Raw genomic sequence first — 43810 nt, forward strand, 5'->3', positions numbered from 1 at the left:
TACGGGAGCGCCCGGCCCGGTCCGTACGGGAGCGCCCGGCCGGCCCGGTCCGTACGGGAGCGCCCGGCCGGCCCGGTCCGTACGGGAGCACCCGGCCGGCCCGTACGGGAGCGTCCGTCCCGGTGGCCGTCGCTCCTGGAAAGGGGGCACCCGGCTACCGTGGCCAGGTGATTTCCGTACACCGGTCCGAGGACCGCTACCGGGGCGGCGAGCCGGACGCCGGCATCGAGACCCGGCACGCCCTCTCCTTCGGCCCCTTCTACGACCCCGACAACCTCCGCTTCGGCCCGATCCTGGCCTGCAACGAGGAACGCCTCGCCCCCGGCGCGGGCTTCGACGAGCACCCGCACAGCCATACGGAGATCGTCACCTGGGTGGTGGAGGGCGAGCTGACCCACCGCGACTCGGCCGGCCACTCCACCGTCGTACGGGCCGGGGACGTCGCCCATCTCAGTGCCGCCACCGGAGTCCGCCACGTCGAACGCAACGACAGCGAGCGGCCGTTGACCTTCCTCCAGATGTGGCTGGCACCCTTGGGGTCGGGCGGCGAACCCGCGTACACGGTCGTCCCCGGCATCGCCGACTCGACCCCGCTCACCCTGCCGGAGGCCGGTGCGATGCTGCACGTCCGGCGACTGACCGAGGGCGAGCGCACGGCCCTGCCGGACGCGGTGCGCCTGTACGTGCATGTGGTACGGGGCAGAGTCGCCCTGGACGGTGAGGAGTTGGGCCCGGGGGACGCGGCTCGGATCACGGGCGCGGAGGGGCTGGAAGTGGTCGCGGTGAGGGCGGCGGAGTTCGTGATCTGGGAGATGGCGGGCTGATCGCGGGCAGGCGCAGGGAGTGGCCTTCACGTGCTCGGCGGGTGGTGGAGCGCTTGGCGGCCCTGTCCGCTCAGGTGGTGGAGCGCTTCGCGGCCCCCTCCGCCAGTTCGTCCAGCTCACGCATCGCTTGAGCGTGTGCGCTCATCCGCCGGCTCACCACGCCGGTCGTGAACAGCGCCGTTCCTAGGAGCGACACGGGCACGGAGAATCCCAGGACGGCCAGAGCTTCGGGCCAGTCCCGTTCGTTCTCGCAGTGATCGCCCTTCCACCTGCCCTCGTTGGCAGCAGCTGGCCCTGTTTCAGGCCGTGTGCCTCGCGCATGCGGCGCAGCTCCGAGCCGAAGTAGTCGAGAGGGGAAGCGCTCGGGTCGAGGGTTTGGATGTTGGGCACAGCGCGGACCTCCGGTGTGCAACGCTCTGCGGCGTTCGGTTCACGGCGTAGCCGAGCGTAGCCAGGTGATCGCAGGCTGGGAGCGTGAACCGTGTATCCATCCCCCGAATTGACCCCGGGGTGCCCGTCTACCGCGCCGACCTCGCCATGGGGGAGCATTCCGCGCGCCATCTGCGCCGCGTCCCGCGGCTCTACCTCACCAGCTGGGACCTGCTCGAACTCGCCCCGGCGGCGGAACTGGCGCTGACCGAGCTGATCGCCAACGTGGTGCGGCACGTGCCCGGTCGCCGCTGCCAGACCTTCATCTTCCGGCTGCCGACCGGGGACGGCGTACGCGTGGAGGTGGGGGACAACAGCACGGCCGTGCCGCTCGCGATCCAGCGGGACGAGCTCGACGACGGCGGGCGGTGGCTGATCCTGGTCAACGCCGTGACCGACGACTGGGGCGTGGAGATCCGGTGGGACGGCGGCGGTAAGACCGTGTGGTTCGAGTGCGTCGACCGACCGGAAGGAGGCGACGGGCGACCGGGCCTTCAGCCCGCGACCTCCGACAGGACCGCGTCCGTGAACGGCGTCCAGGCCTCCGACGCCCACGGCCCGAAGGCCCGGTCCGTCAGCGCCACGCAGGCGACCCCTGCCGTCGGGTCGATCCACAGGAACGTGCCCGACTGGCCGAAGTGGCCGAAGGTCGCCGGGGAGGAGGAAGTGCCCGTCCAGTGCGGGGACTTGGAGTCACGGATCTCGAAGCCGAGGCCCCAGTCGTTCGGGCTCTGGTGGCCGTAGCCCGGCAGGACGCCCTTGAGGCCCGGGTGGACCACGCTCTGGGCTTCGAGGACCGTACGCGGGTCGAGGAGGCGGGGGGCCTGAACCTCGGCGGCGAAGCGGACCAGGTCGTCCACCGTGGAGACGCCGTCGCGGGCGGGGGAGCCGTCCAGGGTCGTGGACGTCATGCCCAGCGGCTCCAGGACCGCCTGGCGCAGGTACTCCGCGAACGGGATGCCGGACGCCTTGGCGATGTGGTCGCCCAGCACCTCGAAGCCCGCGTTGGAGTAGAGGCGGCGCTCGCCGGGCGGGGCCGTCACCCGGTGCTCGTCGAAGGCGAGGCCGCTGGTGTGGGCCAGGAGGTGGCGCACCGTGGAGCCCTCGGGCCCGGCCGGCTCGTCCAGCTCCACGGCCCCCTCCTCGTACGCCACCAGCGCCGCGTAGGCCGCGAGCGGCTTGGTGACCGATGCGAGGGGGAAGCGGCGGGCGGTCGGCCCGTGCGTACCGAGGACGGTGCCGTCCGCCCGTACGACGGCGGCCGCCGCGGTCGGGACTGGCCAGGTGTCGATGATCCGCAAGCTCTCCATGGACCCGAGCCTAACGTTCGAGGAAGCGGCCCCGTCACCGCGTCCGAAAGGTGACGAAGTCACCAACTCCCGCCCCCGCGGCCGACTACTGTGCGGAGGCGAAGCGCTGCGCACCGCAGCCGTACGGGGAGGTTTCCGTGTCAACCGTGTCGTCGGCCTACGGCCCCCAGCACGCTCCTGCCGGTGATGTGGGCGCGGCACTCATGCTGATCGACTCCCGGCTCAGGAGCATCCACGCGGGCGACGCCGAGACCGACGCCGAACAGCAGGCGATGATGGCGCAGTACACCGAGTCGCTGGGTCCCGACGGGACCGAGGACCTGCTGGACGGCGTGTGCACGCTGATCTACATGTTCATGACCTGGCTGCGGAAGGCCCACGAGGACCACGACAAGGACGTCATCGAGTACGTGGTCCCGACCCTCGTGGCCTCGATGCGCATGATGCCCAAGAGCATCCGCCCGGAAGCCGTCCCCACGATGGCGGGCCTGGTCATCGCCGCGGGCACCGGCCTCAGCCCCAGCCTGTGGCGCAAGCAGTACGGGGACTGGACGGAGGCGGAGATGACTCCCCTGCAGGCCACCGCCTTCCTGCTCGCGGAGCACGTCAACCGCATCGCCGACGACGCCGACTTCGCCACCCGGGTGATCACCGACGCGCTGTCCAGGGCGGAGGACGAACTCTGAGACCCCTTTCCCCTGACTTCTCCCGCTGATTGCCTGCCGACTTCGCTTGCTTCGAGTGCACTCCAAGGATTTAGCGTGGAGGGCATGACGGTGATCGACGGAACCTCCCGGAGCACCCCCGCGACCGGCGTACCACCACGGCCGCAGCCCCCAACGGGGGTGAACGCCTGTACGGCTCTCCCCAAGCCGCACCCCCGGCCCGGGGGCAAGGACAGCTACACGATCAGCGAGGTCGTCGCCTTCACCGGGCTCACCGCGCACACCCTTCGCTGGTACGAACGGATCGGGCTCATGCCCCACGTCGACCGCTCGCACACCGGCCAGCGCCGCTTCTCCAACCGCGACCTGGACTGGCTGGCCTTCGTCGGCAAGCTGCGGCTGACCGGGATGCCCGTCGCCGACATGGTGCGGTACGCGGAGCTGCTGCGCGAGGGCGAGTCCACCTTCGAGGCACGCCAGGAGCTGCTGGAGTCGACCCGCCGCGATGTGATCACGCGGATCGCGGAGCTCCACGACACCCTCGCCGTCCTCGACCACAAGATCGAGTTCTACGCGGGCGCCCGCACTGCGCCGGAGAGGCACAGCGCCTGATGACCGACAACGACAGAAACACGATCGCCGCCGTCGAACTGGGCGGCGAGGGCGGCCCGACGGTCGGCGTCCAGGGGCTCGGCTGCATGGGCATGAGCGAGTTCTACGGCGACACCGACGAGCTCTCCGCCCGGGACACCCTCGACGCCGCACTGGAGGCGGGCGTCACGCTCTTCGACACCGCCGACGTCTACGGGCGCGGAGCCAACGAGGAGTTCCTCGCCCCCTTCGTCGGCGCCCACCGCGACGAGATCACCCTCGCCACCAAGTACGCCCTGGTGCGCTCCGACGACCCCGGCTACCGGGGCGTGAGCAACGACCCCGCGTACATCCGGACCGCCGTCGAGGCGAGCCTGCGCCGGCTGAACACCGACGTCATCGATCTCTACTACATGCACCGCCACGACCCGGCCGTCCCCTTCGCCGAATCGATCGGCGCGATGGCGGAGCTGATCCAACAGGGCAAGATCAAGCAGATCGGCCTGAGCGAGGTGACCGGCCCCGAACTGCGCGAGGCGCACGCGGTGCACCCGATCGCCGCCCTCCAGTCGGAGTGGTCTCTCTTCAGCCGGGACGTCGAGAGGAGCGCGCTCGGGGCTGCGGTGGAACTCGGCGTCACGCTCGTGCCGTACTCGCCGCTCGGCCGTGGCTTCCTCACCGGCTCCTTCACCGACGCGGGCAAGGACCTAGGGGAGGGCGACTTCCGCAAGCACCAGCCCCGCTTCACCGGCGACAACGCCCGTACCAACGCCGCCCTGTTGGAGCCGGTCCACAAGATCGCCGCCGCTCGCGGGGTGACGGCCGCGCAGGTGGCGCTCGCCTGGGTGCAGCAGCGGGCGCAGGTGCACGGCCTGACGGTGGTCCCCATCCCCGGCACCCGTAAGCGCAGCCGCCTTCTGGAGAACGTGGCGGCGACCCGGCTGACGCTGACGGCCGACCAGCTGGCCCTGCTGGAGCCCATCGCGGGGCAGGTCGCGGGGGACCGCTACCCGGACATGAGCCTTACGTCGGCGGCGCGGGAGTAGGTGGCGAGGGGGAGAGGGCTGGCTGTGCAGTCGGCGCGTGGTTCATGAAGACCATCACGGCCAAGGGCCCGGCCCTCCTCACGCCAGCCCCAGCGCGAACACCGCGAACCCCGCAGCCAGCAGCCCCGCCAGCGCGCGGCGGGCATTCGCGGCGCGGGTGCCCGCCTTCCACGGGGCGTCGAAACGGCCGGCGTACCGGGCGATCAGCACCAGCAGCCCCGCGAACACCGGCAGCCACATGACCCGGGCCAGGATCCAGCCCACGGTGTCCGGGCCGGTCGTCAGCCCCGCCACCACCGCCGTACCTCCGTCCAGCAGTGAGGCCGGTACGGCGGCGGCCAGCATCGCGCTCTGGTGCCAGCACAGGATGGTCATCGCCGACAGGTTGACCACCACGACCGGCGCCCACAGCAGCGGCCTGCGCAACGCCCGCCCCAGCCGGTCCCGCACCAGGATCGCCGCCCCGCTCTGCGTCGCCGCCAGCGCCACCACCAGCAGCGACGGCGGGTGCGAGTTGGTCCGCACCTCGCCGGGCACGCCGACCATCGACGGCGGGTAGTGGAACGCCAGCAGCAGTACGGCGAAGAGCACCCCGCCCCCGACGAGCAGCAGCCGCGCACCCCGCTTCCCTGTCCGCCCCTCGCCCCACGAGACGCCGATCTGATAGGCGAAGAGCCATCCCGGCAGGATGTTCAGCACGCTCAGCCAGGACGGCATCCCCTCGGCGAACGGCCCGTACCGCAGGAAGTCCACCACCGCGACCGACCCCAGCAGCGGCAGCGCCGCCCACCCGCCGAGCTCGCGCGCCAGGCGGACACAGAGCGGGGTGAGCGCGGTGGCCACGGTGTACACCCCGACGAACCAGAGGGGCTGGATCACCAGCGTCGACCCCGTACGCAGGGTGTCGCCCGGGACACCGAGCCATGACAGCGCGGCCAGCAGCACCGCCCACACGGCGGCCACCCCGAGCACCGGCCGACCGAGCCGGACCAGCCGCCCGCGCAGCCAGGCGATCGTGGTCGAGGGGCGGCGGTGGTAGGAGAGGACCGAGGCGTACCCGCCGACCAGGAAGAAGATCCCCAGCATCTGGAGCACCCAGCTGAGCGGGGCGAAGGCCCCGAACGTCGAGAGCGGGCTCGCGTTGTGCAGGCCGTCCGCGTCGAGCCGGAAACCGCCGAGCATCCAGTGCCCGAGCGGCACGGCGAGCAGCGCGAGGGCACGCAGACCGTCGATGGCCCGGTCCCGGTGGGCGGGGGTGGCGGCCTCGACGCGGGCGGCGAGCTGATGCGCACGCGTGCGGGCATGGATGTGCGTACGGGTACGGGTGTGCGTTCGGGAAGTCATCGCGCTGCCCCTTCCGCAGCCGCACCCCGTGCGATCGCCGCGAAGGCGCGAAGCGACTCCGTCCCCGGGGCGAAGTAGCCGGTGTGGCCCCGGGCGTCGTCGGCCGGTATACGGCGGGCCCCGAACGCCGGGTCTGTGGGGTCGGTGCCGTGGCCGAGCCCGGCGAACCGCACGCTCGGCACGTCGTCGATCCAGTCGGTCGGGTCCTTCGCCGCCCACACCGTCGCCCGGGTCCTCAGCGCGTCCACGTCGTCGGCCCGCATCCCGGGGGAGCCGAGGACCACCAGGTCGGTGGCGGGCAGGCGGTGGGCGGCCAGGCCGCACACGACGGAACCGTAGCTGTGGCAGAAGACGGCGGGCTCGGGCAGCCCGTCGGCGGTCAGCCCCTCCGCGAAACGGGTCAGCCGCCCGGCGCCCGCCTCCGCGAGCCGCCCGGTCGCCGCGTCGATGCCGACGCCCACGGGGGTGGTGTACCCGGCCCAGGCGATGACGGCGGTGTCCGGACCGGCCGCCTTGTGCAGGGTCCTGGCCATACCGGGTGGGGCCCCGTGGTCGGTGACCTTCCGGTCGAAGGTCCCGGCGTCGTTGTCGGATCCGGGCACCACCACCGAGACCCGGCGGGCTGAGCGCAGGTCCCCGAAGACCTCGGCGACCTGGCCCCGCCCGCGCGGGTCGAACGCGAGGATCTGGCGGCCGGGCGCGGCGAGCGAGCGGAAGCGAGGGTCCTCGGCGGTGGCGAAGGCAAGGGAGTTGGCGCGGTACCGCAGCTCAAGGGGCACGCCGTCGAGATTGCCCACTACGGCTGGGTGCCGAACGAGGAGCAGTTGACGTTCCTGCTCGCTCAACTCGGCGAAGAACGAAGCCACTTCGGTGGGCGCCGAGCGCTCCGGGTCGGGCAGTTCCTCGCCCAGTGCCCGGTCCGCCCGCCACGACATGGTGCCCGGCGGCGGCCCGGTCAGCGCCTGCTGCGCATCCCCTGAAACCCAGCCCGCCGTCCCCGTCACCACGCTCGTAGCCAGTGCGAACGCGACCACGGTCCTCGCGTATCGGCGCATCGCGCCCTCCCTCTCCGCTGCCGCACCGAGCGGCGCGAGCGAGAGGAAGGTAAGAAGAAGATGGGTGAGGGGGCGTCACACCGGGGGGCCAACTGCGATGTGCTACTGGGGTAGGGGGTGGGCGAAGGGTCAGGCCCCCGCGTCCCCCGGCGTCACGAGCCCCGACTCGTACGCGAAGATCACCGCCTGCGCCCGGTCCCGCAGGTCCAGCTTGGCCAGCACCCGGCCGATGTGCGTCTTCACGGTCTGCTCGGCCAGGACGAGCCGCCCCGCGATCTCCTGGTTCGACAGTCCCCGGGCGATCAGCTCCAGCACCTCCGTCTCGCGCGGGGTCAGCCCGTTCAGCCGGAGCGCCTGGCCGCCCCGCGTCGCCCCCGAGGGCCGCTGCGCCGCGAAGTCCGCGATCAGCCGCCGCGTCACCGAGGGCGCCAGCAGGGCGTCGCCCGCCGCCACCACCCGTACCGCCGCGATCAGATCGGAGGGCGGCGCGTCCTTCAACAGGAAGCCGGAGGCCCCCGCGCGGAGCGCCTCGTACACGTAGTCGTCCACGTCGAAGGTGGTCAGCATCAGCACCTTCGGCCGGTGCACCACCCCGATCGGCGGGTTCAACAGCTCGCGGGCGGCGGCCAGTCCGTCCATCTCCGGCATCCGCACGTCCATCAGGACCACATCCGGGTGCTGGTTGCGGCTGATGTCCACGCCCTGCCGGCCGTCCGCCGCCTCGCCGACCACGTCGATGTCGCTCTGCGCCGCCAGCAGCGCCGCGAACCCAGCCCGCACCATGGCCTGGTCGTCGACGATGATCACGCGGATGGTCACAGGTCCTCCGGGGGCAGGGGGGCGGGTGGTGCGGCGGACGGGGGAGTGGACGGCGCGGTGGTCGGCGGGAGCGGCATCCGGGCCGCGACCCGGAACCCGCCGTCGGGCAGCGGGCCGGTGTCCAGCGTGCCGCCGGTCAACCGTACGCGCTCCCGCATCCCGACCAGCCCGTGTCCGGTCCCGCTCGTCTCCAGCGGCGAACCGGGGGCGGCGGCCGGCCCGTTGACGACGAGCACGAGGAGGTGGCCGTTCTCCGGCGCGACGAGGACCCGGGTGCGGGCCCCCGGCGCGTGCCGCACGACATTGGCCAGGGCCTCCTGCACGATCCGGTACGCCGACAGGTCCACCGTCGGGGGCACCTCGCCCCGCCCCGAGCTCAGCTCCGCGCTGAGCGCCAGCTCCGCCGGCAGTCCCGCCCGCACGGTCGCCTCCACCAGCTGCTGGAGCCGGTCCAGGCCGGGCTGCGGTGCCCGGTCGCCCTCCGTCCCCTCGCTGCGCAGCACCGACAGCAGCCGCCGCATCTCGCCCAGCGACTCCCGTGCTGCCGCGGCGATCGCCGTGAACTCCTCCTCGGCGGCCTTCGGCAGCCCGCTGATCCGGTACGGGGCGGAGTCCGCCTGCACGGTGATCACCGACATGTGGTGGGCGACCACGTCGTGCAGCTCACGCGCGATCCGGGTCCGCTCCTCCAGCAGGGTGCGCTGGGCCCGCTCGGCCTCGCTGATCGTCTCCTGCTCGGCGAGCCGGCGCTGGGCCACGCCCCGCTCCCGTACCGCACCGCCGATGACCAGCACCACTGCGCCGAGGATGGTCAGCAGCAGAGCGCTGCCGCTGCTGCGGTCCGGTGCGATCAGATGCAGGAGCGCTCCGGCGGCGCCCGTCACCGCCCAGACGGCGATCACGGTCCGCCGCGTCTCGCGCAGCCCGAGCGCCAGCAGCAGGAAGAGGTAGGCGACGATCGCCGGTGGTGTCCAGGGCCAGAGGTCGCTCGGGTCGGCGGGCTGCGCCAGCAGCACCAGTGCGCCCAGGATGTCGGCGGGGAAGACGATCCACCACGCCTGGAGGGGCCGGTGGGCCAGCATCAGCAGTGGCGCCGCCTGGGCCACGCCGAGCGCCCCCGCCAGCGCGCCGGGCACGCCGTACTGCGTGGTCAGCACGGTGATGGTGACCGGGATGAAGGTCGCGGCCAGCGCGAGGACCACGACGTACGGCAGCAGCCGCTGCCACAGCTTCGGGGCGTGGGCCAGCAAAGGCGTGGACGGATGGGACGCGTGGGACAGCCCGTGGGCGAGCTCGCGCAGATTGCGGCGGGCGGCGCTCAGCAAGCCGTCGGCGGGCGGCAGGGGCCCGGCGGGAGAAGTGGACATGACCGGGTCAGCCTAGGAGGGCGACCGCCTCCCGGGCGTCATACCGGGGACTTGACCGCGCCCGGCCCGCCTCATACCGGGGTACGGGGTGACGGGGCGGGGCTCCGGGATGTACGCGGGTCTCACAGCTCCGCCAGCAGCTGTGCCTTCTTCGCGCTGTACTCGTCGTCCGTCACCAGTCCCGCCTGGTGGAGTTCGCCGAGGTGATGTATCCGCTCGGCGATGTCCGCCGGGTCGCGCCGCCCGGCGTTCACCAGGACCGGGGCCGGGACGGCCGGCGCGCTCTGGGTCCGGCGTACGGATTCCAGTACGGCGGCGGCGAAGGGCAACGACTCGTGCACCGGCCCGTAGCCGAGGCCGAAAAGGACCGCCGCCGGGTCCTGGTCCGCCGGGGCGCGGCTCACGGTGGCCGGGGCGCCGTTCACAGCGATGCCCGCCTCCGCCAGACCAGGCGTGACGGGCCCGTGCAGGTCGCCGAGGCTGCCGCCCGTGCGGTGGTCCGGCGGGACCGCCGCACGGGGCACCAGACGGAGGTAGCCGTCCAGGCCCTCGGGGGAGCGCCACTCGATTCCGGCCAGTTCGCTCACCCGGTACGCCTGGTCACCGGCCTTCCACTTCGCGCTCGAGGCGCCCGTCCAGAACCACCGGAAGGAGACCCGCTCCCCGTCGAAGGCGGCCCGCCCGTCGTACGCCTTGAACTGCATCGGCGCCTCGGGGGCGGCGACCAGGAAACGGTCGGCGGGCTCGTCGGACGCGGGGCCCAGACAGGACCGCAGCTCGTCCGCGTAATACTCCGCGAGCAGCTCCCGGTCCGCCGGAAGCACCAGGCGGTAGGGGTCGCACCCCTCCTTCAGCTGCCCTGCGGCAGCCTCCAGGAGCGGGTCGGCACCCGGTCTCGGCACGACACGCAGCACCACCGTGTCCCGCTTGCCCGGGGTCAGCGTCACCGACGACAGCGCAGCATGCGGGATGCGGCGCTCCCGCAGGCTCTGCAGGAGCTTCGGCGTGCGGATACCCCGTTCGAAGCGGATGAGCACGGAGTCGGTGTCGAACTCCCAGGTGGCATGAATTCCGGCCAGCACATCACCCATGTGCCTCATCGTATGCGGCACAGGCTCACACGTCCCCCCTCGGCGTAAGTCGCAATTAATCGGCTTGTCACGCAGCTCTACGCGCGTCAGCCTTCCCGCTTACCGGAAATACCACTGTGGCAAGCGCCGTCGGCGGTTGCGCAGCGGACCGATCCGTAGGCGCCGACGCCGATCGCGGCGAAGTTGCCGAGGCTCTCGGTACCGGGTTCGAAGTAGCCGCTGTGGCCCGCGGCCCCGGCCGCCGAGACCAGCCGGGCCCCGAACGCCGGGTCGACCGGGTCGGCGCCGTGCCCGATGCCGCCGATCTCCAGGTGCGGCACGTCCCGGATCCAGTCGTCCCGGTCCCGCATCGCCCAGATCCGGGCGTCGGTGCGGAGTCGCGCGGCGCTGTCGGCCCGCATGCCAGGGCTTCCGGCGACCGCGATGTCGGCCACCCGGTCGGGGGTTTTGTCGGCGGCCACCCCGCAGACGACGGAGCCGTAGCTGTGGCAGAACAGCGAGACCGTGGACATGCCGGGCAACGCCCCCACCAGCGCGTTCAGCCGCAGGGCACCCTCCGCCGCGAGCCCGCCGAGCGCCGCGTCCATGCCGAGACCGGCCGGGGCGGTGTAGTCGGCCCAGGCGATGACCGCGGTCCGGGTCCCGGGGGCGGCCGCGCGCTCCGCGCCGTACAGGGACTTCGCCATGCCGACGGGCGCCGAGTTGACGCGGTGGCTCCGTTCCAGCGTGAGGAGGTTGGTGTCGACGCCCGGGACGACCACGGAGATCCGGGAGGCCCGGTCGAGGTTGCCGAACACCTCGGCGGCACGCCCACTCCCGGTCGGGTCGAAGGCCAGGATCTGGCGGTCCTTCGCGAGCATCGACCGGAAGCGGGCCGCCCGCTGGGCCGCCTCGCTGCGGCCGCCCGCCGAGAGCGCCTCGCCGTACGTACGTCGCTTCTCGACGGCCACCGCCTGCTTCAGGGCCAGCCGGTTGGCGTGGTAGCGCAGGGTGACCGGGACGCCGTTCAGATTCCCCACGACCGAGGGGTACTTGTCGGCGAGGGACATCTGCTGCCCCGAGGTGAGCGTGGCGAAGAAGTGGGCCATCCGAAAGGCGGACGCCCCGGCCTCCGGCAGCGAACGTCCCGCTATCCGGTCCCGCGCCCAGGAGGCGAGGACCAGCTCACGCTCCCCGCCGACATGGTGATCCCGCACGGCGGACCAGCCCGTCGTCGTCAGCATCACGAACACGACCGCCACGGCGAGCAGCGCGCGACATGCGGTCAGGGTGGGGGAGGAGTCGGAAGAAGTCACTGCGCCTCACCCTAGGAGACGTGCGCGTATGACCGTGATTCAGGTGAGATACATCACCCGGCTGCGAAGGATTCAACCGAATTTCTTCACAGACGGTTATTGCCCGCCGCTGCCCGCTGCCCGCTGCCTGCCGGTGCTCACTCCGCCTGCCGCCAGTCGCCCGCCAGTGCCGGGACGAGCTGGTCCAGATACTCCTCCGTGAGGTCGCGCAGCGCCTCCACGCTCGAATCGTGGCCCTGGCCCCACAGCTGGCCTGTCACCCGCATCACCCCGGAGAACGCGGCGACGGCCACCCGGGGGCGCGGGTCCCTCGTCACGTCGAGACCCTCGCGCTCCGCGATCAGCTGGGCGATCTGGTTCTCCAGGGCGACCCCGCGCCGCATATGGGCGGCGAGCAGGGAGGGGGTCGATTCGATCATCTGGTACGTGCGCATATGGAGGTCCACCGTGATGACCTCCTCGATCGCCTCGCCGATGCTGTTCCAGGCGCAGAGCACCGCCCGGCGCATCGCCTCGAACGGGGCTTCGCCGGCGGGGCGGTTGCGCAGCTCCGCGATGAAGCGGGACTCGACCATCTCCTGTACCGCGAACGTGGTGTCCTCCTTGCTCGCGAAGTAGCGGAAGAAGGTGCGCTGGGAAACGTCGACCGCCTCGACGATCTCGTCGACGGTGGTCCGCTCGTACCCCTGGGTGGTGAAGAGTTCGAGGGCGGCGCGCAACAGGGCGTCACGGGTGCGCTGTTTCTTGCGCTCCCGTAGTCCGGGCCGGGTCGCGGCTCTCTGCCCGTGGGTCACGTACCGGTCCTCTTTTCGCTCGTTTGTCCAGGTCAGCTTACCTGTGAGCTACGCGACAGCTACTGTCTCGTGAATGCGTTTGTCAACTGTCAGCGACTGTCACTAGTCTCCCCGTATGACTAGTCAGACCACCGTCGAGAAGGCGCCGCGGGAACCGGAAGACGGCCCCGTACCCGCCGCGGCCAAGGGGCTTCGCGGCCACCCCTGGCTGACCCTGTTCGCCGTCGCCATCGGCGTGATGATGGTCGCGCTCGACGGCACGATCGTCGCCATCGCGAACCCCGCGATCCAGCGGGACCTCGGCGCCACGCTCGCCGATGTCCAGTGGATCACCAACGGCTACCTGCTGGCCCTGGCCGTCGCCCTGATCACCGCGGGCAAGCTCGGTGACCGCTTCGGACACCGCCAGACCTTCCTGATCGGCATCGCGGGCTTCGCCGTCTCCTCCGCCGCGATCGGCTTCTCCTCGGAGATCGGCCTGGTCGTCCTCTTCCGCGTGCTCCAGGGCCTCTTCGGCGCCCTGTTGATGCCCGCCGCGCTCGGCCTCCTGCGGGCCACCTTCCCCGCCGAGAAGCTGAACATGGCCATCGGTATCTGGGGCATGGTCATCGGGGCGTCCACCGCGGGCGGCCCCATCGTCGGCGGTCTGCTCGTCGAGCACGTCAGCTGGCAGTCGGTCTTCTTCATCAACGTGCCGGTCGGCATCGTCGCGCTCGTCTTCGGCCTGGTGATCCTCAAGGACCACCGTGCCGCCAACGCGCCGCGCTCCTTCGACATCCTGGGCATCGTGCTGCTCTCGGGCGCGATGTTCTCCCTCATCTGGGGCATCATCAAGGCCGGTGAGTCCTGGGGCTGGGGCGGCGCCTGGACCTGGTTCTTCCTCGGCCTCGCGATCGCCCTCTTCCTCGCCTTCGGCCTCTGGCAGACGCGGGTACGCGAGCCGCTCGTCCCGCTGGCGATGTTCCGCTCCATCCCGTTGACGGCCGGCGCCATCCTCATGGTGCTGATGGCGTTCGCCTTCATGGGCGGCCTGTTCTTCGTGACGTTCTTCCTCCAGGGCGTCCACGGCCTCAGCCCGGTCGACAGCGGTCTGCACCTGCTGCCGCTGACGGCCATGATGATCGTCTCCTCGCCGGTCGCCGGTCTGCTGATCACCAAGTTCGGCCCCCGCGTACCGCTGGTCGGCGGCATGGTCTGCACGGCCACCGCCATGTTCGGGATGACGACGCTCAGCGAGTCCACCGGCACCTTCGCCATGTCCCTCTGGTTCGCCCTGCTCGGCTGCGGTCTCGCCCCGGTCATGGTCGGCGCCACCGAGGTCATCGTCGGCAACGCGCCCCTGGAGCTCTCCGGCGTGGCCGGTGGCCTCCAGCAGGCCGCCATGCAGGTCGGCGGCGCCCTCGGCACGGCCGTCCTCGGCGCGGTCATGTCCTCCAAGGTCAGTGCGGAGTTCGCGGGCAACTGGACGGACGCGGGCCTGCCCGGCACGCCCGACCCGAAGCTGGAGGAGGCCGCCGAGTTCGGCATGGTCCCGGTGGACGCGCTCTCCAAGGCTCCCGGCATGACGCCGGACGTCGTCGACACGATCGGCGGCGTCATCCGCGACACGTTCATGTCCGGCATGGGCCTGGCCTTCACCGTCGCCGGCTGTGTCGCCGTCGTCGCGGCCTTCGTCGCCACCCTCACCAAGCGCGGCACGAACGCCGGGGCGGGCGCCGGCGTCGGCCACATCTGACCCTGGCCCCAGGCCCCGAGTCCCAGGCCCAAACCCCCGGGAAACGTCAACCCAGCGCACACCACAGCCCCGCCGAATCCTTTCGGCGGGGCTGTCGCCTATCAGGGTGGCATGGGCCGTCCCCCTCTTCCCCGCGCCCTTCCGTGCTGGTCAGGCTGGTCAGGACAGCACCGCGTCACGACATGGCGCGGCGCACGACCACGGGGGTTGATCCATCATGCGTACGACCACACGCACGACCACGCGTACGAACCGCACGACCGTTCTCGCCGCAGGCCTGGCCGTCACCGCACTCACCGCCCTCATCCCGCAGGCGCTCGCCCAGGACCGGGCGGCCGCCGCCCCGGCCACGGCGTCGGACGTCCGGCTCGGCACCTGCGAGGCGGGCCGGCTCTGCCTCTGGAAGAAGCCCGACTTCACCGGCGCCCGCCAGACCTACGAACTCTCCACCGTCGACATCGAGAGCTGCACCCCGCTCCCCAAGGGCGGCGACGCCCAGTCCCTCGCCAACCGCACCGGCCGGCCCGTCACCACCTACCAGTCCGCCGAGTGCCAGGAGACGGGGGAGTTCGAGACGTACCCGGGCGGCGGGACCTGGCTGCCCCGCTCCCCTTACCAGGTACGGGCGTTCAAGATCTGGGAGAACTAGCCTCGCGTCCGGACACGCCGAGGGGCGGCGACGCGCTCGCGTCACCGCCCCTCGGACCCGTACAGCGGCTCCACGGCTACGCGTCGCCGCCCGCCGCGCCCGGATCGGCCGCGGCCACGTCCAGGAGGTCGTAACGGTCCAGCGCCGTCTTCAGGGCCGACCGGTCGACCTTGCCCTCCTTCGCGAGCTCGGTGAGCACCGCCAGGACGATCGACTGCGCGTCGATGTGGAAGAACCGGCGTGCCGCACCACGGGTGTCGGCGAAGCCGAAGCCGTCGGCGCCCAGCGACTGGTACGCACCGGGCACCCAGCGCGCGATCTGGTCCGGCACCGAACGCATCCAGTCCGAGACCGCCACGAACGGGCCCCCGGCCCCCTCCAGCTTCCGCGTCACGTACGGGACGCGCTGCTCCTCGTCCGGGTGGAGCAGGTTGTACCGCTCCACGTCCACGGCCTCGCGCCGCAGCTCGTTCCAGGAGGTCGCCGACCAGACGTCCGCCTTGACGTTCCACTCCTCGGCGAGGATCTTCTGCGCCTCGACGGCCCACGGGACCGCCACACCGGACGCCAGGATCTGCGCCGGGATCTCGCCCGCCTCGCCCTGCTTGAAGCGGTAGGCACCCTTGAGGATGCCGTCCACGTCGACGTCTGCGGGCTCGGCCGGGTGCTGGATCGGCTCGTTGTAGACGGTGAGGTAGTAGAAGACGTCCTCATTGGCCTCGCCGTACATCCGGCGCAGCCCGTCCTGCATGATGTGCGCGATCTCGTACCCGAAGGCCGGGTCGTAGGCGACACAGCCCGGGTTGGTCGAGGCGAGCAGCTGCGAGTGGCCGTCCGCGTGCTGGAGGCCCTCACCGGTCAGCGTCGTACGCCCGGCCGTCGCGCCCAGCACGAACCCGCGCGAGAGCTGGTCGGCCATCTGCCAGAACTGGTCACCGGTGCGCTGGAACCCGAACATCGAGTAGAAGACGTACACCGGGATCAGCGGCTCGCCGTGCGTCGCGTACGCCGAACCTGCGGCGATCAGCGAGGCCGTACAGCCCGCCTCGGAGATGCCGTCGTGCAGCATCTGGCCCGTCGGCGACTCCTTGTAGGCGAGCAGCAGATCGCGGTCGACCGCCTCGTACTGCTGACCCAGCGGATTGTAGATCTTCGCGCTCGGGAAGAACGCGTCCATGCCGAACGTGCGGTACTCGTCGGGCGCGATCAGCACGAACCGCTTGCCGATCTCCTTGTCCCGCATGAGGTCCTTCAGGATGCGGACGAACGCCATGGTGGTGGCGATCGACTGCGTACCCGAACCCTTCTTCGCAGCCGCGTACGTCTTGTCCTCGGGCTGCGGCAGGGGCTTCGCACGCACCACCCGGGTCGGCACGTAGCCGCCCAGACTGTTGCGGCGGTCGTGCATGTACTGGATCTCCTCCGAGTCGCGGCCCGGGTGGTAGTAGGGCGGGTAGCCCTCGTCCAGCTGCTTGTCGGTGATCGGGATGTGCAGCCGGTCGCGGAACCGCTTGAGGTCCTCGACCGTGAGCTTCTTCATCTGGTGGGTCGCGTTGCGGCCCTCGAAGTTCGGCCCCAGCGTCCAGCCCTTGACCGTCTGCGCGAGGATCACGGTCGGCTGACCCTTGTGCGCCTTGGCCGCCGCGTAGGCCGCGTAGACCTTCTTGTGGTCGTGCCCGCCGCGCCCCAGGTGCAGGATCTGCTGGTCGGTCATGTCCTTGACCATGTCGCGCAGCCGCGGGTCGTCACCGAAGAAGTGCTCGCGGATGTACTCACCGGTCTCGGTGGCGTACGTCTGGAACTGCCCGTCCGGCGTGGTGTTCAGCTTGTTGACCAGGATGCCCGTGCGGTCCTGCGCCAGCAGCGGGTCCCAGGAGCGGTCCCAGACCAGCTTGATGACGTTCCAGCCGGCGCCCCGGAACTGCGACTCCAGCTCCTGGATGATCTTGCCGTTGCCACGCACCGGGCCGTCGAGCCGCTGGAGGTTGCAGTTGACGACGAAGGTCAGGTTGTCCAGGTTCTCACGGGCGGCGATGGAGAGCTGGCCCAGCGACTCGGGCTCGTCCATCTCGCCGTCGCCCAGATAGGCCCAGACGTGCGACTTGGAGGTGTCGGCGATGCCGCGCGCCTCCATGTAGCGGTTCATCCGCGCCTGGTAGATAGCGCCGAGCGGACCGAGGCCCATCGAGACGGTCGGGAACTCCCAGAAGTCCGGCATCAGCCGCGGGTGCGGGTAGCTGGAAAGACCGTTCGGCGCCTTCGACTTCTCCTGGCGGAAGGCGTCGAGCTGGGCCTCGCTCAGCCGGTCGAGCAGGAACGCGCGGGCGTAGATCCCCGGTGACGCGTGCCCCTGGAAGAAGATCTGGTCGCCGCCGTCGCCCTGGTCCTTGCCGCGGAAGAAGTGGTTGAAGCCCACGTCGTACAGCGAGGCGGAGGAGGCGAAGGTGGCGATGTGGCCGCCGACACCGATCCCGGGGCGCTGCGCCCGCGAGACCATCACGGCCGCGTTCCAGCGGGTCGCGTTGAGGACCTTGCGCTCGATCTCCTCGTCGCCCGGGAAGAACGGCTCGTCCTTCGTGGCGATCGTGTTCACGTAGTCCGTGCTGCGCATCTCCGGCACGGCGACGCGCTTCTCCCGCGCGCGCTCGATGAGCCGGAGCATCAGGTAGCGGGCCCGCTCACGGCCTCGCTCGTCGACGGCGGCGTCGAGGGAGTCGAGCCATTCCTGGGTTTCCTCCGGATCAAAATCCGGGACCTGGCTCGGAAGGCCGCCAATGATGATCGGGTTGCGATCGGATCCGGAAGCCACACTGTTCCTTCGCTGTTCGGTGGTGCTCTGCGGGGTTTGTTACGGGGAACGTACCCCCGGGACAACTGTGTGTGCGCCGCCTCCATCGTGCTACCGCGAGGGCCCGGACGTCATCTCTACCGTGGGGTAACCCCGAGGTTCCGAAATTTCTCCGGCGGGGCACGAGTATGGGCAGTACGCGGCGGGGTACGGGCAAACCGCAACCTTACGCCCAAGCCGTCCAAGCGTTCCCAAAGGGCGTTCGAATCCGATTGGCGGAGCGAAACGGCATAAGCTGAGGAAGGACGTAAACGGATGGGGTGACCCTACGGAGCCCCGGAGGGACAGGCCAGGCCCCGGAGAGACATGCCGGAGCCTGCGGTGACGTGGCAGGGAACGTCACCGTTTAGGCGGTCTCGTACGCCGGGTACTTGCGCGATTCGCCGGGCCCGTGTGGACTACGGCCTACGCCCCGCGCACGCGCGTGGCTGCAGCATTTTCCGAAGACATGATCAGGAGGCAACCCGTGAGCGCGACCGCGGACCACGCGGAGGAGCGGACCAACCCGGCGACACGCCTGGGGTTCGAGCCCGGACAAGTGGTCCAGGAGATCGGCTTCGACGACGACGTCGAGCTGGAGCTCCGTGAGGGCATTGAGGCCATTACCGGCCAGGAACTTGTCGACGAGGAGTACGACGACGTGGCAGACGTCGTCGTCCTCTGGTTCCGCGACGAGGACGGCGACCTTACGGACGCGCTGGTGGATGCCATTGGTCTGCTCGAGGACGGCGGTACGGTCTGGCTGATGACGCCGAAGACCGGCCGTGACGGCTACGTCGAACCGAGCGACATCAATGAGGCTGCCCAGACGGCCGGTCTCGCCCAGACCAAGAGCATCAGCGTGGGCAAGGACTGGACGGGCAGCCGTCTGGTCACCCCCAAGGGGGCCAAGGCCAAGCGCTGAACCACTCGCTACACCACCCGGGGCCCCCGACGGCGCTCAGTCGCCGCCGGGGGCCTTCGTACGTGCTCCTCCGGCCGTGCGTAGGGTGGGAGTCACCCGGACGGCCGGACGCGTGTGAACGGACGCCACGGCCACGTACGCACGGAACCCGGGACGTGAGAAGCGGCAGAAGGGCTATGTGTTCCATGGTGATCGAGGTCGGCACCGAGGCCCCGGATTTCGAGCTCAAGGACAACCACGGCCGGACCGTGCGGCTGGCGGACTTCCGGGGCGAGAAGAACGTGGTGCTGGTCTTCTACCCGTTCGCCTTCACCGGCGTCTGCACGGCTGAGCTGGGCGCGCTGCGCGACGATCTGCCCCGCTTCGAGAACGACGACACCCAGTTGCTCGCGCTCTCCAACGACTCCATCCACACCCTGCGCGTCTTCGCCGAGCAGGAGGGCCTCGAGTACCCGCTGCTCTCCGACTTCTGGCCGCACGGTGAGGCCTCGCGTGCCTACGGCGTCTTCGACGAGGACAAGGGCTGCGCGGTTCGCGGCACCTTCATCATCGACAAGGCGGGCACCGTCCGCTGGAGCGTCGTCAACGGCCTGCCGGACGCGCGTGACCTGAACGACTACCTCAAGGCGCTCGAAGCGCTCTGAGACGATCTCCTGGTGGCGCCCGGCCAAAAGCCTGTTTTCGCCGGGAACCGGTCACTAGGATCCAATCGTTGATCCGATGCCAACGAACGACAGGGACGCTGGTATCTGCCGGCCCCTGAGAAAACTACTGGAGGACTCGTGGGAGTCAGCCTCAGCAAGGGCGGCAACGTCTCGCTGACCAAGGCCGCGCCCAACCTGACCGCGGTCATCGTCGGTCTGGGCTGGGACGCCCGCACCACCACCGGCGGCGACTTCGACCTCGACGCCAGCGCGCTGCTGGCGAACGCCGAGGGCAAGGTCGCGGCGGACGGCAATTTCGTCTTCTTCAACAACCTGAAGAGCCCCGACGGCTCCGTCGAGCACACCGGTGACAACCTCACCGGTGAGGGCGAGGGCGACGACGAGGTCATCAAGGTGAACCTCGCCGGTGTCCCGGCCGACGTCGACAAGATCGTCTTCCCGGTCTCGATCTACGAGGCCGAGAGCCGTCAGCAGAGCTTCGGCCAGGTCCGCAACGCGTACATCCGCGTGGTGAACCAGGCCGACAACAGCGAGCTCGCCCGCTACGACCTGAGCGAGGACGCCTCGACGGAGACCGCGATGGTCTTCGGCGAGCTCTACCGCAACGGTGCCGAGTGGAAGTTCCGCGCCATCGGCCAGGGCTACGCCTCGGGCCTGCGCGGCATCGCGCAGGACTTCGGCGTCAACGTCTGAGGACACCGTCCGAGGACGTCACGGCCCAGCAGGACCGGGCGCGCGCAGCGCTCACGCACCACCCGTCCGGCGCCGCATCCTGTGCGGCGCCGGACGTGCTCAGGGTGTGTCCGGCGCTTCATGGCCGGGTCCACCCTGACCGGGCGGCCTTCGGCCCCCGACCGCGGGCGTGAAGAGCGCCCGTCAGGTTTCCACGACTCGGGGAGGACACACATGGGCGTCACACTCGCCAAGGGAGGCAATGTCTCCCTCTCCAAGGTCGCACCCAACCTCACGCAGGTGCTGGTCGGGCTCGGCTGGGACGCACGCTCCACCACCGGAGCCGCTTTCGACCTCGACGCCAGCGCGCTGCTGTGCCAGTCGGGCCGGGTGCTGGGCGACGAGTGGTTCGTCTTCTACAACAATCTCACCAGCCCCGACGGCTCCGTCGAGCACACCGGTGACAACCTGACGGGTGAGGGCGACGGCGACGACGAGTCGGTCATCGTGCGGCTCGACCAGGTCCCCGCACACTGCGACAAGATCGTCTTTCCGGTCTCCATCCACGACGCCGACAACCGGGGCCAGGCGTTCGGGCAGGTCAGCAACGCCTTCATCCGCGTGGTCAACCAGGCCGACGGCCAGGAGCTGGCGCGCTACGACCTCAGCGAGGACGCCTCCACGGAGACCGCGATGATCTTCGGCGAGCTCTACCGCTACCAGGGCGAGTGGAAATTCCGTGCAGTCGGTCAGGGGTACGCGTCGGGGCTCCGAGGCATCGCTCTAGACTTCGGCGTCAACGTTTCGTAACGCCGCGCACGCCGCGGGGGAGCCCCGTACACACCGGGGGAGACCCTTACATAGAGACACGATGGGGTAGCAGTGGTTCTGAAAACCTTCGGCTGGTCGTTCGCGGTCACCGCGCTCGGCCTGGTCGCAGCCTTCTTCTACGGGGGGTGGCAAGCCTTCGGTATCGTCGCGATCCTGACGATCCTGGAGGTCTCGCTCTCCTTCGACAACGCGGTGATCAACGCCGGGATCCTGAAGAAGATGAATGCCTTCTGGCAGAAAATCTTCCTCACCATCGGCATTCTGATCGCCGTCTTCGGTATGCGGCTGGTCTTCCCCGTCGTGATCGTGGCCGTGAGCGCCCAGCTCGGGCCGATCGAGGCCATCGACCTCTCCTTCAACGATCCCGAGCGCTACAAGGAACTGGTGACGGACGCCCATCCGTCGATCGCCGCCTTCGGTGGCATGTTCCTGTTGATGATCTTCCTCGACTTCATCTTCGAGGACCGTGACATCCAGTGGCTCCGCTGGATCGAGCGCCCGCTCGCCAAGCTCGGCAAGGTCGACATGCTGTCGGTCTGCGTCGCGCTGATCGTGCTGATGATCACCGCCATGACCTTCGCGACCCAGGCCCACCAACACGGTGGCGGGCACGTGGACAAGGCGTCGACCGTCATGCTCTCCGGCATCGCGGGTCTGATCACCTACCTCGTCGTCGGCGGGCTCTCCGGATTCTTCGAGGGCAAGCTCGAAGAGGAGGAGGAGCGCGAGCACGAGGCCGAGGAAGAGGCCAAGAAGAAGGGCAAGCCCGTCACCGGCGTCGCCCTCGCCGGAAAGGCCGCGTTCTTCCTCTTCCTCTACCTGGAAGTCCTGGACGCCTCCTTCTCGTTCGACGGCGTCATCGGCGCCTTCGCCATCACCAACGAGATCGTGCTGATGGCCCTCGGTCTCGGCATCGGCGCCATGTACGTCCGCTCGCTCACCGTCTACCTGGTCCGCCAGGGCACGCTGGACGACTACGTCTACCTGGAGCACGGCGCGCACTACGCGATCGGCGCGCTCTCCGTCATCCTGCTGGTCACCATCCGGTACGAGATCAACGAGATCATCACCGGCCTGATCGGCGTCGTCCTCATCGGTCTCTCCTTCTGGTCCTCGCTCCGCCGCAACAGAGCCATCGCCGCGGCGGGCGGAGACTACGGGGACACCGGAGGAAGTCCGGGTTCCAAGGCCGAAGTCCACTCCGGGGTGTGACCCGGTAGGGATTGAGGAACGCTCTCTGCGGGGCGGCCCACACGGCGACGGCTCTCCGGGATTTTCCCGGACCCGGCCCGGTGGCCGCCCCGCGGTGGTGTGCGGGCCCGTGACAGCGGGCGACAGGTCGGCAACAGGTGGGGGTTGGGATGGGATTCTTCGACGGCCTGTGGCCGGGGCGCGCGGCACAGTTCGACTCGGGCAACGGAACATCGAGCGCCATCGTGCTCTCGAAACGCAACGCCACGGTCTCGCTCAGCAAACAGGGCGCCCTTTCGGGCAACCTGAGGGTCAACCTGTCCTGGCGGATGCGTACGTCGGACATCGAGGGCCGCTCGCGCCAGAGCGGACGGCTGCGGCGCCCCCTCAAGCTCTTCCAGCCGGAGGTGGTCCAGGCGCACACCCAGGGCGTCGTCAACGTCGACCTGGACCTCGGTTGCATGTACGAGCTGATGGACGGCACCAAGGGGGTCGTGCAGCCGCTGGGCAACCTCATCGGCGATCTGAACGGCCCGCCCTACATCCGGCTCAGCGGCGACGACCGCTTCGGCGCTCCCTCCGGGGAGACGGTCTACGTCAACCTCGACCAGCGAGACCAGTTCAAACGGCTGCTGTTCTTCGTCTACATCTACGACCGGACGCCCGCCTTCGACCGTACCCACGCCAAGATCACGCTCTACCCGGGCAACGGCCCCCGGATCGAGATCGAACTGGACGAGCGCGCGCCGCAGGCCCGTTCCTGCGCGGTGTTCACCGTGGAGAACGTCAAGGACGAGCTGATCGTGCGGCGCGAGGTGAAGTTCGTCTACGGATTCCAGTCCGAGCTGGACCGGCTCTACGGCTACGGCATGCAGTGGGGACGGGGCTACAAGTCACGGACCTGAGCATTCCGGAGGCGTACCGCTGTGCTCCGGGTTCGTACCGTGTGCGCAGGGCTCAGGACCGGATGAACTGCGGCCCTTGCGGAGGCAGGACGAAATGGGGGTCGGGCGCGTGGGCGGCCGCTGCCGCCGGCTGCGGATAGCCGTACGCGGGCGGCGCGCCGGCTCCCTGCGGGTAGCCGTACGCCGGCTGGGCGGTCGCGGCGGGCACCGGGGGCACGGCCGGTGGCGAGGCGGGCGGCGGGTAGCCGTAGGCGGGCTGCCGGTGCAGGACCGTGGCCTGGGAGTCGGGGCCCGGCGCGGAGGCCGCGTGCGTGGCGGCCGGATCGGAGGCGACGTGCGCGGACGCGTGGGCGGCGGGCGGCTGGGCGGGGCCCGGGGCGGCCCCGGCCGGCTCCTCCGCTCCGTCGCCGGCCTCCGAATCGTCGACCGAGATCCCGAACGCGGTGGCAAGACCGATCAGCCCGGTGGGATAGCCCTGGCCGACCGCCCGGAACTTCCACCCCTCGCCGCGCCGGTAGAGCTCCCCGCAGATGATCGCGGTCTCCTCCCCGGTCTCCGGCCGCACATCGAACACGGCCAGCGGTTCACCGTCGGCCAACGCGGCGTCGAAGAGAAGTATCCGCAGGTCAGGCACCTGTTGGAACGCGTCGCCGTCGGTGGAGGCGGCGATTACCACCTGGTCCACCGACGCGTCCAGCGCGCCGAGATCCGCCTCGACCGTGTCCGTGAGCCCCTCGGCGACACTGCGCTTCGGAAGCCGCCGGACCAGCCCGGAGGGGTGGCGCGGCTGGTTGTAGAAGACGAAGTCCTCGTCGGACCGCACACGGCCGGAGGTCCCGAGCAGCAGGGCGGAGGCGTCCACGTCGGGAACGCCGGCCCCCGGGGTCCAGCGCAGCACGGCCCGTACGGCCACGGCGTCGACCGGGACGTTCGAGCCCTTCAGCATCGTGTGCGTCATGGGCGTCATCCTGCCTGCTGGCAGCTCGTGCGGACAACGCGGGGGCGGCAAAGTCGCTGGCCTCTCGCGTCGGTGTCCGGCCGGAGAGGAAGGAAGGGGGCCGAACGGTACCGCGAGAAGAGGCCGGGTGAAGGGCGGGTAACCGGAAATTCATGTACATCGGGAACTGTTGACATGCGTCCGTACGTACTATTACCGGCCATACGTTGTCCGGCCGGTCAGGCAGTTCGGGGGAAACACATGCGTCACTTCGGGTATATGTCGCCCGCTGCCCGGGAGGGCCTGTTCTTCCAGGAGCCGTGTGAGTTCGACGCGGCCTCGCCCGCGAGCCTGCTCTCCGTCGCCCTGGGCGCCACGCTCTACTCCCCGGCCACCCGGCCGACGCTGGCCGACGATGTGATGAAGCAGGCCGGGCGTGGCGTCGTCTCCATGGTGCTGTGCCTGGAGGATTCGATCGACGACGCCGAGGTGGTCGACGCCGAGGCCAACCTGGTCAGACAGTTCGCGGAACTCGCGGAGCGCGACGCCGCGGGCGCCGGGCTGCCGCTCCTCTTCGTCCGGGTCCGCGAGCCGGGCCAGATCACCGACCTCGTCGACCGGCTCGGCGTCTCCGTCCGGATGTTGTCCGGTTTTGTACTTCCCAAATTCACCGAAGAGCGTGGAACGCTCTTCCTGGAGGCCCTGGCGGAAGCCGAAGCGGCCTGCGGACAGCGGCTGTTCGCCATGCCCGTCCTCGAATCGCCCGAGCTGCTCCACCTGGAAACGCGCGGCGAGGTCCTCCAGGGGATCGCGCGCTCCGTCGACAAGTACCGGGACCGGGTGCTCGCCCTGCGGCTCGGCGTCACCGATTTCTGCTCGGCCTACGGACTGCGCCGCGCGCCCGACATGACGGCGTACGACGTCCAGATCGTCGGCTCCGTGATCGCCGACGTGGTCAACGTGCTGGGCCGCGCCGACGGCACCGGCTTCACGATCACCGGCCCGGTCTGGGAGTACTTCCGCCGCCAGGAGCGCATGTTCAAGCCCCAGCTGCGCCGCAGCCCCTTCCTGGAGGGCAGCGCGGAGGAACTGCGTACGGCACTGATCGAGCACGACCTCGACGGCCTGCTGCGGGAGATCGAGCTCGACCGGGCCAACGGACTGCTCGGCAAGACCTGCATCCACCCGTCGCACGTGGCACCCGTCCACGCACTGTCCGTGGTCAGCCACGAGGAGTTCACCGACGCGCAGGACATCCTGCGGCCCGAGCGCGGGGGCGGCGGGGTGCTGCGCTCGGCGTATACGAACAAGATGAACGAAGTGAAGCCCCACCGGGCCTGGGCCGAGCGCACGCTCCGGCGGGCCGAGGTCTTCGGGGTGGCGAGCGAGGACGTCGGCTTCGTGGACCTGCTGGCCGCCGGCCTGACGAAGTGAGCGCGTATCGATGAGCGAGCGCGCGAGGAGAGAAGAGACCGTGGACGTGGTGTGGTCGGGCGACTGGGTGGCCGAGCGGCTGGGAGTGGCCCTGGAGGGCGACGGGGAGCTCCAGGAGCTGCTGGGCCTCGCCCTGCGGCGTAACCCCAAGCGGGCCCACCTGCTCGTCTCCAACGTGCTGGGCAAGCATGTGCCCCAGAAGCCCTCCGTCGTGTACCGGGCGGGGTACGGGCTCGGTGAGCGCGTACGGGCGCTCCTCGGCGAGCAGGGCGCCCGCCGCGCGGTCGTCCTCGGGTACGCGGAGACGGCCACCGGCCTCGGCCACGCCGTCGCGGACGGCCTGCGGGACGCCCCGTACCTCCACTCCACGCGGCGGTGCGTCGCGGGCGTCGCGCAGGCGGGCGGCTTCGAGGAGGCCCACTCGCACGCCACCTCGCACCTGCTGCTGCCGGAGGACCCCGAGCTGCTGGCGGGGGGCGACGACGCCTCCGTGCTGGTGCTGGTCGACGACGAGTTCTCCACCGGCAACACCGTGCTCAACACCATCCGCGCGCTGCACGCACTGCACCCGCGCCAGCGGTACGTCATCGTCGCCCTGGTCGACATGCGCTCGGCGGGGGACCGCGACCGGCTGACCGCCTTCGCCGCCGAGATCGGAGCCCGCGTCGACCTGGTGGCCCGCTCCTCGGGCACGGTCACACTCCCCGAAGGCGTACTGGAACGGGGGCAGGCCTTGGTCGCGGCCCAGGAAGCGGAGCAGGCGGGGCAGGCGGAGAAGACCGCCGCAGCCCCCGCCCCCGTCACCCGGGTCGCCCTGGACTGGCCGGAGGGCGTTCCCGACGGCGGCCGGCACGGCTTCACCCCGGACCACCGGGCGGCGCTCGAAGCGGCGCTCCCGGGCATGGCGGAGCGGATCGCGGCCGCGCTGGGCGACGAGGCCCGCCACGGCCGCGTGCTCGTCCTCGGCTTCGAGGAGCTGATGTACGCACCCCTGCGCCTGGGCACCGCCCTGGAAGCGGTGCTGGGATCCGGCGCTGAGGTCCGGTACTCCACCACCACCCGCTCGCCCGTCCTCGCCGTCGATGACCCCGGCTACGCGATACGCACCCGCCTTGTCTTCCCGGCCCACGACGACCCGGCGGACGGCCCCGGCGACCGGTACGCGTACAACGTGGCGGGAGCGGGCTTCGACGCGGTGGTCGCCGTCGTCGACTCCACCGCCGACACACCCGAACTGCACGCCCCCGACGGCCTGACGGCCCGCCTGGCGGCCCACGCCGGCCACGTCCTGCTCGCGGTCGTCCCCTCGTACGCCCCCCCATCCCTCCCCGTTTCCCACCGGCAGGAGCCCGCCGTGCTGCCCGAGCCCCTCCGAGGCCCCGACTTCTCCAGTTACGCGCCCGAGGACGTCGGCTGGCTGCTCCAGGACCTCTCGGACACCGAGCTGGAGGCGCCCACCGAGGAGCGAGAGGAGGCGATCCAGAGCGGCGGCGCGCACTACGCGGAGTCGCTGCCCGTGGAGTACCAGCCGAGCGCCGAGTACCAGGCCCTGTTCACGGCCGCCCTGGACACGTCCGCCGCGCGCATCGCCCGTGCGGTGGGCACCGTCACGGAGACTGTCCTCGCCGAACGCGGCCCGCGCCCGGTCCTCGTCTCGCTCGCCCGCGCCGGAACGCCCGTCGGGGTGCTGATGCGCCACTGGGCCCGCCACCGGCACGGCCTGGACCTGCCGCACTACGCCATCTCCATCGTCCGGGGCCGGGGCATCGACGCCACCGCCCTGCGCTGGCTCGCCGCCCACCACGACCCGGCCGACGTGGTGTTCGTCGACGGCTGGACGGGGAAGGGCGCCATCACCCGCGAACTGGCGGCGGCTGTGCAGGAGTTCGAAACGTCAGGCGGACCCGCCGGCTCCGCGGGCCCGGCCGGCTTCAACCCGGAGATCGCGGTGCTCGCCGACCCGGGCGGCTGCGTGCGGACGTACGGGACCCGTGAGGACTTCCTGATCCCCTCCGCCTGCCTCAACTCCACGGTCTCCGGCTTGATTTCCCGTACGGTGCTCCGGGCCGACCTGGTCGGCCCCGACGACTTCCACGGCGCGAAGTTCTACCGCGAGCTGGCGGGCTCCGACGTCTCGGGCGACTTCCTGGCGGCGGTGACCGCGCGCTTCGACGAGGTGGCGGACCAGGTCGACGCGGAGACCAAGGAGCTGCTCGCCGCCGACCGCGCCCCGACCTGGGAGGGCTGGGCGGCCGTCGAGCGGATCAGCGAGGAGTACGGCATCCACGACGTCAACCTGGTCAAGCCGGGCGTCGGCGAGACCACCCGGGTCCTGCTGCGCCGGGTCCCCTGGAAGATCCTCGCGAAGCGCGGGGCGGGCGCGGACCTGACCCACATCCGGCTGCTGGCCGAACAGCGCGGCGTCCCGGTCGAGGAGGCCGACGACCTCCCGTACAGCTGCGTCGGTCTGATCCACCCCCGGTTCACGCGTGGGGCGACGGGAGCGGACGGCAAGGCGGTGACGGGCGCATGAGCGCGACTGCACGGGCCGCTTCGTCGGGCACGCTGGTTGCGAGCGACCTCGACCGCACCCTCATCTACTCGGCCGCCGCACTCGACCTGTCGATGCCGGACGCGGAGGCCCCCCGGCTCCTCTGCGTCGAGGTGTACGGCCACAAGCCCCTCTCGTACATGACGGAGACGGCCGCTGCCCTCCTCACCGACGTGGCCGGCTCCACGGTCTTCGTACCCACCACCACCCGGACCCGCGAGCAGTACCACCGCATCCATCTCCCCGGCCCCGCCCCGAAGTACGCGATCTGCGCCAACGGTGGGCACATCCTGGTCGACGGAGTCTCCGACCGGGACTGGCAGACGCAGGTGGAGGCCCGCATCGCCGACGAGTGCGCCCCCCTCACCGAGATCCGCGCCCACCTCGCCACCACAGCCGACCCGGCCTGGCTCCTCAAGGAGCGGGTGGCCGAGAACCTCTTCGCGTACCTGGTCGTCGAACGTTCCCTGCTGCCCGAGGAGTGGGTGAAGGAGCTCGCGGTCTGGGCGCAGAAGCGCGGCTGGACGGTTTCCCTCCAGGGCCGCAAGATCTACGCGGTCCCGGTGCCGCTCACCAAGAGCGCCGCCATGAACGAGGTCGCCCGCCGCTCCGGCGCCACCCGCACCCTCGCCGCCGGGGACTCCCTCCTCGACGCCGACCTGCTGCTCGCCGCCGACCTCGGCTGGCGCCCCGGCCACGGTGAACTGGCCGAGAACGACTGGCGGGCCCCGCACGTCGTGGCGCTGGAGCAGCGGGGAGGGGCTGCGGGGGAGGAGATCCTGCGCCGCTTGCTGGCGGCTTCCGCTGGGTGAGTTCGGCTGCGGGAAGACGCGGGTTGGGGAAGGCTGGGGGCATGACCAAGGGCAACGAGACCACGATCACGGACGAGCTGTACGCGTACATGCTGGCCCACAACCCGCCACTGGACCCGGTCCAACGGGAGCTGGTGGAGACCACGTACGCCCGGTTCCCCGACCACGCGGGCATGGTGTCCGCCGAGGAACAGGCTCCGCTGCTCGCCTTCCTCGTCCGGCTGGTGGGCGCCCGGCATGTGGTGGAGGTCGGCACGTTCACCGGGTTCAGCGCCCTGGCGATGGCCCAGGCGCTGCCCGCCGACGGCACACTGATCGCCTGCGACATCTCGGAGGAGTGGACGGCGTACGGGCGCGAGGCCTGGGAGAAGGCGGGCGTCGCGGACCGGATCGACCTGCGCATCGCCCCGGCCCTCGACACCCTGCGCTCGATGCCCGCCGAGCCGCACATCGACTTCGCCTACCTGGACGCGGACAAGGGCGGCTACATCGGGTACTGGGAGGAGTTGGTGCCCAGGATGCGGCAGGGCGGTGTCATCGCCGTGGACAACGTGCTCTTCCACGGCGGTGTCACGGATCCGCAGGCCACCGGGTCGACGGCGGCGATCAAGGAGTTTAACGACCACGTGAGCGCCGACGCCCGGATGGACAGCGTGCTGCTGGCGGTGGCGGACGGCCTGACGCTCTCACGCAAGCGGTAGCGCGCCGGACTTTCCGCTTACCGGCCGGACTCAGCTGCAGCAACCGCCGCCGCAGCAGCCTCCGCCCCCACCGCCGCCACCGGACGGTGCGGGTGCGGACGCGGCGGCGCCGCCCACGGCCACGGCGGAGAGCAGCTTGACCGTGTCGTCGTGGCCGGCGGGGCAGGAGGCCGGGTCCGAGGACTGGGCCATGGGACGGCTGAGTTCGAACGTGTCTCCGCAGGTGCGGCAGCGGAATTCATAGCGAGGCATGGCCCCAGGCTAGAGTCATAGCTGCCCGGCGGCTACGGCCTCCCGGCACTGCGCGGGACTGCGCGGGCTCAGGCGCCGCCGCCGCGCTCCTCGCGGATGTCGGAGACGACCCGGGCGGCGGTCTGCCGTACGGCGTCGGTCTCGGTCAGGAAGTGCCAGTAGTCGGGGTGACGGCCCTCAAGCCCGGCGACGGCCCGGTCCAGCCGCGCCACCGAGTCGTCCAGCGGCCGGGCGTGCCGGGGATCGGGCGTGTGCCGGCCGGCCATGGCGAGGCGCTGCGCGTCCCGTACGGCGAACCGGGTCCGCTCGATCTCCTGCTGCGGGTCCTTCGCCACGGCGTCCAGCCGTTGCAGCCGGTCCCCGGCGGCGGAGACCGCCTCGTCGGTCGCGTTGAGCAGGGCGCGGACCGTGGAGAGCCGGGACGTGGCATCCGCCCAGCGCTGCTCGTCGCGGGCCTTCGCCGCCTCCGCGAGCTTCTCCTCCGCCTGCCTCACGTTGACGGCGGCCTGCTCCGGCACCGGCTGGAGGTCCTGCCAGCAAGCGGCCGAGAAGCGCCGCCGCAACTCGCTGAGGACCGGCTCCACCGAGCCCGTCCGGGTTGTCAGGGCCTGGGCGCGGGTCCGCAGGGACACCAGCCGCCGGTCGATCTCGGCGGCCCGCTCCGGCAGCCGCTCCGCCTCCGCCCGCAGGGCCTCCGCATCCCGCAGGACCACGTCGGCCCGCTGGAGCGTCTCGGCGACACCGTGCTTTCCCGCGCCCTGGTTCAGCTTGGTCAGCTCGGGGGCGAGGGCGGCGAGCCGGGCCGCGAGCTCATCGGCGCGCAGCCCCGCCGCCCGTACGGCGTCGAGCGCGTTGCTCGCCCCGAGCAGCGCCTGCCGGGCCCGCTCCACGGCGGGGGCGAGCCGGGCGAGCTGGGTCTCCGCACTGCCCAGCAGCGTCCCGAGCCCCTGGCCGAACCGGTCCAGCTCGCCCTTGACCCGTACGAGATCGTCCTTGGCCCGCGTCAGCTCGGTGCGGGCGCTGGAGGCGACGGAGGGCTCCAGATCGTCCCGGTCCAGGTCGTGGGCGTCGACGGCGGTGATGTAGGCGTGGCTGACGTCGTCGATCCGCCGTCCCAGCGCGGCGAAGTCCTCGGCCGCCTTGCGGCCGCGGGGTGAGTTGTCGACGGCGTTGATCGTCTCGATGGAGATCTTCAGGTCACGCTGGGCGGTGTCCAGCTCGTAGAAGGCCTCGGCCGCCGCGTCCCTTGCCGCCTGAGCCTCGGCACGCTGGCTTTCCCCACGCCCGCCGAACCACCGCCGCGTACCGCCCCCGGCGAAGGCGGCGGGCAGGATAGCGACGAGCAGGGGCGCGGGCAGCAACGCGAGGGCCAGAACATCCCGGAGCCCCTGGCCCGCCTGCCTTCCCCGGGCCTGCCGCGCGCCCCCGCTCCGGCTTCCCCGGCGGCGCAGCTCGTCCTTGTCCCGTTCGTCCCGGGCAGCGCAAACGCTCTCGACGGCGGAACTCCCACCCGCTCCTGCCTCTGGCCGCGTGTGTGTCGCCGTCACATCCCTCTCCCGTGCTGTTCCGCCCCTGCGGGTACATTCTCCCACCAGGTAAGGACGAACACACGGGCCCGTTAGTTCGCGGTTCTAGTTCGCGGTTCGAACCTTCACCTCCCCGTTGTCGCTGCGAGCCTTCACCACATGGGTGCTGCTGTCGCTGCGCGGCACCCCGATGGCGACCTCCCCGTTGTCGGCGCTCGCGTTCACGGCGTACTTCTGTCCGCCCTGCGGCAGATCGATGACGATGCTCCCGTTGTCGCTGACGGCGTCCACCAGATCGGGCACGCCGCTGAACCCCAGCCGGATCTCGCCGTTGTCCGCACGGGCGACCACGGACTTGGTGCCTATCCGCTCGGCGAGGACGGACCCGTTGTCGCTCGTGAGGTCGAGCGGTCCGCCGGAATCCCGCACGAGGATGTCGCCGTTGTCGGCGGAGAGCTGCAGCGGGGTGTCGAACCCGGTCGCGGTGATCTCACCGTTGTCCGCGTCGGCCGTCACGGTCACCCCGCGGGGCACCTTCACCTGGTGGCGCGCGGCACAGTTGCTGATCATGGCGTCGCACTTCACCCGAAGCGTCAGGGTGTCGTTCTTCATGCTCCAGACGGGATCGGGCCCGCTCCCCAGCACGACCCACCCGTCGACCTGCCGCTCCACCTCGACCTCCTCCACATCGGCCGGCACGAGGGTCACGGTCGAGTCCTCGGCGTCGATGGTCAGCGTCTTCCCCTCCAACGTGAACGTCTTGCGCTCCACGGGCGCGTCATCGACGTCGGTGCTCCCGCACCCGGTGAGACCGAGAGCGAGCAGCGCGGCCCCGCTTCCCACGGCGAGCACCCGGCCGGAGGCCCTGCGGTGCTTGCGGGTCGGTGCGCTGGTACGGATGTCCACGATGATCGGTCCCCCAGGAGGTACTGCCGGACGGTGCCACCGGTCGTCGCTGCCGGTGTACTGCAAACCGTATGGGCCGGGGCCGGGGCAGAGGCATCCGGACGGCTACCGTCTCCGGGGTGGGGTTATCCCCCCTCTCCCTCCGCGACCAGCACCTGCGGCTGGGGAGCCGCCCGGATCTGTTCCCGGTCAGGTTTGTGAGCAGGGGGTCCGGTCCATGTACGCTGTTGCCTCATCCACGGGTGCGTAGCTCAGGGGTAGAGCGCTGCTCTTACAAAGCAGATGTCGGCGGTTCGAAACCGTCCGCGCCCACCAGCAGTGCGAAAGTGCGAAATTGCGAAGGCCCCGACCGTCACGGTCGGGGCCTTCGCCGTTCACGTACAACACGCCGTGTGCCGACCTCCGTTGTGAAGCGTCCGACCGCCTCTTTGCCGGTCCGCCCGGCCGCCGTGGTGCACGGAGTGTTCGGGTGGGGCGCACACTGGAGCCATGGCCCTACCCAGAACGCACCACTGCTCGGCCTGCCCGGACGCCAGCGCAACCGGCGACGTCCTCCATGAGGACCTCGTGGTCGGGGCGCCGCTGTCCATGGAGGAACTCACCGACGCGCAGCGTCTCGACCGGTTCGCGCTCAAGTACGCCCACGACGGTTGCCAGGTCAGAGAGGTCCGGAAGGTCCCGCACGACACCTTGAGCGGTTACGCCTGGGCCGTCCGCTTCAGTGAGGGTTCGTAGCGGACCCGTGGAGGGAGTGGCATGGAATGGGCGCTCCCGGTCCGGCGTTGTGGAGTGGGTGACCGAGAACACCCCTGGTGACCCGTACGTCTTGCCCGAGCACGAAGCGGTACGGCAGCGGCTCGTGGCGGAACACGCCGACACGAGCGAGCGCATGGCGGCACTGAGCCGTGACTTCGGGGCGATCGTCGAGGCGAACGCCTTGGTGGCCGTGGACGACGAGCACGACCCCGAGGGCTCGAGCACCGCTTTCGAGCGGGCGCACGTCGCCGCCCTGCTGGCGCAGGCGCGTGAGCACCTGGCCGATCTGGACCTGGCCGTGGAACGGCTGGCGAACGGCGAATACGGTCGCTGTGAGGTGTGCGGAGAGCCCGTTCCGGCCGCCCGGCTGGAGGTTTGGCCGGCAGCTACGACCTGTGTCGGCTGCGCGGACGGGAGTGCGGGGCGTCGCCGCTGAGCGTGCCGGTGGGACCCGGGGGCGACGCGTGAGCGGCAGGTGGAACACCGCAACAGGGCTCGCAGTACGGGGACGAGGCTCGAATCGTGCGCCGCGCGGCGGAGGCGGGCGCGTGCCGTGTTCCGCGAGCAATCATCGGCCGCCTCCCCTCAGTTGTCGGTGAACACAGGTCGCGTACTCCTGGTCCCCCGACGCGGACCGTGGTGCGGGGCGTACTCCATGATGGGCGCCGGAAAGCAGCGCGGCCGTGGCGGCGCCCCTTCGGGTGCGGGCAGGCCGCAACGTAACGGGGAAAGGCGCACCCATGGAGCAGACCCTTTCTGCGTCCGCGCTCTCCACGGCTCGGCGTGAAGCCCCCCCCGCGGCACCGGTGGGCCGGGCCCTCCCGGGATGCGCTCCCGCGACCCCCAAGGCACCGTGGAGACATGGCCGCGCACCCGCCTGTGATCGTCTACCCGCCCTCCGCGACCGGAGGGCGGCGGGTCACCGTGCACGGGCAGATCGTGGGGCTGGCGCACGGGCGGGGAGAGGTGGCCGCCATGTTGCGGGCCGCCGGGTTCGCGCCGGGGCCGGACCAGGTCGTCGAGCTCGACCGGCCGGGGCTGATCGAATGGCGCGGCGGCGACCTCGACACGTGGGAGTGAGCCTCGAGAGCCGTCACCCGAACGGGTGCGTCCAAGTGGCCGGCCGGCCAGGCCTCAGGGAACGTCGAACCTGATCTGCACGCACCATCAGCGCAGGTCAAGACCGCAGGCGCGCGTGCCTGTCCCGGCCAAGGAGCTCCCATGTCCCAGCCCACCGCACCGACGCCCGGCAGCACCCCCCGCCCCGCCGCATCCTCCGCAGGCAACGACTCCGGCAGCGCCTGGGCAGGCGGCGGGACGCTGTTCGCCGGCTTCCTGCTCCTCGTCGACGGCGTCCTCGGAGTGATCAAGGGCATCGCGGGGATTGCCACCAACGACGTGTACGCGGCGGTCAACGACTACGTCTTCAAGTTCAACGTCACCACATGGGGGTGGATCCACCTCATCCTCGGCGTCGTCCTGATCTTCGTCGGCTGGGGCATCCTCAAGGGCGCGACCTGGGCCCGGGCCGTGGGCATCGCCCTCGTCTCCCTGAACCTGATCGCCAACTTCATGTGGCTCCCGTACACGCCGATCTGGGCCGTCGTCACCATCGCCATCGACGTCTTCATCATCTGGGCCCTGTGCACCGACCGCTCCAAGCCGGCGCTCTGACGTGGCGGACAGCACCCGGACGGACGCCGACAGCACCGGGACGGACCTCGTGGGCCTCGCCGCCGAGGCGTACGTCTACGGATACCCACTGGTCTACGGCCTCTCCATGGTCGGGACCTCGCTCCACGAGGGGTTCGGCGCGCTGGCTGCCGCGCCCTTCAACCGGTTCGCCCACTCCGAACACCTCGCCGACGACCGCACGGAGTTCGTGTCCGTCAACAACGACACCGTCTACTCCATCGCCCAGCTCGACCTGTCCGGCGGGCCGCTGCGCCTCCATGTCCCCGGCACCGGCGGCGCGTACTACGTGCTCCAGTTCATCGACGCCTGGACGAACAGCTTCGCGTACGTCGGCCGCCGCGCCACCGGTACCGCCGAAGGTGAGTGGCTGGTCGTGCCGCCCGGCTGGGCGGGCAGCGTCCCCGACGGCGTACGCGGGGTCATCGACGCCCCCACCTCCGTGGTGACCGTGGCGGGGCGTTACGCCTGCGACGGCCCCGGCGACCTGCCACGCGTCCGGGCGCTCCAGGAGCGGCTCACCCTCGCCCCGCTCGACGGCAGACCCCACCGCACCGGGCTCCCCGCGCCCGAGCCCGGCGTACCGGAGGAGTTGCGGTTCTTCGAGGAGCTGCGGGTGTGGATGGCCGACTTCCCGCCGTCCGCGGCCGACCAGGCGTACCAGGACCGGTTCCAGCCGCTGGGACTGCTGGAGGAGGGCCCCTCGCCGTACGCCGCCGCCGGCCCCGAGCTCGTCGACGCGCTGACGAAAGGGCTGGAGCGCGGGCGGGCCCGGGTCGAGGGTGTCAGCCGCGCCGGGACGGGCGGCGGGGAGCCCGGGAGCTGGAACACGGACCCGCACCTCTTCGACTACAACCTGGACCACTTCGGCGTCGGCACCATCGACTCGCCGGAGTGGCGGTTCGCCGACCGGGAGGCCTCCTACCTGGCCCGCGCGGTGGCGGCCCGGATCGGGCTGTGGGGGAACCACGGGTACGAGGCGGTGTACGCCCAGACCTTCCAGGACAGAGAGGGGCGGCAGCTGAACGGGGCGCACTCCTACGTCCTGCGCTTCCCGGAGCCGCCGCCCGTCGAGTCGTTCTGGTCGGTGACCATGTACAGCACCCCGGACTACTACCTCGTGGGGAACCCGGCCGGCCGGTACTCGATCGGGGACCGTACGCCCGGCCTCGTCCATGCGGACGACGGCTCGCTCACCCTGTACCTCTCCCACGACCGGCCCGCCGACCGGGCGCGGGCGGCGAACTGGCTCCCCGCGCCCGCCGGGGACTTCCGGCCCATGCTGCGGCTGTACACGCCGGGGGCCGCCGTCCTCGACGGGAGTTACGAGATCCCCGCCATCGAGCGGGACGGCGAGTGAGGGCCGCTCGCTCCGGGGCCGAGACCGGGCCGTTGTCAGTGCTGCGGTCCACACTGGAGTCATGTGCCGCAGCATCAAGACCCTTCGCCCGCCCGCCCTCCCTGAAGAGGCCACCGAGGAGGACATGCGGGCCGCAGCCCTTCAGTACGTACGCAAGGTGTCCGGCTTCCGCGCGCCCGCCGCGCACAACCGGGAGGTGTTCGACCGTGCCGTCGACGAGATCACCGAGGCCACGATGAAGCTGCTGGACGGCCTGGAGATCCGGGGAGCGGCCGCCCGGAGCACCGTCGAGGGCTGAGCCCGTTCGGACGGAGGGGCGGGGCGGGTGATACGGCCGGGCCGCGCCCGGAGCACGGCTCAGGGGGAGACCGGCGCCGGTGATGCGACCGGGGTGGGCCCGTTGGGCTGGCTGGGCACGGTGCCGGACGCGATGCCGGGGACGGAGCCCCGGTGGACGGTCCGGGACCCGGTGGCCGTACCGCCGGCCGGGGCCGGTACGTCCGCCGGTACGGAGGAGTCCTGGAGCGACTCCGCCGCGGTGGCCGCCGCCGCGTCCCGCTCGGCAGCCGGGCGCTTCACGACGAACGCGGCCAGTGCGCCCGCCATGAACAGGGCCAGCACCGAGACGGCCGTCCCGAACCAGGTCGAACCGAGCCACCGGCCCCCGAAGTAACCGAGCCCCACGCTGTAGCCCGCCCAGGCCAGGCCCGCCAGGGCCGACCACGGCAGGAAGTCCCGCACCCTGCGGTGGGCTGCGCCCGCCCCGAGGGAGACCACCGAGCGGCCGGCGGGTGCGAACCGGGCGATGACGACGAGCGCGCCGCCGCCCCGGCTCAGCGCCGCGCCGAGACGTTCCTGCGCCTTGGTGAGACGGCGGGACCGCGCGATCGCCCGGTCCAGCCGGTCGCCACCGCGCCAGGCGAGGCGGTACGCGACGAGGTCGCCGAGCACCGAGGCGGTGGCCGCGCAGAGGATGAGGACGACGAGTGAGGGCACTTCACCGGTCGCGCCCCCCGAACCGTTGACGCCGGTCGACCCCGCGGCGGCCGCGGTGGCGGCGGTGATCACGAGGACACCGCTGGGCAGCAGGGGGAGGAAGACGTCCAGGAGCACCGAGACGGCGACCACCGCGTAGATCCATGGGCTGCTGGTCAGTGCGCCCACACTCTCAAGCACCCGTCGACTCCCCGATCGTGTCAACGCCGCGACGTCGCAGGGGAGCGGCATGGGCGGCAGGTTCAGCTGTACAGCGTACGCGTGAGGGTCCTGCGCAGATCGCTCAGGGTCGGGTGACGTTGGGCGGGTCGCGTACACCTGGCGGGCGGTACGGGCGATAGGCAGGCAGAAACGACCGGTACGAGCGAGGAGCGGCAGCGCATGACGGCACAGGTGGATCGGACAGCAGGGGCAGCCGGGGCAGCAGGGATGACGGAGGCAGCCGGGTCAGCAGGGGCGGAACGGGCGTCGCGGGCGCCCGGGACGGTACGGAGGAGGGTGCTGGTGGGCGCGGCCGCCCTGCTGATGCTCACCGGCGGTGCCACCATCGCCCACGGCGCGGCGGACGGCGCGGACGGCGCACCCGCTCCGGACGGCGGCGGGCACGCGGCCCACAGCACCGGCGCCGGGGATGCGAGCGGCAGCGCAAAGGCGAGCGGGGCGAGCGGAACGGGGGAGGCGGGGCCGGTCGGTGGTGCGTCGCGGAGCGGTGGGTTCTGGCTGCGGGCCGACGGAGTGTTCTCCCCGCCCGGCTCCTTCGTCCCGTCCGACGCGCTGACCTACGACACCGGCCTCGTCCCGGCCGCCGCGCGGATCGAGGTCACGCAGTACGCCGACCGGACCACCACCCGTGTCGGCACCCGGCTGCGCGGCCTCGTCCCGAACCGTGCGTACGGGATGCACGTGCACACCTCGCCCTGTGCGGCCGACCCCGCGTCGGCGGGGCCGCACTACCAGCACCGCACCTCGGCCACCGCGGACCCGGTCAACGAGGTGTGGCTGGACTTCCGCACCGACCGGAACGGCGACGGGGAGGCGGAGGCCCGCCATGGCTGGGGCTTCCGGGACGGCGGTGCCCGATCGGTGATCGTTCACGACGTGCAGGGCGGCGCGGGCAAGCGGGTGGCCTGCTTCACGGTGCCGTTCTCGTCCTAGACGCGCACGAAAGCGCGGAAGCGCGGAAGTACGGGACGTACGGAAGTGCGACGGTGCCCCGCCCCCACGCGATCGTCGCGTGGGGGCGGGGCACCGTCCCGTCCGGGGGCCCGGCCACCGGGTCGGCGCCGGTGGGGGTGTGCCGGGGCCCCGGAGTGCCGGGTGTACCGGCGCGTACCAGGGTGTACCGGGGTGTCAGACCGAGACGGCCGTGGCCGGCTCGCGCCTGGAGTCCTCGGCGGCGACACGCCCGGCGCGCGACCCGAAGATCCGGTCCAGGGCCACGGCGCCCGGGCCGGTGAAGACCAGCAGCAGGAACGCCCAGCAGAAGAGGGCCGACGCCTCGCCGCCGTTGCCCACCGGGGTGAGCGCCTCCGGCTGGTGGACCACGAAGTACGCGTAGGCCATGGAGCCGGAGGCGAGGAAAGCGGCGATACGGGTGCCGAGGCCGAGGGCGACCAGGGTGCCGCAGACCAGCTGGATCAGGGCGGCGTACCAGCCCGGCCAGGTCCCGGCCTCTGTCTCCCGGCCGCCGAACACGCCGAAGAGGCTGGAGGCGCCGTGGAGGGCGAAGATCAGGCCGATGGCGAAGCGGAAAAGGCCGAGCGCGTAGGGCTGGGCCCCGTTCAGGCGGATGGACATGGGGGTGGGCTCCTTCGGTTGGGGTGGGGGACGAACCGACTGGGCGCCTCAGGTTAGGGAGACCTCACTATTACTTGCAAGTTCAACATTCTGACGTATGGCTGAAAATCGGTTAGGTCTTCCTGGTGAGTGAACGCTCAAAAACACTCGCCAGCTGGTTGACGCCGCCGACCGAATTGGCCTGGACCAATGTCAGCGCAGAGTTCCGGCCATGCAGGGTCAGTGTCATGAGCTGGTTGCCGAACCACGGACCGCCCGTCCTGCTCCAGGTGACCGGCGACGGTTCCGTACGCCCGTGGCGGGTCAGCATCCGGCCGATGCGCCGGCCTGCCCGGCTCCAGCCGAAGCGGAAGCCCAGCCGGATCGACCGGGGGACCGAGTTGTGAACGGGCGAACACGTCAGCTGGAGGACACGGGCGTGCGGGGCGCCGCCGGGAGTGGCGGAGGGCCAGTGAGGTTCAGCGATGTAGGCGTGGTGCACGTCCCCGGACAGCACACATACCGTCGCCGGGGCGTCCGGGCCGCTCCCCGCGCGGCGGAGCAACTCCGTGAACCGGCTGAAGGAATCGGGGAACGCCGCCCAGTGCTCCAGATCGGCCGCCCGACGCAGCCTCTCCCCGGAGCGCGCCCAGCGGCGGCCCCGGGCCCCCGCGCACAGGGCCGCGTTCCAGGTCTCCGCTTCGTGGACGAGCGGGGGCAGCAGCCACGGCAGCGAGCTGCCGATCAGAAGATGGTCGTACGCGGCGGGGTCCTCCAGCACGCGCTCCCGCAACCAGCGGGCCTCACCCTCGTCCAGCATCGCCCGACGTCCCTCCTCCAGGACGCGGGCGGCGCGGGTGTCCACCATCAGCAGTTGTACTCGGCCGAAAACGCGCTGGTAGCTCCAACGGGTCCGGGCCGGATCCGCGTCGGTCTCCGCGGCGAAGCGGCGCAGGGCCTCGGTGCCGTCGGGGCAGGACCTCACCGCGGCGTACACAGGATCTGCCGCCAGTTCGGCGGGGGAGAGGTTGCCCAGGTGCTGGTAGACCCAGTACGACATCAGTCCGCTGACGATCCGCTCGTGCCACCAGGGCGTGGCGCGCATCTGCTTCTGCCAGGCGGCGCTGGTGTTCCAGTCGTCGACGACGTCGTGATCGTCGAAGATCATGCAGCTCGGCACGGTGGAGAGCAGCCAGCGCACCGCGGGGTCGCGCCACGATTCGTCGTACAGGCAGGTGTACTCCTCGTAGTCCGCGACCTCCGCGCCCGGCGGCTCGCGCAGATCGCGCCGTACGGCCAGCCGACGCCGCGTCGCCGCGGACGTCTCGTCCGCGTACACCTGGTCGCCGAGCAGCAGGAGGACGTCGGGCCGCTCGGCGGCGGGGTCGGAGGCGAGCCGGGCGGCCAGGGTGACCAGCGCGTCCGGTCCCGCCGGATCGTGTCCGTCGCCGGGGGCCGCGGCCCAGCGGCAGGAGCCGAACGAGATCCGGACGCCGTGCCCTTCCGCCGCGGCTGCCCCCACCGGGGGCGTGGTGATGGTGCTCTGCGGAAGGCGGGAGTCCTCGGGCGGCCATACGCGCCGGTCGCCGATCAGCACCTCGTACGTGGTCGTGGTGCCGGGCGCCAGCCCTTCCACGGCCACCAGGGCGTAGTGGTGCCCGCCCACCGCGAAGGTCGGGGACGTTCCCGATCCACCGTCCGCGCACCGGACCTCCACGGTGCACGGACGGCTCGTCTCGACCCAGACGGTCGCGGCGGAACCGGACTCCCAGTCGACGTACCGCAGCAGTGGCCCCAGACGCAGTCCGGCCATGTCGTGCCCTCCTCGCGTCTACGTCATGGATGGGCTCCGTAACGTACAGAACGACGGGGGAGGGCGCACGGGTTCCAGCGGTCGGGGCGGGGGCGGTGTGCGGCCGGGCGTGGGTTCCGGTGGTCAGCAGCCGTTCAGGGCCGCCTGCAGGGCGCTCTTCTCGGCCGAGTCCACGCTCAGGCCGTAGTAGTGCTTCACGTGGACCCATGCGCGGACGTAGGTGCACTTGTACGCCGTGCGCGGCGGCATCCACTTGGCCGGGTCCTTGTCGCCCTTGGCCTGGTTGACGTTGTCGGTGACCGCGATGAGCTGAGGGCGGGTCAGGTCGTTGGCGAAGGACTGGCGTCGGGCGTTGGTCCAGCTGCTCGCGCCTGAGCGCCAGGCTTCGGCGAGGGGGATCATGTGGTCGATGTCGACGTCGGAGGCGGCGCTCCAGGTTGCGCCGTCGTACTGCGAGTACCAAGTGCCGCTGACCGCGGCGCAGGCGGCGTCCTGCTGGACGTTCGCGCCGTCGCGCTTGAGGACCACCTCGCGGGTGTTGCAGGCGCCCGACTGCGTGACCCAGTGAGGGAACTTGTCGCGGCTGTAGCCGCTCGACGAGCCCTCGGCGCCGACGGTGAGCTGGCCGAGGTACGTGCGTGCGGTCGTCGCGCTGATCGGGGTGGGGAGCGCGGCCTGGGCGGTCGGGGCGGTGAGCAGCACGGAGGTGGCGGCGAGGGTGGCGGTCGCGGCGGCGACGGCTGAGCGACGCGCGTAGATACCGAACATGCGAACTCCCTTGGTGTGGGGGGTGCGGGGGGTGCTTGGGTGGGCGGCACGTGGAGCCCGGCCAGCGTGGCGGCGCCAGGTTTCCGGGGGGTGGGCACCAGGTAACAGGTTGACGCCATGTGCACGTCACATCAAGGGGTGTGACGGGGCGTGTGGGGGTGAACCGACCGCCCGGCGTGTGAAGGGAGTTGCGCGCAGAGGGGCGGGCGGAGGTGTTTGCGGTGCGGTCCCGTGGTCGTCGGGACGCGGCGCCGGCGGATCTGTCGTTGCCTGGTGCTGCTTCCGGTCACACCGGCCCTGGGGGCCGTCCTCGTCGTCCTGCCTGCCCTCGCCGCCGTCGTCGCCGCGCGGGCCGGGCCGGGTCGCTCGCGCGAGATCCTGGTGGCCGGGGGTGCGGGCCGCGGTCGAACTCGCCGCGGTCTCCGTGCTCATCGGCTGGGTGGCTCAGCGGCTGGGGTCGCCGCACGGACTTCTGGTGCTGGTGTTCGCCGTGGCCGCCTGAACGGCGGGGCGCCGCATCACCGTCAAGGCGGGGGGCGTTGGGCGAACTCGGCACCCGTTACGGGGAGGTGGAGGCGGGCGCCGTGCAGCTCTTCGTCCTGGCGGCGCTGATCGCGGTGCAGGTGGTGGCCGTCGCTGCGGTACTGGAGCTGGTCGAGCGGGGGTGGCTGCACCGGGGGTGAGCCGCCCGGCCTCGTCTCAGGGGCAGGGGTTTCAGGCCGCGCTGATGTGCAGGCGGATCATGCCGTCTCCGGCCGCCTCCACCCGGATCTGCGTCAGGTCCTCGACGTGCGCGTCCGGCGACAGGGCCGCGGCGCGCGGGCCGACGCCCACCACGCGCATACCGGCCGCCCGGCCTGCCGCGATCCCCGCCTCGGAGTCCTCGAACACGATGCAGTCCGCCGGCCCGAAGCCCAGCTCCGCCGCGCCCTTGAGGAAGCCCTCGGGGTCCGGCTTGCTGGCGCTGACCTGTTCGGCGGTGACACGGACGGCGGGCATCGGCAGTGCGGCCGCCCCCATCCGGGCCGTCGCGAGGGCGCTGTCGGCCGAGGTCACCAGGGCGTGCGGGAGATCGGCGATCGCGGCCAGGAACGCGGCGGCGCCGCCGATCGGGACCACGCCGTCGACGTCGGCGGTCTCCTCGGCGAGCATCACCCGGTTGTCCGCGTAGTTCTCCTCGACGGGGCGGTCCGGGAGCAGGACGGCCATCGTGGCGTACCCCTGGCGGCCGTGGACCACCTTGAGGGCGGCCTCGGGGTCCAGTCCGTGCTCGATGGCCCACCGGCGCCAGCAGCGCTCCACGACCGCGTCGGAGTTCACGAGGGTGCCGTCCATGTCCAGCAGGAGGGCACTTGCGGTGAGGACGGTGGCCGACATCGGCTGGCTCCAGGGCGCGGGGGATGGTGGTGCGGTGACGCGGATGGTGCGGTACAAGAGCAGCCCCGCCCGCCGGTCAGGGAGTGCGGGCGGGAGCTACTTTGTTTCACAAAGATACAAAAACCTGGGCCGGAAAGCCAATCCGCGGGTCGGACCCTGTCCGAAGGTCCGGCGCGGCCGGTCAGCCGCGGCCCTGGCCGGTCGTCTCCGCCTCCAGGGCGCGTCGGGTGTCCGGCCCGTACACACCGGGCGGGTCGCCCTGGATCGCCTTGTACGACTGGTAGACCCGCACAGCGTTCTCCACCCGCTCGTTGAAGTTCCCGTCCGGGGCACCGTGGTAGAGCCACACCTCCGTGAGCCGGTTCTGCAACACGGCCACCTGCGGACCCTGGTCGCCGCGCCGCAGCGGGGAAGGGGCCAGCTCCGCGGGCGGCGCGGCGGACGGCGGGGCCTCGCCGGCGGTCGCCGACGCGGACGGCGCGCCGGGGGTCGGCGTCGCCGGGGCGGAGGCGGTCGGGCTCGGCCGGGCGCTCTCCGAGGGCGAGGCGGATGGGGACGGGGAGGCGGACGCCGAGGGTGCGGGTGAGGCCGACGCCTTACGGGACGGAGCGGCCGAGGGGGAGGGGGAGGGGGACGGGGCTACGGAGGCCGCCGCCGGTTCGTCCGCGGTGTCCGGGGCGCTCGTGGTCGCCTCCGGCAGCGCCTTCTCCTGGCTCCCGTCGCGGTCGAAGAGCCCCCCGGCGAAGGCCGCCGTGCCGACCACCGCCGCCACGGCCGCCCCTACGGCCAGGGCCGCGAAGGGGCGCCTGCGGCGCGGCTGCACGGGGTCGGGGACGCCGGGTGCGCCGGGGACCGTACCGAACGCCGGTCCCGCGTCGGCTGCCGGGCCCGCCCCGAAGACCGGTCCCGCGCCGGAACCGGGGCCCGCCCCGAAACCGGGGCCCGCGCCGGGGCCCGCCCCCGCGCCGGAACCGGCAACCGCGCCCGGCGCGGCGGTGCGGCGCCTGCTCCCGTCCGCCGCCGGGGGCCGGGCCCCGCCGGGACTCGGTGGCCCTGGTGATCTCGGAGCGGGAACGGCCGGCGGTCTCCGAGCCGTTCGCCGGCCGGATGTTCTCCGACCCCT

At 71.5% G+C, this 43810-nt stretch carries 43 protein-coding genes, 1 tRNA gene and 1 pseudogene; 25 read left to right on the plus strand and 20 right to left on the minus strand.

What is annotated here, in order from left to right; all coding sequences use genetic code 11:
- The first annotated feature begins 167 nt into the window (after nucleotides 1-167).
- Nucleotides 168-824: a pirin family protein gene (locus ABZ154_RS19900; protein WP_356834331.1), complete on the plus strand. Its 657-nt coding sequence runs from the start codon at nucleotides 168-170 to the stop codon at nucleotides 822-824.
- A gap of 70 nt (nucleotides 825-894) precedes the next feature.
- Here ABZ154_RS19900 and ABZ154_RS19905 read toward each other — a convergent pair whose 3' ends face one another.
- Together ABZ154_RS19905 and ABZ154_RS19910 are read right to left on the minus strand one after the other, a co-directional pair.
- Nucleotides 895-1236 carry a hypothetical protein gene (locus ABZ154_RS19905; RefSeq protein WP_356834333.1) on the minus strand — a complete coding sequence of 114 codons (342 nt, stop codon included), beginning with the start codon at nucleotides 1234-1236 and terminating at the stop codon, nucleotides 895-897.
- A gap of 511 nt (nucleotides 1237-1747) precedes the next feature.
- Nucleotides 1748-2563, minus strand: a complete 816-nt coding sequence (locus ABZ154_RS19910; protein WP_356834335.1) for a serine hydrolase domain-containing protein — start codon at nucleotides 2561-2563, stop codon at nucleotides 1748-1750.
- 146 nt (nucleotides 2564-2709) lie between these two features.
- On the opposite strand from ABZ154_RS19910, the gene ABZ154_RS19915 reads away from it, so the two are divergent.
- The 3 genes from ABZ154_RS19915 to ABZ154_RS19925 all read left to right on the plus strand — a co-directional run bounded on the left by ABZ154_RS19915 (nucleotide 2710) and on the right by ABZ154_RS19925 (nucleotide 4865).
- Complete coding sequence (locus ABZ154_RS19915) at nucleotides 2710-3249, plus strand: hypothetical protein (RefSeq protein WP_356834411.1); 540 nt, start codon at nucleotides 2710-2712, stop codon at nucleotides 3247-3249.
- 84 nt (nucleotides 3250-3333) lie between these two features.
- Entirely contained in the window at nucleotides 3334-3840 is a 507-nt protein-coding gene (locus ABZ154_RS19920; protein WP_356834337.1) for a MerR family transcriptional regulator, read from the plus strand.
- Nucleotides 3840-4865 carry an aldo/keto reductase gene (locus ABZ154_RS19925; RefSeq protein WP_356834339.1) on the plus strand — a complete coding sequence of 342 codons (1026 nt, stop codon included), beginning with the start codon at nucleotides 3840-3842 and terminating at the stop codon, nucleotides 4863-4865. The genes ABZ154_RS19920 and ABZ154_RS19925 overlap by 1 nt, the downstream gene beginning before the upstream one ends.
- 78 nt (nucleotides 4866-4943) lie before the next feature.
- On the opposite strand, the gene ABZ154_RS19930 is transcribed toward ABZ154_RS19925, so the two are convergent.
- From ABZ154_RS19930 to ABZ154_RS19960, 7 genes are all read right to left on the minus strand, one after another.
- Complete coding sequence (locus ABZ154_RS19930) at nucleotides 4944-6209, minus strand: acyltransferase (protein WP_356834342.1); 1266 nt, start codon at nucleotides 6207-6209, stop codon at nucleotides 4944-4946.
- Nucleotides 6206-7264 (minus strand): alpha/beta hydrolase, encoded by a 1059-nt coding sequence (locus ABZ154_RS19935; RefSeq protein WP_356834345.1) that lies wholly within the window; start codon nucleotides 7262-7264, stop codon nucleotides 6206-6208. Before ABZ154_RS19935 ends, ABZ154_RS19930 begins: the two co-directional genes overlap by 4 nt.
- 129 nt (nucleotides 7265-7393) lie before the next feature.
- Nucleotides 7394-8083 carry a response regulator transcription factor gene (locus ABZ154_RS19940; protein WP_356834347.1) on the minus strand — a complete coding sequence of 230 codons (690 nt, stop codon included), beginning with the start codon at nucleotides 8081-8083 and terminating at the stop codon, nucleotides 7394-7396.
- Nucleotides 8080-9450: a sensor histidine kinase gene (locus ABZ154_RS19945; protein WP_356834349.1), complete on the minus strand. Its 1371-nt coding sequence runs from the start codon at nucleotides 9448-9450 to the stop codon at nucleotides 8080-8082. The genes ABZ154_RS19940 and ABZ154_RS19945 overlap by 4 nt, the downstream gene beginning before the upstream one ends.
- A 122-nt stretch (nucleotides 9451-9572) precedes the next feature.
- Nucleotides 9573-10541: a DUF4429 domain-containing protein gene (locus tag ABZ154_RS19950; RefSeq protein ID WP_356834351.1), complete on the minus strand. Its 969-nt coding sequence runs from the start codon at nucleotides 10539-10541 to the stop codon at nucleotides 9573-9575.
- Between the two features lie 86 nt (nucleotides 10542-10627).
- Entirely contained in the window at nucleotides 10628-11836 is a 1209-nt protein-coding gene (locus ABZ154_RS19955) for an alpha/beta hydrolase (RefSeq protein WP_356834353.1), read from the minus strand.
- 137 nt (nucleotides 11837-11973) lie between these two features.
- Nucleotides 11974-12630 carry a TetR family transcriptional regulator gene (locus ABZ154_RS19960; RefSeq protein WP_356834355.1) on the minus strand — a complete coding sequence of 219 codons (657 nt, stop codon included), beginning with the start codon at nucleotides 12628-12630 and terminating at the stop codon, nucleotides 11974-11976.
- 115 nt (nucleotides 12631-12745) lie between these two features.
- Here ABZ154_RS19960 and ABZ154_RS19965 point away from each other — a divergent pair, with 115 nt between their 5' ends.
- The gene (locus ABZ154_RS19965) at nucleotides 12746-14365 is read left to right on the plus strand and encodes an MFS transporter (protein WP_356834357.1); all 1620 of its coding nucleotides are present in this window, start codon (nucleotides 12746-12748) and stop codon (nucleotides 14363-14365) included.
- A 217-nt stretch (nucleotides 14366-14582) separates the two neighbouring features.
- Nucleotides 14583-15014: a peptidase inhibitor family I36 protein gene (locus ABZ154_RS19970; protein ID WP_356834359.1), complete on the plus strand. Its 432-nt coding sequence runs from the start codon at nucleotides 14583-14585 to the stop codon at nucleotides 15012-15014.
- 76 nt (nucleotides 15015-15090) lie between these two features.
- On the opposite strand, the gene aceE is transcribed toward ABZ154_RS19970, so the two are convergent.
- Nucleotides 15091-17823 carry a pyruvate dehydrogenase (acetyl-transferring), homodimeric type gene (aceE, locus tag ABZ154_RS19975; protein ID WP_356834361.1) on the minus strand — a complete coding sequence of 911 codons (2733 nt, stop codon included), beginning with the start codon at nucleotides 17821-17823 and terminating at the stop codon, nucleotides 15091-15093.
- Nucleotides 17824-18328: 505 nt separating this feature from the next.
- Here aceE and ABZ154_RS19980 point away from each other — a divergent pair.
- The 6 genes from ABZ154_RS19980 (at nucleotide 18329) to ABZ154_RS20005 (ending at nucleotide 23030) form a co-directional block, all read left to right on the plus strand.
- Nucleotides 18329-18766: a DUF3052 domain-containing protein gene (locus tag ABZ154_RS19980; protein WP_356834363.1), complete on the plus strand. Its 438-nt coding sequence runs from the start codon at nucleotides 18329-18331 to the stop codon at nucleotides 18764-18766.
- Nucleotides 18767-18951: 185 nt separating this feature from the next.
- Nucleotides 18952-19410, plus strand: a complete 459-nt coding sequence (locus ABZ154_RS19985) for a peroxiredoxin (RefSeq protein ID WP_356834365.1) — start codon at nucleotides 18952-18954, stop codon at nucleotides 19408-19410.
- Nucleotides 19411-19548: 138 nt separating this feature from the next.
- Nucleotides 19549-20124, plus strand: coding sequence for a TerD family protein (locus ABZ154_RS19990; RefSeq protein WP_018511706.1), 576 nt, complete (start codon nucleotides 19549-19551; stop codon nucleotides 20122-20124).
- 213 nt (nucleotides 20125-20337) lie between these two features.
- Nucleotides 20338-20913 carry a TerD family protein gene (locus tag ABZ154_RS19995; protein ID WP_356834367.1) on the plus strand — a complete coding sequence of 192 codons (576 nt, stop codon included), beginning with the start codon at nucleotides 20338-20340 and terminating at the stop codon, nucleotides 20911-20913.
- A 72-nt stretch (nucleotides 20914-20985) separates the two neighbouring features.
- Nucleotides 20986-22146, plus strand: coding sequence for a DUF475 domain-containing protein (locus ABZ154_RS20000; RefSeq protein ID WP_356834369.1), 1161 nt, complete (start codon nucleotides 20986-20988; stop codon nucleotides 22144-22146).
- Between the two features lie 149 nt (nucleotides 22147-22295).
- Nucleotides 22296-23030, plus strand: a complete 735-nt coding sequence (locus ABZ154_RS20005) for a Tellurium resistance (protein WP_356834371.1) — start codon at nucleotides 22296-22298, stop codon at nucleotides 23028-23030.
- Between the two features lie 52 nt (nucleotides 23031-23082).
- Here the strand turns inward: ABZ154_RS20005 and ABZ154_RS20010 are convergent, their stop codons facing one another.
- On the minus strand, nucleotides 23083-23988 hold the full coding sequence (locus tag ABZ154_RS20010) for a TerD family protein (RefSeq protein ID WP_356834373.1): 906 nt from the start codon (nucleotides 23986-23988) through the stop codon (nucleotides 23083-23085).
- Nucleotides 23989-24228: 240 nt separating this feature from the next.
- Here ABZ154_RS20010 and ABZ154_RS20015 point away from each other — a divergent pair, with 240 nt between their 5' ends.
- From ABZ154_RS20015 to ABZ154_RS20030, 4 genes are read left to right on the plus strand one after another with little or no spacing between them, the layout of a single operon-like run.
- Entirely contained in the window at nucleotides 24229-25401 is a 1173-nt protein-coding gene (locus ABZ154_RS20015; RefSeq protein WP_356834375.1) for an HpcH/HpaI aldolase/citrate lyase family protein, read from the plus strand.
- Nucleotides 25402-25411: 10 nt separating this feature from the next.
- Nucleotides 25412-27934, plus strand: coding sequence for a phosphoribosyltransferase (locus ABZ154_RS20020; RefSeq protein ID WP_356834377.1), 2523 nt, complete (start codon nucleotides 25412-25414; stop codon nucleotides 27932-27934).
- On the plus strand, nucleotides 27931-28764 hold the full coding sequence (locus ABZ154_RS20025) for an HAD family hydrolase (RefSeq protein WP_356834379.1): 834 nt from the start codon (nucleotides 27931-27933) through the stop codon (nucleotides 28762-28764). The genes ABZ154_RS20020 and ABZ154_RS20025 overlap by 4 nt, the downstream gene beginning before the upstream one ends.
- A 41-nt stretch (nucleotides 28765-28805) precedes the next feature.
- Entirely contained in the window at nucleotides 28806-29465 is a 660-nt protein-coding gene (locus tag ABZ154_RS20030; RefSeq protein ID WP_356834381.1) for a class I SAM-dependent methyltransferase, read from the plus strand.
- 30 nt (nucleotides 29466-29495) lie between these two features.
- Here ABZ154_RS20030 and ABZ154_RS20035 read toward each other — a convergent pair whose 3' ends face one another.
- The 3 genes from ABZ154_RS20035 to ABZ154_RS20045 form a co-directional block, all read right to left on the minus strand.
- The gene (locus ABZ154_RS20035) at nucleotides 29496-29717 is read right to left on the minus strand and encodes a zinc ribbon domain-containing protein (protein WP_326706085.1); all 222 of its coding nucleotides are present in this window, start codon (nucleotides 29715-29717) and stop codon (nucleotides 29496-29498) included.
- 68 nt (nucleotides 29718-29785) lie between these two features.
- Nucleotides 29786-31090, minus strand: a complete 1305-nt coding sequence (locus ABZ154_RS20040) for a hypothetical protein (RefSeq protein WP_356834413.1) — start codon at nucleotides 31088-31090, stop codon at nucleotides 29786-29788.
- Between the two features lie 258 nt (nucleotides 31091-31348).
- The gene (locus ABZ154_RS20045; protein ID WP_356834383.1) at nucleotides 31349-32149 is read right to left on the minus strand and encodes a DUF4097 family beta strand repeat-containing protein; all 801 of its coding nucleotides are present in this window, start codon (nucleotides 32147-32149) and stop codon (nucleotides 31349-31351) included.
- A 240-nt stretch (nucleotides 32150-32389) separates the two neighbouring features.
- On the opposite strand from ABZ154_RS20045, the gene ABZ154_RS20050 reads away from it, so the two are divergent.
- The 7 genes from ABZ154_RS20050 to ABZ154_RS20080 all read left to right on the plus strand — a co-directional run bounded on the left by ABZ154_RS20050 (nucleotide 32390) and on the right by ABZ154_RS20080 (nucleotide 36255).
- A tRNA-Val gene (locus tag ABZ154_RS20050) sits at nucleotides 32390-32464 on the plus strand.
- A 174-nt stretch (nucleotides 32465-32638) separates the two neighbouring features.
- Nucleotides 32639-32884: a hypothetical protein gene (locus ABZ154_RS20055; RefSeq protein WP_356834385.1), complete on the plus strand. Its 246-nt coding sequence runs from the start codon at nucleotides 32639-32641 to the stop codon at nucleotides 32882-32884.
- A 58-nt stretch (nucleotides 32885-32942) separates the two neighbouring features.
- On the plus strand, nucleotides 32943-33341 hold the full coding sequence (locus tag ABZ154_RS20060) for a TraR/DksA C4-type zinc finger protein (RefSeq protein WP_356834387.1): 399 nt from the start codon (nucleotides 32943-32945) through the stop codon (nucleotides 33339-33341).
- A gap of 425 nt (nucleotides 33342-33766) precedes the next feature.
- The gene (locus ABZ154_RS20065) at nucleotides 33767-33985 is read left to right on the plus strand and encodes a hypothetical protein (RefSeq protein ID WP_356834389.1); all 219 of its coding nucleotides are present in this window, start codon (nucleotides 33767-33769) and stop codon (nucleotides 33983-33985) included.
- 141 nt (nucleotides 33986-34126) lie between these two features.
- Nucleotides 34127-34579 carry a hypothetical protein gene (locus ABZ154_RS20070; protein WP_356834391.1) on the plus strand — a complete coding sequence of 151 codons (453 nt, stop codon included), beginning with the start codon at nucleotides 34127-34129 and terminating at the stop codon, nucleotides 34577-34579.
- A gap of 1 nt (nucleotide 34580) precedes the next feature.
- The gene (locus tag ABZ154_RS20075) at nucleotides 34581-35957 is read left to right on the plus strand and encodes a DUF1254 domain-containing protein (protein ID WP_356834393.1); all 1377 of its coding nucleotides are present in this window, start codon (nucleotides 34581-34583) and stop codon (nucleotides 35955-35957) included.
- A 61-nt stretch (nucleotides 35958-36018) separates the two neighbouring features.
- Nucleotides 36019-36255 (plus strand): DUF2277 domain-containing protein, encoded by a 237-nt coding sequence (locus ABZ154_RS20080; protein ID WP_030564607.1) that lies wholly within the window; start codon nucleotides 36019-36021, stop codon nucleotides 36253-36255.
- Between the two features lie 59 nt (nucleotides 36256-36314).
- On the opposite strand, the gene ABZ154_RS20085 is transcribed toward ABZ154_RS20080, so the two are convergent.
- Complete coding sequence (locus ABZ154_RS20085; RefSeq protein WP_356834395.1) at nucleotides 36315-37133, minus strand: VTT domain-containing protein; 819 nt, start codon at nucleotides 37131-37133, stop codon at nucleotides 36315-36317.
- A 324-nt stretch (nucleotides 37134-37457) separates the two neighbouring features.
- Between ABZ154_RS20085 and ABZ154_RS20090 the strand changes: the two genes are divergently transcribed.
- The gene (locus ABZ154_RS20090; protein WP_356834397.1) at nucleotides 37458-38108 is read left to right on the plus strand and encodes a superoxide dismutase family protein; all 651 of its coding nucleotides are present in this window, start codon (nucleotides 37458-37460) and stop codon (nucleotides 38106-38108) included.
- 195 nt (nucleotides 38109-38303) lie between these two features.
- Here the strand turns inward: ABZ154_RS20090 and ABZ154_RS20095 are convergent, their stop codons facing one another.
- From ABZ154_RS20095 to ABZ154_RS20105, 3 genes are all read right to left on the minus strand, one after another.
- Entirely contained in the window at nucleotides 38304-38750 is a 447-nt protein-coding gene (locus ABZ154_RS20095; RefSeq protein ID WP_356834399.1) for a DoxX family protein, read from the minus strand.
- A 112-nt stretch (nucleotides 38751-38862) separates the two neighbouring features.
- Nucleotides 38863-40542 carry an alkaline phosphatase D family protein gene (locus ABZ154_RS20100; protein ID WP_356834401.1) on the minus strand — a complete coding sequence of 560 codons (1680 nt, stop codon included), beginning with the start codon at nucleotides 40540-40542 and terminating at the stop codon, nucleotides 38863-38865.
- A 123-nt stretch (nucleotides 40543-40665) separates the two neighbouring features.
- Nucleotides 40666-41310, minus strand: coding sequence for an HNH endonuclease family protein (locus ABZ154_RS20105; RefSeq protein WP_356834403.1), 645 nt, complete (start codon nucleotides 41308-41310; stop codon nucleotides 40666-40668).
- A gap of 273 nt (nucleotides 41311-41583) precedes the next feature.
- Between ABZ154_RS20105 and ABZ154_RS20110 the strand changes: the two are divergent.
- Nucleotides 41584-41993: pseudogene (locus ABZ154_RS20110) on the plus strand (ABC transporter permease).
- Between the two features lie 31 nt (nucleotides 41994-42024).
- On the opposite strand, the gene ABZ154_RS20115 reads toward ABZ154_RS20110, so the two are convergent.
- The gene (locus ABZ154_RS20115) at nucleotides 42025-42687 is read right to left on the minus strand and encodes an HAD-IA family hydrolase (protein WP_356834405.1); all 663 of its coding nucleotides are present in this window, start codon (nucleotides 42685-42687) and stop codon (nucleotides 42025-42027) included.
- A 181-nt stretch (nucleotides 42688-42868) separates the two neighbouring features.
- Nucleotides 42869-43810: peptidoglycan-binding domain-containing protein (locus ABZ154_RS20120; RefSeq protein ID WP_356834407.1), on the minus strand; the 942-nt coding region annotated here is incomplete at its 5' end.

This window comes from Streptomyces sp. NPDC006261 (genome assembly GCF_040613515.1).
Classification (GTDB): domain Bacteria; phylum Actinomycetota; class Actinomycetes; order Streptomycetales; family Streptomycetaceae; genus Streptomyces.

Coding starts and splice junctions, on each gene's coding strand:
- ABZ154_RS19950 (WP_356834351.1), bottom strand. CDS start 10,541: ATGGGTGATGTGCTGGCCGGAATTCATGCCACCTGGGAGTTCGACACC.
- ABZ154_RS20105 (WP_356834403.1), bottom strand. CDS start 41,310: ATGTTCGGTATCTACGCGCGTCGCTCAGCCGTCGCCGCCGCGACCGCC.
- ABZ154_RS20100 (WP_356834401.1), bottom strand. CDS start 40,542: ATGGCCGGACTGCGTCTGGGGCCACTGCTGCGGTACGTCGACTGGGAG.
- ABZ154_RS19965 (WP_356834357.1), top strand. CDS start 12,746: ATGACTAGTCAGACCACCGTCGAGAAGGCGCCGCGGGAACCGGAAGAC.
- ABZ154_RS20025 (WP_356834379.1), top strand. CDS start 27,931: ATGAGCGCGACTGCACGGGCCGCTTCGTCGGGCACGCTGGTTGCGAGC.
- ABZ154_RS20115 (WP_356834405.1), bottom strand. CDS start 42,687: ATGTCGGCCACCGTCCTCACCGCAAGTGCCCTCCTGCTGGACATGGAC.
- ABZ154_RS20080 (WP_030564607.1), top strand. CDS start 36,019: ATGTGCCGCAGCATCAAGACCCTTCGCCCGCCCGCCCTCCCTGAAGAG.
- ABZ154_RS20035 (WP_326706085.1), bottom strand. CDS start 29,717: ATGCCTCGCTATGAATTCCGCTGCCGCACCTGCGGAGACACGTTCGAA.
- ABZ154_RS19930 (WP_356834342.1), bottom strand. CDS start 6,209: ATGACTTCCCGAACGCACACCCGTACCCGTACGCACATCCATGCCCGC.
- ABZ154_RS19920 (WP_356834337.1), top strand. CDS start 3,334: ATGACGGTGATCGACGGAACCTCCCGGAGCACCCCCGCGACCGGCGTA.
- ABZ154_RS19945 (WP_356834349.1), bottom strand. CDS start 9,450: ATGTCCACTTCTCCCGCCGGGCCCCTGCCGCCCGCCGACGGCTTGCTG.
- ABZ154_RS19985 (WP_356834365.1), top strand. CDS start 18,952: ATGGTGATCGAGGTCGGCACCGAGGCCCCGGATTTCGAGCTCAAGGAC.
- ABZ154_RS20055 (WP_356834385.1), top strand. CDS start 32,639: ATGGCCCTACCCAGAACGCACCACTGCTCGGCCTGCCCGGACGCCAGC.
- ABZ154_RS19935 (WP_356834345.1), bottom strand. CDS start 7,264: ATGCGCCGATACGCGAGGACCGTGGTCGCGTTCGCACTGGCTACGAGC.
- ABZ154_RS19970 (WP_356834359.1), top strand. CDS start 14,583: ATGCGTACGACCACACGCACGACCACGCGTACGAACCGCACGACCGTT.
- ABZ154_RS20070 (WP_356834391.1), top strand. CDS start 34,127: ATGTCCCAGCCCACCGCACCGACGCCCGGCAGCACCCCCCGCCCCGCC.
- ABZ154_RS20015 (WP_356834375.1), top strand. CDS start 24,229: ATGCGTCACTTCGGGTATATGTCGCCCGCTGCCCGGGAGGGCCTGTTC.
- ABZ154_RS20010 (WP_356834373.1), bottom strand. CDS start 23,988: ATGACGCACACGATGCTGAAGGGCTCGAACGTCCCGGTCGACGCCGTG.
- ABZ154_RS20005 (WP_356834371.1), top strand. CDS start 22,296: ATGGGATTCTTCGACGGCCTGTGGCCGGGGCGCGCGGCACAGTTCGAC.
- ABZ154_RS20095 (WP_356834399.1), bottom strand. CDS start 38,750: ATGTCCATCCGCCTGAACGGGGCCCAGCCCTACGCGCTCGGCCTTTTC.
- ABZ154_RS20030 (WP_356834381.1), top strand. CDS start 28,806: ATGACCAAGGGCAACGAGACCACGATCACGGACGAGCTGTACGCGTAC.
- ABZ154_RS19925 (WP_356834339.1), top strand. CDS start 3,840: ATGACCGACAACGACAGAAACACGATCGCCGCCGTCGAACTGGGCGGC.
- ABZ154_RS19910 (WP_356834335.1), bottom strand. CDS start 2,563: ATGGAGAGCTTGCGGATCATCGACACCTGGCCAGTCCCGACCGCGGCG.
- ABZ154_RS20065 (WP_356834389.1), top strand. CDS start 33,767: ATGGCCGCGCACCCGCCTGTGATCGTCTACCCGCCCTCCGCGACCGGA.
- ABZ154_RS20020 (WP_356834377.1), top strand. CDS start 25,412: ATGAGCGAGCGCGCGAGGAGAGAAGAGACCGTGGACGTGGTGTGGTCG.
- ABZ154_RS19995 (WP_356834367.1), top strand. CDS start 20,338: ATGGGCGTCACACTCGCCAAGGGAGGCAATGTCTCCCTCTCCAAGGTC.